This window comes from Deltaproteobacteria bacterium (assembly GCA_015233135.1).
Taxonomy (GTDB): domain Bacteria; phylum UBA10199; class UBA10199; order JADFYH01; family JADFYH01; genus JADFYH01.
This window is the reverse complement of record JADFYH010000021.1, coordinates 1-51,340: the sequence shown is the minus strand read 5'-3', so window position 1 is coordinate 51,340 and position 51,340 is coordinate 1. Positions and strand designations below refer to the sequence as shown.

At 45.0% G+C, this 51,340-nt stretch carries 32 protein-coding genes; 9 read left to right on the top strand and 23 right to left on the bottom strand.

What is annotated here, in order from left to right:
- Positions 1-191: 191 nt before the first annotated feature.
- From HQM15_08035 to HQM15_07980, 12 genes are all read right to left on the bottom strand, one after another.
- Positions 192-5,438, bottom strand: a complete 5,247-nt coding sequence (locus HQM15_08035) for a hypothetical protein (GenBank protein ID MBF0492714.1) — start codon at positions 5,436-5,438, stop codon at positions 192-194.
- Positions 5,439-5,713: 275 nt separating this feature from the next.
- Positions 5,714-6,319, bottom strand: a complete 606-nt coding sequence (locus HQM15_08030; protein ID MBF0492713.1) for a DNA-binding protein — start codon at positions 6,317-6,319, stop codon at positions 5,714-5,716.
- Positions 6,320-6,573: 254 nt separating this feature from the next.
- Positions 6,574-7,977 (bottom strand): exopolysaccharide Pel transporter PelG, encoded by a 1,404-nt coding sequence (gene pelG, locus HQM15_08025; GenBank protein ID MBF0492712.1) that lies wholly within the window; start codon positions 7,975-7,977, stop codon positions 6,574-6,576.
- 260 nt (positions 7,978-8,237) lie between these two features.
- The gene (gene pelF, locus HQM15_08020) at positions 8,238-9,698 is read right to left on the bottom strand and encodes a GT4 family glycosyltransferase PelF (protein MBF0492711.1); all 1,461 of its coding nucleotides are present in this window, start codon (positions 9,696-9,698) and stop codon (positions 8,238-8,240) included.
- Positions 9,698-11,665 carry a HEAT repeat domain-containing protein gene (locus tag HQM15_08015; protein ID MBF0492710.1) on the bottom strand — a complete coding sequence of 656 codons (1,968 nt, stop codon included), beginning with the start codon at positions 11,663-11,665 and terminating at the stop codon, positions 9,698-9,700. Before HQM15_08015 ends, pelF begins: the two co-directional genes overlap by 1 nt.
- Entirely contained in the window at positions 11,652-12,686 is a 1,035-nt protein-coding gene (locus tag HQM15_08010; GenBank protein MBF0492709.1) for a hypothetical protein, read from the bottom strand. Before HQM15_08010 ends, HQM15_08015 begins: the two co-directional genes overlap by 14 nt.
- Positions 12,687-12,725: 39 nt before the next feature.
- Entirely contained in the window at positions 12,726-14,099 is a 1,374-nt protein-coding gene (locus HQM15_08005; GenBank protein MBF0492708.1) for a hypothetical protein, read from the bottom strand.
- Between the two features lie 9 nt (positions 14,100-14,108).
- Positions 14,109-14,483, bottom strand: coding sequence for a response regulator transcription factor (locus tag HQM15_08000; GenBank protein ID MBF0492707.1), 375 nt, complete (start codon positions 14,481-14,483; stop codon positions 14,109-14,111).
- A complete protein-coding gene (locus HQM15_07995) occupies positions 14,467-17,265 on the bottom strand; it encodes a tetratricopeptide repeat protein (GenBank protein MBF0492706.1) in 2,799 nt (932 codons plus the stop codon). Before HQM15_07995 ends, HQM15_08000 begins: the two co-directional genes overlap by 17 nt.
- Positions 17,237-19,291: a hypothetical protein gene (locus HQM15_07990; GenBank protein MBF0492705.1), complete on the bottom strand. Its 2,055-nt coding sequence runs from the start codon at positions 19,289-19,291 to the stop codon at positions 17,237-17,239. The genes HQM15_07995 and HQM15_07990 overlap by 29 nt, the downstream gene beginning before the upstream one ends.
- Before the next feature lie 185 nt (positions 19,292-19,476).
- Positions 19,477-19,848 (bottom strand): response regulator, encoded by a 372-nt coding sequence (locus tag HQM15_07985; GenBank protein MBF0492704.1) that lies wholly within the window; start codon positions 19,846-19,848, stop codon positions 19,477-19,479.
- Positions 19,845-21,716 carry a response regulator gene (locus HQM15_07980; GenBank protein MBF0492703.1) on the bottom strand — a complete coding sequence of 624 codons (1,872 nt, stop codon included), beginning with the start codon at positions 21,714-21,716 and terminating at the stop codon, positions 19,845-19,847. Before HQM15_07980 ends, HQM15_07985 begins: the two co-directional genes overlap by 4 nt.
- 133 nt (positions 21,717-21,849) lie before the next feature.
- On the opposite strand from HQM15_07980, the gene HQM15_07975 reads away from it, so the two are divergent.
- Positions 21,850-22,824: a deoxyhypusine synthase family protein gene (locus HQM15_07975; GenBank protein MBF0492702.1), complete on the top strand. Its 975-nt coding sequence runs from the start codon at positions 21,850-21,852 to the stop codon at positions 22,822-22,824.
- Between the two features lie 9 nt (positions 22,825-22,833).
- The gene (locus HQM15_07970; GenBank protein ID MBF0492701.1) at positions 22,834-22,974 is read left to right on the top strand and encodes a hypothetical protein; all 141 of its coding nucleotides are present in this window, start codon (positions 22,834-22,836) and stop codon (positions 22,972-22,974) included.
- Here the strand turns inward: HQM15_07970 and HQM15_07965 are convergent.
- On the bottom strand, positions 22,969-24,144 hold the full coding sequence (locus tag HQM15_07965; GenBank protein ID MBF0492700.1) for a hypothetical protein: 1,176 nt from the start codon (positions 24,142-24,144) through the stop codon (positions 22,969-22,971). The genes HQM15_07970 and HQM15_07965 overlap by 6 nt on opposite strands.
- A gap of 135 nt (positions 24,145-24,279) precedes the next feature.
- A complete protein-coding gene (locus HQM15_07960; protein ID MBF0492699.1) occupies positions 24,280-32,742 on the bottom strand; it encodes a hypothetical protein in 8,463 nt (2,820 codons plus the stop codon).
- A gap of 251 nt (positions 32,743-32,993) precedes the next feature.
- Between HQM15_07960 and HQM15_07955 the strand changes: the two genes are divergently transcribed.
- Positions 32,994-34,088: an ATP-binding protein gene (locus tag HQM15_07955; protein MBF0492698.1), complete on the top strand. Its 1,095-nt coding sequence runs from the start codon at positions 32,994-32,996 to the stop codon at positions 34,086-34,088.
- On the opposite strand, the gene HQM15_07950 is transcribed toward HQM15_07955, so the two are convergent.
- The gene (locus HQM15_07950) at positions 34,078-35,913 is read right to left on the bottom strand and encodes an ABC-F family ATP-binding cassette domain-containing protein (protein ID MBF0492697.1); all 1,836 of its coding nucleotides are present in this window, start codon (positions 35,911-35,913) and stop codon (positions 34,078-34,080) included. The genes HQM15_07955 and HQM15_07950 overlap by 11 nt on opposite strands.
- Positions 35,914-36,005: 92 nt before the next feature.
- On the opposite strand from HQM15_07950, the gene HQM15_07945 reads away from it, so the two are divergent.
- Genes HQM15_07945 through HQM15_07935 form a run of 3 tightly spaced genes read left to right on the top strand, consistent with a single transcriptional unit; the run spans position 36,006 to position 38,035 of the window.
- Positions 36,006-36,332 (top strand): hypothetical protein, encoded by a 327-nt coding sequence (locus HQM15_07945; GenBank protein MBF0492696.1) that lies wholly within the window; start codon positions 36,006-36,008, stop codon positions 36,330-36,332.
- Between the two features lie 57 nt (positions 36,333-36,389).
- The gene (locus tag HQM15_07940; protein ID MBF0492695.1) at positions 36,390-36,770 is read left to right on the top strand and encodes a CBS domain-containing protein; all 381 of its coding nucleotides are present in this window, start codon (positions 36,390-36,392) and stop codon (positions 36,768-36,770) included.
- Positions 36,767-38,035 carry a M48 family metallopeptidase gene (locus HQM15_07935; GenBank protein MBF0492694.1) on the top strand — a complete coding sequence of 423 codons (1,269 nt, stop codon included), beginning with the start codon at positions 36,767-36,769 and terminating at the stop codon, positions 38,033-38,035. The genes HQM15_07940 and HQM15_07935 overlap by 4 nt, the downstream gene beginning before the upstream one ends.
- An 80-nt stretch (positions 38,036-38,115) precedes the next feature.
- On the opposite strand, the gene HQM15_07930 is transcribed toward HQM15_07935, so the two are convergent.
- The 7 genes from HQM15_07930 to rpsB form a co-directional block, all read right to left on the bottom strand.
- On the bottom strand, positions 38,116-39,336 hold the full coding sequence (locus HQM15_07930) for a 1-deoxy-D-xylulose-5-phosphate reductoisomerase (protein ID MBF0492693.1): 1,221 nt from the start codon (positions 39,334-39,336) through the stop codon (positions 38,116-38,118).
- Between the two features lie 3 nt (positions 39,337-39,339).
- Positions 39,340-40,155: a phosphatidate cytidylyltransferase gene (locus tag HQM15_07925; protein MBF0492692.1), complete on the bottom strand. Its 816-nt coding sequence runs from the start codon at positions 40,153-40,155 to the stop codon at positions 39,340-39,342.
- Between the two features lie 8 nt (positions 40,156-40,163).
- Complete coding sequence (locus tag HQM15_07920) at positions 40,164-40,901, bottom strand: isoprenyl transferase (protein MBF0492691.1); 738 nt, start codon at positions 40,899-40,901, stop codon at positions 40,164-40,166.
- Between the two features lie 21 nt (positions 40,902-40,922).
- Positions 40,923-41,477 (bottom strand): ribosome recycling factor, encoded by a 555-nt coding sequence (gene frr / locus HQM15_07915; protein MBF0492690.1) that lies wholly within the window; start codon positions 41,475-41,477, stop codon positions 40,923-40,925.
- Positions 41,478-41,491: 14 nt separating this feature from the next.
- Positions 41,492-42,211 (bottom strand): UMP kinase, encoded by a 720-nt coding sequence (locus HQM15_07910; GenBank protein ID MBF0492689.1) that lies wholly within the window; start codon positions 42,209-42,211, stop codon positions 41,492-41,494.
- Positions 42,212-42,216: 5 nt separating this feature from the next.
- Positions 42,217-43,107 carry an elongation factor Ts gene (locus HQM15_07905; GenBank protein MBF0492688.1) on the bottom strand — a complete coding sequence of 297 codons (891 nt, stop codon included), beginning with the start codon at positions 43,105-43,107 and terminating at the stop codon, positions 42,217-42,219.
- Between the two features lie 113 nt (positions 43,108-43,220).
- A complete protein-coding gene (rpsB, locus tag HQM15_07900) occupies positions 43,221-44,075 on the bottom strand; it encodes a 30S ribosomal protein S2 (GenBank protein MBF0492687.1) in 855 nt (284 codons plus the stop codon).
- A gap of 153 nt (positions 44,076-44,228) precedes the next feature.
- Here rpsB and HQM15_07895 point away from each other — a divergent pair, with 153 nt between their 5' ends.
- The 3 genes from HQM15_07895 to HQM15_07885 all read left to right on the top strand — a co-directional run bounded on the left by HQM15_07895 (position 44,229) and on the right by HQM15_07885 (position 46,718).
- On the top strand, positions 44,229-45,035 hold the full coding sequence (locus HQM15_07895) for a tetratricopeptide repeat protein (GenBank protein MBF0492686.1): 807 nt from the start codon (positions 44,229-44,231) through the stop codon (positions 45,033-45,035).
- 80 nt (positions 45,036-45,115) lie between these two features.
- Positions 45,116-45,691 (top strand): methyltransferase domain-containing protein, encoded by a 576-nt coding sequence (locus tag HQM15_07890; GenBank protein ID MBF0492685.1) that lies wholly within the window; start codon positions 45,116-45,118, stop codon positions 45,689-45,691.
- Positions 45,669-46,718, top strand: a complete 1,050-nt coding sequence (locus HQM15_07885) for an FAD-dependent monooxygenase (GenBank protein MBF0492684.1) — start codon at positions 45,669-45,671, stop codon at positions 46,716-46,718. Before HQM15_07890 ends, HQM15_07885 begins: the two co-directional genes overlap by 23 nt.
- A 90-nt stretch (positions 46,719-46,808) precedes the next feature.
- Here the strand turns inward: HQM15_07885 and HQM15_07880 are convergent, their stop codons facing one another.
- The gene (locus HQM15_07880) at positions 46,809-47,177 is read right to left on the bottom strand and encodes a hypothetical protein (protein MBF0492683.1); all 369 of its coding nucleotides are present in this window, start codon (positions 47,175-47,177) and stop codon (positions 46,809-46,811) included.
- Positions 47,178-51,340: the final 4,163 nt, after the last annotated feature.

Genomic DNA, 51,340 nt, shown 5'->3' with positions numbered 1-51,340 from the left:
TTTGGATTAGTCCGAAAACAAAAGGCCACTTTACTGACCGTATAAAAAAGAAAAATGTAGTGCCCCCTTATTTTTATAAGCTATTGTTTTTTAAAGAATCTGTAACCGCTAGTGCGGAAGTCGGGAGTCTCACATTTAAAGTCGGTGAGCTGATTTTAAGCCCTCATTTCTGCTGACAATCAATTCAAAACTTATCGCCCAACAGGATGACAAGCCGTCGAGCACATGGTGGTGCTTGTTCTTCTGGAGGAATGACAGCCCCCTCCCTGTTCACAGGTTACTCGTCGGGCGTTAGAGAAATTAGAAGCCCACATAACTGTCCAAAAGTCGGTAGGATCTGTAGGACTGGGACGCGCGCCCGTTTCATCGACAAAAAGAGGACTATCGGTTACGTAGAAGGCATGCCCCAAAGACCAATCGTAGGCTCTACTCAAGGGGCTGCGAGCAAAAAAACTCTTGTGGGGATAGGCCCAGTGGCAACGATAACAATCAGAGCGGGTTTCCAAACTGCTTCTGATATCAGTTGGTAAAAAATCAACGGCAACATCATTGATGGGGGAGACATGACCATGGCAATCTTTACAATTTTGGGTCGCTGAAGTTGCAGAGGTGAAGGAAACAGAATGTAAATAGTTCCCGTGTTCTGGAGAGGCAGGGAAAGGAGTGGTCGGCCCGGAAACCCACCAGGAAGCCGTGTGTGTGACACCGCTGGTATGGCAATCGGTGCAGGCGATTCCACCAAGTCTTCGCTCATAACTGCTTCCATGGCATCCGTAGCAATTGCCTCCAACCCTCGATTCTTCAATCATTTTCAGGGCATGGTTTTTGGGTTCTCCTGGGGACGTTCGTCCTGGTCTCAACCAAGCGGGGTTGGTTTCATGAGGGAATTCTGTGTGACAGAGTGTACAGGTATACACTTCTATCCTCGTGCCATCCGCTGCAGTGACCACTCTTCCAGACAACGTTGGCCCATGGCAATTCGCACTGCCGCAATTATTTACTCTGGCAGTAGGCCCACTAAAAGTAGAGGCGCCTACCAGTGAAGCAGGGCCATGTCCTGTAGAAATCCACGCACTGGTAATGGGTTCATCGCTGAGACTTCTAGCGCTGGCGGGGTCACCATGAGGGTAATTGGCGTGACATCCGCTGTTGCTGCAATCAACCCCGGAATTTCCTCCACGCAGATCAGTTCCATGGCATAGTTTACAAGAGGCTTTCACATTGTCTAAATTAACCAAGACATGGTTCCCATGTCCATTTCCGCTGTCATTATAGGTTCCCCAACCGCTCTGTGCATGCTTTTGTGGATAACTTTCATGGCAAGTTCGGCAGGCTACCCCAGCGAGACCTCCCGAATAATCGCTTCCATGGCAGGCCTGGCATTCGGTCAACTTGGCAGCCCTGTCCGCGGCTGAATATCTTGCCCCCACTGGCCCCAAAATATATTGTCCATGTTCTGTACTAGACCAGGTTGAGGAACTGCCTGTAGCGCGTGGATGCCGGGCATAGCTGGCATGACAACTAGTGCAAGCCCCCGTGCTTGTGGCCGTAGGATCGCTAATCATGACATTGTTCAACCCCGCACCATGGCAGGTCTTGCAATTATTGATATCTGAAATAGCCGCTGCGCCATGAGCGGCACCCGTAATCCATCGCCCAGCGGTACCATCCTGGTGAGGATAGCTGGAATGGCAGCTCCTGCTGCAGTTTGCGCTTGGAATGGCATCGAAGTGTTCTCCATGACAGGTTTTGCATTCAAGGAGATTGGTATCCCTCTGAGCCCTCGTGAACTCTCGACTTGCCCCGTTGATATAAGCCCCATGAGCATCTCTCCAGAGAGGAGTAGTTGAACCAGCCACCCGAGCGTGTCTGGAGTAGGTGCTGTGGCAATTGTTGCAAGAATGCCCACCGGTGCCTGTGCTACTGAGGACATTCCCCAGATCGGCACCGTGGCAGCGTTTGCAAGAATCGATATCGGAGATGGCGGTGGTTCCGTGTGTTGAAATCGTGCTCGACCCTGTGACCGGATACCAGCCCGTTGTATGTGGAAAATTGCTGTGACATCCAGTCTGGCTGCAGCTTGGTCCACGGGTTACTCCCGTGGTGGGAATAAGACCAGTTCCGTGACATTCTGCCTCCGCACAACTGCGTGTTCCGCTGCTACGAACAACACTGCCATGCTGACCAGTTCTCCAGGCATCAAGATCGAGGTGAGGATAGTTTTGATGACAGCTATAGCAAGTCGTTCCGCTGGTTCCACTGCTACCCACATCCGTTCTCAAATCATTTCCGTGGCAAAGTTTACAGTCGTTATAACGCGTACCGACTGGCGCAGGGGTACTTCCAGGAGCGCCCATGAGAGAGGCTCCGTGCCCTGCATAGGTCCCCCAGGTAGCTCCGGGAATGTGTCTTTGTGGATAACTCTCATGACACGACCTGCAAGCTGTTCCCGAAATGCCACCTGAATAATCGGCGCCGTGACAAGTCTGGCATTCGGTCAGCTTAGTGGCCTTTACAGCTTCGCTATTTCTTGCCCCGACGGGACCCAAAACATACTGCCCATGCCCTGTAGTAGGCCATAGTGAAGGAGTTGTAGGAGTTTCTGTAGATCGGCGATGTTGGGCGTAGCTGGAGTGACAGCTGACACAGGATCCTGTACTTGCCGCTGCAGTGTCTGTAATCATGACATTGTTCAAGCCGGCACCATGACAGGTCTTGCAATTATTGAGGTCTGAAATGGCGGCTGCTCCATGAACAGCACCCGCAATCCATCGCCCTGCCGTGCTGTCCTGGTGAGGATAGCTGACATGACATCCCCTACAGTTTCCGCTGGGAATAGGGGCATCAAAGTTTGCGCCATGACAGGTTTTACATTCGAGGAGTTTGGCATTTCTTTGAGCCTTGGTGAATTCCCCACTTGCCCCGCGAATGTAGGGGCCATGAGATCCAGCTCCGGGCCCGGTCCAGGTGGAAACACCCCGCACCCTTCCGTGTTGGGAATAAACGGCATGGCAATCTACACAAGATCCTCTTCCCCGAGGGTCGGCACTAGCGACCATTTCATTGGAGAGATCCGCCCCATGGCAGGCCTTGCAAGCCTCAATCTCGGTTCCAGAAATTGCAACGGTTCCATGACGTGAAGTGCTTCCATCAGTTGACGGGCCCCAGCCGGCCAGATGCGGAAAATCGGTATGGCAACCTGAGCTGGCACAATTCGTCCCACGAGTTTCTGTGGTGGGAATAAGGCCGGTGCCATGACATTGAGCTTGAGCACAGGAGGTGGAACCATTTTCTCTCACAAAATGGCCATGATTGCTTGGGTCTGCCCAGCCTGCTGGATGAGGATAGTTTTGATGACAGGAATTGCAATTTCGATCGTTGATATTTCTGCTCAAATCACTTCCGTGACAGGTTTTGCATTCATTGTAACGAGTACTGATCGGTGGAGGAGTAGAGCCTAGTGGCCCCATGAGGAAAGCCCCATGCCCGTCAAAGGTACGCCAAGCTTCCCGAAAGATTCCATCTGAACGGTGTTGAGCATAGCTGGGATGACAGGAGGCAGCAGAACAAGAGCCATGCCCAGTTACGGGGGCAATATTCAAATCGGCTCCATGACAGGCTCGACAGGCATTAAAATTAGCAGCCGCTTGAGGGCCGTGATCTGAGGCATGACCATCGCTGCTAGGGGCCCATCCCGCAAGATGAGGATAGGTCTCATGACAGCTTGAGTCTTTACAGCTTTGTCCCGAGAGTCCACCCCGATAATCTGAACCATGGCATTTCTGACACTCAGTGAGTGTGGTCACTCGATCCCGGGAGGGGTCTAGAACATAAGTCCCATGTTCTGTTCCTCTAGCCCAATGGTTATCGGTAGCGGCTACCAGGAGCGCACTCCGGTGTCTGGTATAGCTTGGATGACATTCCGCACAGGCACCGTGACCGACTAAGGTTGTGCTGGTTCTCCGGTCCAAGGCATCGCCATGACAGGCCTTACAACCAGTGATGTTTGTATCTACCAAGGCCTGTCGGCCATGATTGGTCCCCAAGGCCCAATCGGGGATATGGGGGTAGCTCTGATGGCAACCGGTGCAACTCAATCCGTAGGTAACGCCAGCAACCGAAACAAGCCCCACTCCATGACAATGGGCTGTGGCACAGCTGGTAGTGCCATTAGAATGAGCATAGACAGCATGCTCCTGGGTTTGCCCCACTGGTCTTAGCCAGCCGTCCAGGTGTGGGTAGGAGGCGTGACAGGCCGAATTAAAGCAGGTGGGGTTTCCTCGATTACCCCCCCGAAGATCAGTCCCATGGCAGTTTTTACATTCTTCTTTGGAACCATGAGCCGTTTCCAGAACATAACGAGCATGTCCATCAAAGGTATTCCAGGTGGAAGAGACTATCTGATGGGGATAGGAAGCATGACAGCTGAAACAGTTCCTGCCGTCCGGCTTTACTGTCTTCAGATCAGTTCCATGGCAAAGTTTGCAGGCATCCGTAGATCCATTGGTTTTGACCCTCTCTCCGTGACCTCCCTGGAAAGGGATCCAGGTGGTACTCTCCGGATGTGGATAATCGGCATGGCACGAAAAACAATTTTTTCCAGCGAGCATCTGCTTAAAGTCACTGCCATGGCAGTCTTGGCAGGCAGCTTTTCCTAAACGATTAGCCGTTGCACCATGATTATCCTGCCACCCAGCTGCATGGGGATAGATTCCATTATGACAAGACCTACAGGCCACTCCAGAAAGCCCACCACTCAGATCCGTCCCATGACATTGTGTAGCGCAGCTTGCACTTCCATTGGTTGCAACCCATTGCCCATGATTTTCCTTATTTCTCCAATCCGTTGGGTGAGGATATACATTGTTGTGGCAAGATTTACAGGATTTCCCCGAAAGCATTGTGTTAAAATCATCGCCATGACAACCTTTACAGAGGTTCTTCCCATCTCCCTTCGCAACATTGCCATGTTCACCAGGGTCTGCCCAAGAGGCCGTGTGTGGAAAAATTGTATGACAGGTGTTGCAAGAGATTTCTGAAATTCCTCCCTTGAAGTCATCGCCGTGACATAGAGTGCAAACGTTTTGTCCCTGTGCCAGGGCATAGGCCCCATGATTTTCTTTTTGAACCCACCCCTCCGTGTGGGGGAAGGGATGACAAGAAAAGCAGGTAGGAGCTCTTTCGACATCGGTTGAAGAGATTTTGTGGCAGTTTAGGCAAACCTGAATACCGTTTTGATTGACCCAGGTTCCGTGTAAAGGAATCCAGGGCTCCGTATGAGGAACGATCTGAGAAGTGGGACTCTCACTGGGTGAAACTGCAATTCCAGTACTTGGCCCTACCGGATCCGGTGGATTTGTATTGGAACATCCTGCAAATAAAATGAGAAAAAAACAGAGGATGAAGTTCAATGGGTAAGGTCGTATAAAAAGTCTCATAAAAGGCTTAATAAAAGTGTGAACAAAAAAGTTAAACCGCAACTAGCCCCACCCGACATTATAAGGGTATGATGCGGATCACAACAAGCACAAATAACGACACTATGGTTATCGTATGCTAGCAAGGAATGTTGCGTAAAAAATGAATATATAATTTTGTGTTTTAAGATTTGATAAGGATTTTATGCGGTTATCGAGTAAATTATTTTGAACAAGAATGAACCCCCCTATAACAAGGCAAGAGGGAATTCATTCTCGTGATGTTTCTGAGATTTCTATTCTACAGTGATTTTGGCCTTCTCCAGCACGATGCTGTATTTATATCCCCCACCAAAATCTTGTTCAGTAGCAAGTATTCCGCGGACCAGAACGGTATTGCCAACAGCCGCTGTATCCGTGCTGGTGACTGTCAGGTCGTTGCTCCCCAACGTACCTGATCCATCCTGAATGTGCAGCCAGTTGCGGTCCATGATTCCTCCGTTGTACTTGACCACTTTTCCACGGACGACAAGCTCTTTACCCGAGAGATTAGCCTTTTGAGCAAAAATCTCGGCGATAGTCTTACCCCCTTCGGCCTTCTTGATTCCTACGACATGCTCTGTCACTGGAATCGGGGCCCCTGTGTGAGGGGCTTGAGTTTGATCAGGTACAGATTCAGGTGAAGTGGATTTGGGTGCCGTGGCAGTCCCAGCCTGAAGAGAAGATGCAAAGTAAATCACGTCAAAGGTTCGATTGAGTGTCTTGCTATGGAAGTTCATCATCGGCATGCCTCCCGAAAAGCTTGCCTTTTTACCCACAGTCAGAGCTGTTTCTTTACCAGCTACCCACAGCTTGGTTCCATCAACATCAATCTTTGCGTAGGTATAGCCACCAGAGTTCATAGTTTCAATCACCTTCCCTGAACCCGATTTATTATCCTCCATCCCCGGAGCTGTTTCGGTCATAGAAAGATCAAATGGCGAAGCATGAGAGGGACTCTTTTGACTCGGTTTGTTCTGTTTACAGGCAGTGACACTCAACAGCAGTACAAGCATTAAAAAAGATATTTTTTTCATGTATTCTCCCTATGTTTTAGATGCAGGGCCCCATATCGCCTACCCTGAATCTAGTCAACCGTGAATAAGACTTGTTGTACTCAAAAAAGCTCTTCCTCATAAGAAAAAGGAGGGAATGAAATAGGCTGCTTCATAAAGGTGTAATACTCCAGATATTTAAGGCGGCTGTCCAAAAGCAAGAAAGTGAAAAACGAAGAAATAAGGCAGGAGATTGTGACTCCATAACCATAAGAAGCTAAGCCTAGTTGCAGAGTTGCCAGGGTCAACAGGGCGTTACTGACAAAGTAGAGCAGACTCATCCAAAATGCCTCTTGAAGAAAATCAAAATAAAAAAGCAGGGTCAGCAACATCACAAACATCATCTGCAAAAAAGCGCCCAAGATACCAATCCTAAAAATTCCCATCTGATGAGGCTCGATCATAAAATAATTACAGACTTCTTCCATCATCAACACGATAAGCAGGGAGACGATTCCTTGAAAAAGCATGAATTGTTTAAAATGCCCATACAACTCGGAGACCATCGCCCTCTTCTGCCCGAGAATAGTATGAAGTGGACTGCGTCTGCGGATACATTCGAAGTACAAATGATAATTTTTTGCGAAGGTGCTTTCCATCTGCAAAAGAAAAAAGGCCATGGCAGGCACGATCGTGAGAAAAGCTAAAAAAATGGGGGCATCGTATAAAGGACAAGTGGCCAATTTTCCCAGAATAATTTCGGCATGAGGAGAAGCCCAGAAAACGAATTTATCCACCCAATTTCCCGCAAAATAAAAGGTACAAATCCAAACCAAATAATGTTGTTTTTTAAAGTAACTTAAAAATGAAAAATCATTTTGAAAAGGCATGCCCAGTTCGGTTACCAAGCGAATGGTTAAAATGAAGAAGATCAGGCCCTGCCCCAAAGTATAGGCGCCGATAAAACCCTGCCAGCCCCAGTACTGGGTAAAAGGGATGGAAAGCAACAGCCCCCCCGCTCCCCCAGAAAAGAAGGCGAAGACAATCCAGCTATAACCCCGAAGAATGCTGATGAAAGTGAGCGCCACCCAAATGCCGACGATTAATAAAAATAAGACCCAGAGCAGAACTTTAGCCGAAAAAGGGATAGATAAAGAATAAGTAAAGCCCCATTCTAAAAGGGAGGCCACAGAAAATAAAATTTTGAGCAAAGAAAAATAAGTGGGAGAAAACACCGCCAGTTTTCCCAAATATTCCATGTCCGCCAGGTATCGGGTGACAACGTAGAGACAAGGCCCTACCACGATCATCGAAAAAGCATAAAGATACGAAAATAGCGAAACCAGCAGCTTCTGGTCTTCCATATTGAAGCTGGACTGCAGGCGATAACGAAGCAGTGCCAAACTCAGCATGACCAAAAGTGAGGGCCCACTTGCGATCACCGTTGAAAAAAGATAGGCGCGCGCGAAATCGGTATAAGAACGACCTTGTAAAATTTTTTGTAAACGAAACCCTATGCCTGCCATGGGAGTTTTTTCTCAAAAGCCCTTTCCCCTGCTCAAGCATAGGCATCTACACATCTTTTGATATTTCCCCCTCTTAAGCTAAGAGGGGGTTGGGGGAGTTATGGAAAATCTTGCAAAATTCTGGGCTTCTCTAATTTGCAAAATCTTTCATAACCCCTCCTAACCTCCCCTTAGCTTAAGGGGAGGGATCACCAAGAGTAACAAAATTAGTACCTTGCTGATTTGTGTAGATACCTATGCCTGCTCAAGGGAGAGGGAAGTTATAAATTCTGTTCATAAAAATTTAAATACTTTGAAAGCAAATCCTCCTGATTGTAAAATTTCTTCACCCGCGCGCGCCCGGAATGCGCCATTTGTTGTCGTAGTGAGGGATGTTCTAAAAGTTCCAAAATCGCTTCCGCCGTTTTTTGGGGGCTGGAGACAGGGGTAAGTAACCCGCTTTTTCCAAAGTTCCTATCCTCGGAATCCGAGCTACCCTCCAGCATTTCCCGGCAGGCCCCCACATCCGTTGCCACCACAGGAATACCCATCCAGCAAGCCTCTAGAATGACATAAGGTTGAGATTCCGACAAGCTGGTTAAAACAAGCACATCCAAAATTGGGTAAAAATCTTTCATTTCTACTTTGCCTGTAAAATGAACTTTTTTATCTAATCCCAATTCTTCCGATAAAGCCATGCATTCCTCGGCATATTCCTTTTCTTCCTCCAGGGGGCCCAATACATAAAATTCGGTCTCGGGTTTCATCTCCAAAACCAATGCAGCGGCCCGTAAGAAGGTTTTAATATCTTTGATTTCCACTACCCTTCCCACCAATCCGATTGAAGGGCCTTTCTTCTCCCTGGATTTTAAAAGGGGAGTTTCTTCTAAGAGAATTCCATTGGGGATAATACACAATTTTTCTGGGGCACAGCCTTCCAGAATTTGCCGGATTTTATTTCCTTCGAAAAGAGTGAAAACCTGATCCGCCGAATCGTAAGCCAAACTGGAAAGCAATTGAAAAAAAGCGGTCCACCATTTTTTGAAAAAGGAAATTTCTCGTGAGGCACGAGGGCGTTTTTGTTCTTGGTCTAAAATCCAGGAGGCCTGAGCTATTTCCAGCTTTCGCTCATGGGTGTAAATGCCATGTTCTGTAATAAACAGTTTTTCTCCCTGAAGTAATTTGGCGACCACACCCAGCAACCCCGCATAGCCGGTGGAGACGGCATGATAGATTTTGGCCCGAGGGAGCGGAGCCTGAAAGATTTCGAGCACAGGCAGATAGATATTTCTCCAGGTCCAAAAGAAATCGATGAAGGAAATTTCAGGGGCAAAACGTTCATAGTAAGAAATTAAAAGGTCCCAAATCTGCTGGGAGGCAAAAATATTTTTGGAATGGAAACAGGCGTCTTCTCCCTGAAAAAGCTCAAGCAACTGAGGGAAATTTTTATAATTCTTTCCTCCTATTTCTTCCAAAACGTCTTTCAATTTTTTGAAATCTCCTGGGCCAGGTTTGCGCTTACTAATATTTCTCAAATTATAATCGTGAAGAAACAACTCCTGAAAATAGACCACATTGGGAGGAAGCACATACTGCAGTTTTCGGGTAGGATCCGCATGCGCACTAATGCAATAAAGTCCAAAATTAATCCCCTTCATTGAAGTAATGAGTTGATGCACCCAGGTGGCAACCCCACCGGACACATAAGGATAGGTCCCTTCTAATATAAGACAAACATCCATTAGACAGTTTGCTCCACAATACAGTCGCTTAAAATATTTTTAAGTATTTCCGATTCAAAGTCCGAAATCCGGCTTATTAAAGATACAGCAAAGGAATAAAACGAAGCATGTTTTTTTTCAGAACAGAGACGCAGCATCTTGTTTTGAATTTCTGGCGGTGCCGAAAAAAATATTTCAGAAAACTCTTCACTTTTTATGTGCAACAATAAATCCGAGGGAGCCGTGTTCAGCGAATCGAGAAAACCGTGCTGCTCCTGAAGTTGAAGCGTGCTCATCAAACTCTGAAACCCCGACTTTTGATTATAAAGAAGCCCTTGCAAAAAATAAAAAAAATCTTTCTGAAGGTATGAAGAACAGCCACTTCTAAACGCCAAAAACAAAGCAGGAAAAACTTTTTCAAGACGCTCAGCACTCCAATCGAGTTCAGACAAAATTTTAAAAAGGAGTGCAGTGACTTCCTTCTCATGATTTTTTTCTAGCAGCCTGAAAACAAACTCAGGATTTTCTTTAAAAAAACAGGTAATCATTTTTTGAAACGACTCGAGCAAGGGGAAATCTTTTTGCAGAGCACAATTGCGGAGCATTCGTTCCACTCCTGCTTCACTGGATATCTTTATCAAATTGAGGGCAGCCAGATAAGTGATGGAAAGCTGAGCGTTAGCTTCTGAGTAAGAAAGCAAGGCCATCAGTTTTTTTTCCGAAAGCGGTTTTTGTTTCATCTTGAGGAGTTCCTTCAGCAACACTTCTTGAGAGAAGGGGGAAAGAAGATTTTTATCAAAATAGCTCTCGAGTGGAACGGGAATCCCCTCTTTCATTAGTCGGATAATCCCTAGCAAAGCATAATAGGTTTCAAGAGGACTCTCGTTTAAATAAGCTTCAAATAGCTTTATGGCTTCTGGTAGCCTGATTTCTACCAAGGCTTCCAGAAGCAGTACCTGTTGTTTGGGCGCCGCACCTGCAGCTATTTTTTTAATAAGAAATTTGAAAACTTTTTGAGATTTTTTTTGTAACAGTGCCAAATAAAAAAGTACCCGGGTATTCTCAAAAAATATTTTTTTATTTGCCAATTTCCAAAAAACTTTTTTCAATTTTTCCTGGGGCAGAGCCAACAGTCGTGCCTCTATTTTTAGGGCAAAACCGGGATTTTTTTCTTGGCCTATTGTCTGCAATAATAATCGAATAGTTTTTTCTTGCGAATAGCAACAAAGGCCCTTCAAAGCTTCTTCCCGCACGTACAGCTCTTGATCATGCACGAAACAAAACTCAAAGCATTTCCAATGCCGTCTTTTTGGACGCTGTCTTAAACCCCACAAGGCCACCCGACGCAATTCTGCGCTTTCATCCTGCAGCGCTCGCAAAATAATTCTTTCACTTCTCCAATGTCCTTCTTCATAAAGTTTAATGAGGGCAAACAAGACTTCGAGACGCAGCTTGGTGTTTTTATCCTCAAACATCTTTCTTAAAAGAGGAAATACCTTAGGTTCGGCTAAATAGCGAAAGGCCTTGAGTAGAGCGATTTTTTCTATTTCTTCTGCCTTTTGAATCTGCTGGATAAAATGGGGTAAGGCATCATAAATATTTGCCTGCGCCAATTTTTCAATGGCGAAGAGGCGTTTTTCCAAAGAGGGATCTTGTAAAAGAAACAACAGAAATTTTGCCTTCTTTTCTAACGCATTCTTCTCAAACGCCTTTTTGGCTGCCTCAAAAACCAGCAAATTTTCTGAGAGTAACAGCACTGCCAAAAGCTGTACGGCTTTGCTTTCTGGAATTTGTGCCAAAAAACGAGCCAACTTTATTTTTAAGATGGGATCCTTCTCCTGAAGAATGCGATCTAATTCTTGCCCATATTCCGCCTGCTCTGCCCGATAAAGGGTCATCCAGGCCTGGTATCTGGCATCTTCGCTACTTCCTTCCAGAGCTTCCCGAATCTTTTGTAAAGGTGAAGTAATCGAATTAGGTGTTTGCATAAGCCTCCCCTCCCCAGCCGTAATAGAGTTGGGTAGACTTCGTCGATTGAAGCTGAGCCAAAGGGAAATTCGCAACAAATTGTTTTAAACCTAAATAATCCTTCGAAACATAAAAAAGTTCGGTTTTCTTTTGAAAATAGAAATCGGTCTTACACCATCCTTTAGGATAGGCTTCTTCTAATAGTTGCAGGGCCGAGGCATAATTTTTTTGAAGAATGAAAAGCTCCAGCAACACTTCAAAGGCGTGAGCTTGGGCATGCCCTGAATTCAAACTCTCACGAAGGTGATGCGCTGCCTCCTCTAAATAACTATTCTGCATGCTCCGGTCTAACAAACCCGATTGAACGTACTGCAGATAGACCTTAGCCAAATAAATGCGGGCAGAAATTTTGTAAAAATTTCCCTGCGTTTCTTTTTTTGCAGCAGCTAATTCTTCCTCGAATTCCTGTCGGATTCGATGCAGGGCGCTCAAAACATAAAAACGCAGTTCACTCGAATTGTCCGAACGATATTTCTCCAAAAGTTGAATCGATTCTTTATTTTTCAACTCCACCATTCGTTCAATGGCCCCTCTTTTTAGCTCAATATCCTGCCCCGCCAAAATATCCGCATAAGGTTCAATGTCCAAGGCTTCGAATATTTTTTCTTGAGGGCTTAATACTTTTTCATAGAACACTTTGCTGAATTCCAGACTTTCTATTTCCGCTTTGTCGTCCATTACAAAATTGCCTTCCAATTGCTGAGCCCAAAGAAAGGGTAAAAATATGAAGCTTATCCCCGGCATAAAAAAACTAAGAAAAAAAAATTGAATGGGCCAAACGCGCCCTCGCTGTTTATTTTTCTCTTCGGTCAAAATAAAATAAACCAGCGACGATCCAAGGTGAGTGGAAAACAGGGCGAAAGATATTGGAGCACTGTACGCTTTAAAAAAAAGAAGTCGAAAAAAGAAAAGTTGCAATAAACCGGATAGCAACCAGACAAACAGAAAGAGACCCCAGCGTTTTTTTTCGGTTTGTGTCATAGAGTATTTTATCCCCCTCTCCTGGGGGGAGGAAGTCTGTCACCCAACATTTTTAAACCGCAAGCCCTCCCGCCATTCCTCTAGACTTTTCAGCTGCGGGGCATAATGCGTCAGGGCCAAGCCCACATGCAAATCCGCCTGAGTTTTTTTCCACGCTTCTAAAAAAAATTTAAAACTTTGAAATATTCTCTCTTTAAAATTTTCAGCTTGTGTGGCCGACGTGGTGATCAGCAAAAAAGCAAATTGAATTTTATTGTTTGGAAAATAAGCCACAACATCCATGGGTCTCAATGTATCCTTTAAGATCTGAACAATTCCTTTCAAAAAAAGATCTCTTTGGAGAGCCGTCAGGGCCTCGAGAGAGATCTCAATCTGCCCCAGGGATAAAGGCAAATAGTAGGTTCTTGCCCGTTCAAATTCCTCTGCCAGCCGCGATTCAAAATAATTCTCGGAAAACACTTGTAGATTTTGATCGAATATTTCCATTTTTTTATGCGCCTCAAAATGAAGCGTTCGACCCAAAGCGCGTGAAGCCCATAAGAGTAAGAAACTAAAAAGATTCAGCGTGGCAGAGTTTAAATTTTGAAAAGGAAGTTCATAGATTAAAAAAACGCCCAGCACTTCTCCCTCTTCTCCCTTTTGTAAGGGGCCCATCAAGATAGGCATTTTAGAGGCAGAGAGCTTAGATGCGGCAGAATTTTGCTGCAAGAGCTCGCGCAAGCTAAGGCTGCGTTTTTGGCAAAGTACTAAGTCCAGAAAACTCAACACTTCTGCCTGAAGAGGGGGCTCTGTAAAGCCCATGGAGCTCTTCAGCTTCCAACTTTGCTGCTCGTTTATATAGATCAGGCCTTGAGAAGCCTCCAGAGTTTTCAAGATGAAGTCTAGAATAGCAGGATAAAGTTCTTCCAGATTTAAATTATCAAAACGTCGCGCACCTTCGTACAAGGTAATCAAGGTAGAACTTTTAGTGACAATTTTTTTTTCTAACTGCAGATTCATTTCTTTTTGAGTTTCAATTTCAGCTTTCAAATTCTTCTGTAAGTCTTGAAGCTGCTCTTTTTCTTGCTCCAAATTTGACACCTGTCCCTTAAATTTTTGCCCCACCAAACCTAAAGCCCCCCCCACAAGCAGAAATAATCCTGGTAAAATATAAAATTGAAAATCTTCTAAAAGATAGCGTTCATAATAGAACCAGGAATAAGTAATATAAAGACCTGCGGCGAGGAGGGCACTTAAGATACCTGCATTGAGACCATAACGAAGCGCAAAAAGTAGAAGGACGATCCAAAAAGGATGAGGCTCAACCCCATTAAAAGCAGGAGAATTAGGATAAAAAATTTGTGCGGCCCACAAGAGGAGGATAAAGGCCAAGGGGATTTCGTAGAGATAGGGGTGTTTTTTAAAAAAAATCATATGAATAAACTACACTAACAACTTCCGAATCTGCTCTACCAATTGATGAGGATGAAAAGGTTTTGAGACGACTTGAACCTGATGATTTAATAAAAATTTTCGTTCTTCATCGCTTATTATTTTTGCCGTCAACACAATCAAGGGAGTTTGCTGATAAGAGACCCGGGATCGAATTTTTTTAATAAGTTTAAAACCATCCAGGCCCGGCATCATGAGATCCGTCACAATCAAGTCAAATGGATGCTGGTCGATGGTATTCTCTACCCTCAAGGGATCATTCACCGCAGTCATCTGGAAACCGTGGAAGCCCAACATGGTGGCTGCCAACTCGGTAAAATCGGGTTCATCATCTATAATTAAAATTTTTTTACCTTCGCTTGCCATAGAAACCCCAGTAGAAAGTTAATCCTATTTGTGCCTGATGAGAATGCCCCACATTCGCCTGATTTGCCTCTTGCGCATATTGATAGCGGGCAAATAGATCGAGTGCATGAGTGGGAGCATACAGCACTTGAGTTTGTACACCCCAAAGATCACCCGCAAAGGCGTGTAGATGCCGGCTAAAATCTTCCCCTATAAAAAAATTGGCGTCCACTTTTAATTGATCGCCCCAGCTTTGGGAGTAGTTTAAATTGAGAGTATGCATATTGAGACGCTCTATCAAGGGAACTTTGAGTAGAAAATCCGCCCCTTTCTGTTCGGCCCATTGATATTGATACCCCAAACTTAAAAAAGGTTTTTGAAAAAACACCCATTGTAAGGAGGGGATCACTTCATAACCTCCACTCTTTTCACCCGTCTTCAAAACTTGTCGATTTGCTTCAAGCTCCAGACTCCAAAGCAATTTGTCTTTTACATTTCCTTGCTGACGGATCTTCCACTCATCCTGCAGATTCCCCTCTATAATGGAAACCGGTAAATCCGTTTTGAGTTTATGATTTTGATAAAAAAAACTCAGCCCGTAAGAGGGATGAGGCTCAAAATCAAATTCTAACCAGGGCGAAACAACAGTGCGTGCTTCGCTTAGGCCCAACTCTAAACCGGTCTGGAGCTTGTAGGGAAAGAAACGTTTCTCCAGGGCCGTGGAGAGGCTGCTAAACTCTCCACTCAAATTGGAACTAGCAATATGATAGTGACCGACTTGCAATTGAGACAAAAGGGAAAACGAGGCGCTCAAAGGCTGACGATGCTGTAAATGCCCGCTATAAAGGACGGCATCCCCCAAATGAGTGAGTTCAAAATAAGTGGAGAGCTTGGGAGAAAAGGCCTCTTGCAAACCGCGATGCAAATCTTTCAGTTCAGGATCCTGATGTTTGGGATCAAGCTCTTTCAATAACACTGCGGCCTCTTGGTAATCTTTTAAAGTGAAGGCCACGTAGGCCAGATCTTTTTTATACAGAAAACCAGACGGATTTTTTTCGCGATCGCTCTTCAATGCTACATAGGCCTTTTTGAAGTTTTTAGTTTCCAGGTCGACACGCAGTTGTAAGGTCCATTGTTGCTTCTGTTCTTCGGGCGTCTTATTTTTTTGTTTTTCAAAAAGCCCCTTACTTTTTTGGGCATAACTGAGAAATTCTTTTTTATTCTTCTGTTCTAGACTGATTTCAGACAAATAATAAGCCAGACTGGCATCTTGAGGCGCTTTCAAGAAGGCCTTTTGCAGATAGTCTTTGGCTTTTGTCAGTTGATGGACATAGTAAAATTCAAGCCCCACTTTTTTATAGGTCGCAGCAGTCGGTCGAAGCTGCGCCAGTTTTTCGAAGGTGTTTAGGCTCTGCGCGTGGTTTCCAAGGTCGTAATAAAGACTTGCCATCGCCTCAAGCTCCTCAGCCCTCAAAGGGCGCTTACTTTCAATTTTGAGTAATACTTCCAAAGCCAGGGTTTCTTTCTTCTCCTGCAAGGCCTTCTGATAGCGAAGCTCCAGCCACAAGGTATTTTTCGGAAAAATTTTCTCCAATCCTAAAAGTGCTTTTTCAAAAAGATCTGGGTTTGTATTCTGATAAAAATAGGCCAGCTCTTGTGCTCGCTTTAAATCGGGATGGGCGCTTAAAAAGCCAAGATAAAAATCGAGCTTCTGAGAGTCCTTGAGCTCATAAAGATAAACCTGAAATAAAAGTGGCTGAACTTCAGCATCCTCCGGAAAATGTTTTTGATATTCTTCAATGAAGGGGAAAAAGAGATCCCATTTTTTTTGCTTTGAAAGAAGGGCAATTTTATCTTTCCACAAACTTTGATCTTGAGGATAACTCTGCAAAAGCTGGTTGAGATAAATCAGCGCCTGTTCCAACTTTCCCGCTTGTAGAAAAAGCGAGGCCAGAATATGTCCAAAATCTTTTTTATCCTCTTCACTCAGATCAGGAAGCGCCTCTATCCTTTGGGCCAACTCCATTTGCTTTTCCGAATTTTGTCTTTTTTCTGCCAGATGATAGGCCAGTTTCAACCCGTTCAAGGCCTTCGGTTTTTTTTGCAGCAGGGTCTCCGTCAAAGTCCAGGCTTTTTCCTCTTCTCCAATCACTCGATAAATTTGAATGAGATCTTCCTGTAAATTTTCGTTGTTTGGATCTTGTGCTATCCCTTTTTCAAGCCGGGCGATTAAAGCCCCGGTTTTTTTCAAACCCTGATCTAGTTGTAAAAGCAGACTGAGGTAATCTTCGGGCTTGGAACCTATTTGAACAAGCTCTCCCAAAATGCTATAAGCCTCGTCCGTCTTTTGTTCCCAGAGCGCATATTGCAGGGCGTCTTCAAGCAGTGTCTCGATTTTTCGTTTAGGAATCTGTTTATCTTCCTTAAACTCTCGCGCTATTTTTAAACGTGATTGAAAAGCCTCTTCTCTCAAATTTTGTTCATCCAGATAATTCAAATAGACTTGCGCTAAATCCCAATCTTTATAGCGAATCGCAATCAGCCGCTCCAAGTAGGGCTTGGCTTTTTCAGGCGTACCTATGCGCTCGTAAAGCGAAAGAAGTTTGAGAGCGATATTCTTATTGGCGGGGTGGTTTTCCAAATATTGACTGTAATATTTTTCGGCACGGACGTAAGATTCATTCTGTTCATACAGCCGGGCCAAAAAAAGATCGCGCGGATAGAGGAAATAAGCGAGCCCCGCAAAGGCCACAAACAATAGCAGAATCCTGATTTTAGAAAGTCTGGGGTAAGAGACGGACATGGACAAACCTGTTTTGAATATTATTTGTTAACGCTAAAGTCACCTGACCCTGGCCATCACTTTCCACAGGTCTCGTTTCATGCTCCTCTTCCAAGATAAATTTTTTATTTTTTTCCAGTCCCGCTAGACGAATTTTTGGACTCAGCCAGCCTTGGGCGTCGAATTCAATCTGCGAGCTTGTCGCTCGAAAAGATTTTATCTTTGCGTTGGAATCCAGCAAATAAGGCAGCGCTTGTTCTTTGGCATCCAGCACCAGCAAGTGATTTAAATCTTCGTTCAACCAAACGTAGAGATTATCTTGAAAATGGCCAAAGCCCAAAATCCCCTTCGATTGTTTGAGATCTATATTTCTTTTTTCGTGGTCGAAGCGAATCGTCTTTAAAGCCCCCTGAGTATTGATTTCAAAGCTGCTGGCAGACACTTGCTTGAGTTGCGTTGAAAAAAAATCTTGAACCTCTGCCACGTATTCAGAAGTAAATAGAGGAAAAGGCTCCTGGCTTAAGGCATCCTCGTAAAGTTCTTGCAGCACCTTGAGAGAGGCCAGCCTTTCGCCACTATAATAATGATAATAAAGCATGAGGGGTTTGAGTCGAATTGGATTTTCGCTGCGATCCCAGAGAAGTCTTAAATCTCTAAAACCATAAAAAGGGCCCTGCCATAAATTTGTATACACATTTTCATTACTCGAAGGGGAATAGACCTGCAGATAAGGCCCTCTGAAGATTCCCAAGGGATAAAGATAGGCATAACTCTTGTGCAGGGCATCAAAGCGAGTCATTCCCCCATTGATATTTTTCAGACCCAAATCATAGGTAGTTTTCAGCGCATTTTCCTGAGGGAGAGAATTTCCACTCCAACTGAAAAGACTTACTTTTTTGGAAATATGATTTTGTTGCAGGTATCCATCCAGGCGGCTCTGGGCGCGAGACACTTCCTGCACGGGATCAAACTGATAGTGGGGTACTTCCAAAGAAAGCTTTCCTTTATCCCAAACCAGAGGATGGGAGTAGGCATGGGCCACCACTTCGGTATTGGGAAGACTTAATATATTTTTGTACAGCTCCTGAATGCGTGGGGTCTGATAGCTGAGTAGATCAAGGTAGCCCACAATGAGAGAAGTCGAAATGGGCAACTGGGGATATTTTTTCAGGATGTCTTCCAAAATCACTTCACCCGAATAGGCATTTTCTTTTTTTTGAGAGGCATTAAAAATTCCATCCCCGTCAATATTTGATAAAAAGAGACGTTTTCCATTTTGTGTTGTCACATCGGGACGTGGCAAACCCTGCATTTGAAGGGCCTCATTGAAAAAGAGATAAGGGTTGAGCCTCCACTGAATCTGGGTCTGATCGGGGCTAACGGCCCTCACATAAGAGTTTTGGACAAAGCCCCCCTTGGGGGAGGTCATTATCATTACCGATTCGCTTTGCTCCAAATCTCTTCTTTGGATGGAAAGGTAGACGTTTAAATCTCTACGGACCGGTTTAAAAAGGTTATAGGTGAGAGAATCGGTCAGTTTCAAAGGCCGCTCAAACTCAGCCCATTCCGGATTTTTTTTCAGCAGCTCCCAAAAATAAGTATTATCGCTAAATTCCCCGCCGTACTGCAAACCCAGCTCCTGCAAGGCCTCTACACACTCGGTAGCCAAAGGTTTTGGACCTTGTTCGGCAAAACCCAACTCTTCCCAAATAATCCATTTTCTTCCCTGCTGCATTTGATCTTTGATCCAATGGCAATAAGCAGCCGGTTCCGCAAAAACCTTGGCACGCTTAAACCAGGTCACAATCCCCCTCACCCCCTCCATATGCGCCGGGCTGGGAAGTGGCCAATCACTGCGCCAGTAATAGGCCTGCAGACCTAGATGATTCAGCCAGACCTCGGCTTGCTGATGAAAGGAATTAAAAAAGGGATCTTGAGTTTGCGCGGTGTCATAAAAAATAAGCACACGGCGGGGGATTTCGTGGATCTCCTGGCTTTCTGCGGTGTTGGGGGAGAAAAAGAAGAGGGAAAAGAAAAGTAAACTCAAGCAATTCATTTTACACGATTTTATAATAATATTTAAAATCCTGTAGGGGCGGTGCCTCTGTGCCCGCCCATGATTTTGCTTTTCAATTGGATTCAAAGCACATCCATCTGCGGGCGGGCACAGAGGCACCGCCCCTACAAAAAACGGGAAATATTTATAAAATCGCGCAAGACCAAGACTAAGCCTCACTCCCCTCTTCTCCTCTCTCCACGAATGCGACGCAGCAACTGATTAAAATCAAAAGGCTTCACAAGATAATTAAAAGCCCCCACTTCTTTTTCCCAATAGGTATCAAAAGCCTTATTGTTTGCAGTAAAAACTATCACCCGAATAGAAGCCGTCTGGGTATTTTTTTTGAGCGTTTGGTACACCTGCTGCCCATCCATTTTTGGGATGAGCAAATCGAGTAAAATAAGCTCCGGCTTTTCTTGGGTCGCAAGAAGCAAACCTTCTACTCCATCGTAGGCACAGCTCACTTCAAAGCCTTCGAGTTCTAGCCTGTCTTTCATGAGTTCGGTAAGTTCTCTTTCATCATCAATGATCAATATTTTTTTCATACAGACTCCTTGGAAGAACGCTGTGCAAGGTCCAATAGCTGAGGCAGCTCCTGGGTATCGTCGGGATAAACCGCAATGCCTATTTTAAATTCAGGCCTTACGGGGCCCTCCTGACTAAACAACTTAATTTTATTCAATTCTTTTTCCATCCGCACTCGAAGCGAAGTGGCCCCCAGCAAGGCGGTTTCGGCCACCACAAGAACAAAGGCCTTTAAAGGATGTGAGATTAACCTGTCCTCACGGCGTAACACCTCGCTTTGCAGGCACTCCTCTACTTCGCTCATGAAACCATCGATTTGTTCCGCATCACAAACGAGCCTGATTTCTTCAAGGTTAGAAACACGAAGCACCAGCAAAGAAACTTTTTTATTTCTCTCCTCCGCATCTTTCAATGCTCCTTGCAAGGCCACTTCGTAATCCACCTCTTCTTCGTACTTGGGCAAGGTAAAATAAAAACAGCTTCCCATGCCCACAAAACTATCCACCCCTATCTGGCCATTGTGATGTTCCAAAATTTCTTTGCAGATGACCAGTCCCAATCCCGTCCCTTTGTAGCCTTCTCCTCCCACCGGTCGATTGACCTGTACAAACTTGTTGAACAAATTGGCCAACTGATTTTTTTCTATCCCCGGACCATCATCCTCGATGTTGATGCGCAAATCCTCGCGGTCGAGCTTTACCGCCCGCAGTATTATTTTTTCTTTGGCAAAACGCAGGGCATTGTTCATTAAATTATGCAGCACCTGACTCAGTAAATCGGGATCTGCATAGACCATGGGAATGTGTGGAGGCAAAAAGGCTTCGAGGATGATATTTTTTTCTTTTGCCACAGTTTGAAAGCTCTGCAGAACCTCTTGAAGAATGGGCAACAAATTGAGACGCCTGCGATTCATCTTTGCAAAGCCCGATTCCAAACGAGAAAGATCCAGCAAATCGTTGATGAGCCTCGCCAAGCGGTCTACATTCCGATTGGTAATATCCAACACCCTCTTTTGTTTCTCAGTCAATTCCCCCACCACTCCATCTTTCAAATTGCTAATAGCCGCTTTGACGATCGTGAGAGGAGTTCGCAATTCATGAGAAACCGTGGAAATAAAATCGTCTTTCAGTTTATCCAGTCTGCGACGTTCTTTGACCTCGGAACGCATCTGTTCCAGCCGCATCAACTCGGTCACATCCGTTATAGAAAGCAGAAAGGCCTTTTTATTTTCCCACTCGATCTGCGCCACTTGTACTTCCGCGATTTTTTTTTCGCCATCGGGAAGCGGAATTTCCAATTTGGTGTTCTGATTTTCAGTAAGAGGAAAGCCCAATTGTCTTCCTAAAATTTTATGTTTGGGATGTCGCAACAGCAGTTCTGCCGCCGGATTGAGAAATTTCACCACATGGGCTTCATCGATGACGATCAAGCCATCCGCACTCTGATCAATCATGTAATGAAAACGCTCTTCACTCGAATTTTCCAAATTATTCAATAAACGGGCTCTCTCGATGGCATAGGTCATAGACTTGGCTAGCAGGCGTGAGTCGAGGGTCCCCTTGATTAAATAATCCTGGGCCCCTTCTTCCAAGGCCCGTTTTGGAGTAGCCTCATCGTGCAAGGCACTCAGGACAATCACGGGGATGGTTTTAAAATTTTCACGAAAAAGCCTTAAGGTCTCCAGGCCTTGAAAACCCTTCAAATTCAAATCGAGGAGGGCAACATCGATGGCATTCGATTCCAAAAGGGCAAAGGCTTCAGAAAAATGAGCCACCTGAAAGAGTTGAACCTCATTCAAAAACGAATGCCTGTCCTTTAAGCTTTGAGTAATTTCGCGACAGCTCAGAGCATCGTCACAGAGCAATAAAAGCCGGATATTTATTTGCATAATGCTCCAAATCATTGGTGAAAGAGAATCACTTGTCAATGAAAGGAAAAATACTTAGGAGATTTCCACCTCACCCTAACCCTCTCCTAGAGTAGGAGAGGGCCGGGGTGAGGTAGACAACTGGAGAAACACTATGACTCAAAGCCCCATCACCCAATTCATCAAACACCATTACCGTCACTTCAATGCCGCTGCTCTAGTGGATGCTGCTGAAGGCTACAAAAAACATTTGGAAGAAGGTGGCAAGATGTTGATTTCTCTCGCGGGCGCCATGAGTACGGCCGAACTGGGGGTGTCGCTGGCCGAAATGATACGGCAGGACAAAGTGCAGATCATCAGTTGTACCGGCGCCAACCTCGAAGAAGATCTGATGAATCTGGTGGCGCACAATCACTATAAAAGAGTGCCCCATTATCGTGACCTCAGCCCTCAGCAGGAATGGGAACTTCTGGAACAAGGCCTCAACCGTGTCACAGACACCTGTATTCCCGAAGAAGAGGCCTTTCGTCGTTTGCAAAAACACATCCACGCCCTCTGGAAAGAGGCCAATGACAAGGGTCAGCGCCATCTGCCGCATGAATTCATGTTCAAGATGATCAACAGCGGCGTCTTGAAACAATATTATCAAATCGACCCCAAAGACAGCTGGATGATCGCCGCCGCGGAAAAGAATTTACCGATTGTGGTTGGGGGTTGGGAAGACAGCACCCTTGGAAATATCTTTGCCTCCTATGTAATCAAAGAAGAAATCAAACCCACCACGATGAAGAGTGGCATTGAGTACATGGTGAGTTTGTCGGATTGGTATCGAAAAAATTCTTCTGGAAAAGGTGTGGGATTCTTTCAAATCGGCGGTGGCATTGCGGGCGATTTTCCCATCTGTGTGGTCCCCATGATGTATCAAGATTTGGAATGGCATGACGTGCCCTTCTGGAGCTATTTCTGCCAGATTTCGGATTCAACCACGTCGTATGGATCGTATTCGGGCGCCATCCCCAACGAAAAAATCACCTGGGGGAAATTGGGCATAGACACCCCAAAATTTATTGTGGAATCAGATGCCACCATTGTAGCCCCGCTGATTTTTGCGTATGTTTTGGGGTGGTAAGAAATTCTTTTGACATTATTTGCTCTCACTCTTTGGAATGAGAACGGAAGCCAATTAAAATCCATTAACGAAAAATTGGATTACGTGATTGAAAAAGTGGAACGGCATGATGAAGAAATTCAGGAAATAAAAACTCATCTGCATTTATAAGCCGGCCCCTAACAAGCCCCGCAACTCCTCGCGCCGCGCCTTGTAGCGTTCAAAAACACCTGCCTTTATTTTTTTCCCGGCTTGAAGCCCAGGCTCAAACAACAGCTCCTCTATCAAGTTTTGAACCGCCTCAGAGACTTCTGGATTTGCGACTATTTGGACAAGATAAACAATCACCAAACTATCCGGGTAATAAACGCTACTTTGAAGATCAGGCTGATATTCAATCTTTAAATCCTTTAAGAAAGGACGTATCAGGCAGTCTTCCATAAAATTCAGGGGGCGCAATTCCGGAAAGGACTGTAGCTCTGTGCGCCTTGCAGAGGAGCACAGTTTTTTTAGCGACTCATAAGTTCTAATCCTTTGCTGTATAGTGCCATGAAATGCCTCCTGAATACGTCTTTGCCAGATGTGCTCCAAAGCAAGTCTAAATCCATTATCGGAGCCATCGTCTGTCACATAACGATCCGCTGGTTTCAAGAATGCCTCAAAAACTCTATAAGCCGCAATTTCCAGTTTATTTTGCTTGGCCTTGTCATCCGAATGTTCTTGTTCAATTATTTTCTTCCAGAATTGCATGTAAAAGGTTTGCATGATCTCTCGAAATTCTGACCGATTCAAAGTGAGTTTCACCAAGCGTTCTAAAGGCATGGGCATGAGGTCAGGATAAACCAGCACTCGGAATATTGCGCCAGCATTATCATATTTTTTTTCAGGTCGAGGAATCTTTGACAAAACTTCCTCCCGACTTTCCAGATAGGCAATAGCAATGGCTCTTTCTGTTTCGAATCTGTATTTTTCCCTAAGTTTCTTCACCCGACAATCAAAGCGTTCTCTAATTGTTTTATCCTGATCAGCTGCCTGCAACATTCTCACCAGGGCTTTTGCCAGGTTGGAGCCTGAAAGATCTCCTTTCAACTTCAAGGCTGGATATTCCTGCTGCAACCAGGCCACATATTCAGGCCTTAAAGGTCCAAACATATTTAAAATTTCGTCGGCGGCGGCTAAGTCATTTTCAAGCGGATACTGCTCAAGCCTTTTGCTCTTCTGCAAAAGACAAAAGAGTGCATAGTTTTCAACTTGTTCATTCCACATGGCTTCGTTGAGTTGAAGCGAAGCTACTCGGGCAAAATAAGATTCCACCTGTTTGAACAATTTGCTTTTCCACATGCTACCCACCACATACTCTGCAACAAAGGCATATTTTTGTTTGATGGGATCAAAAGTAGTTTCAGTAGGTTCATGAGGTCCTTTTTGAATGGCATTCAGGAGAATGCCTTCCCTTTCGCTAAATTCTTCGGCCCCTCATTTTTGTTGAAAATGCCTCACCCAAAACCATTGGGCAGCCCATTCATCCAGGTCGGCTGTGTTTCTCATTTTAGTGCGAACACCCTCCAAGGCCTGTAAAAATTCGATTGCAAAGCCTTCATTGACTGAAAGCCTCAGTAAATAATCCTGCCACGGCATGGGTTCTTCTTTTTCCTCCCAGCCAAGTTCTTGAATGCTGACCTTAATAAGATCCAGAGCCGTAAAGCCAAATTGGGACTTCAATTTTTCAAAATAAGCGCGGCGAGTAAAGTCGTTCATCAAGGCATTGAATAGCCCATCGCTAAGATCCTTCTGCATCTTTTGTTGAGCAAGGCTAAGAGGGGATTTGGGGGGCAGCAGCAAAATTGCTTGTCGATGTTCCAAATATAATTTTACAAATTTTTCTGTAACTTGCTCAGCATCTTTCTCGATAGCCACTGCCCCCAAAGATGTTTGAATATTATTTATAGCCTCTAAGCCTATAAGTAACGATTCAGAATTTTCTCTAGATTCTATAATGGCCAAAATAGCATTAATCATCGCAGAACAACTTCGTGATAACCTATGCTTAGACTTGAACTTAGCTAAATCTTTTTTATGATTATTATCCAAATTGACCAATGCACCTTCTATAAAAGGCTTCAACTCTTCACAATGCTCCTCCACCAACTTTCTAAAACTGAAGCGCTTCAACATTTCAGGCGCGGCTTCTCGAATGGCAGCATCCAAGGCTACAGTTGCATCAATTCCTATTTTTCTTTTGAGGAGGTAAAATCTTTCCAGAAATTTTTCACTGCCTGCCGTGCCCTGATGCGAGCTTAAGGCCATATCCCGATAGCAGGCAAAAGAGAGAGGAATATTTTCGGCAACTTCATCCGCTTTTCTTTCTACGGGAATGAGTGAGGCATAATATTGAAACTCGGGAGGTAAATTTTTTCTTTGTTGTTCTTCGTCGCCCAGCGCAGTCCCTATGGCTACTGCCCCCTCTTTGGCCCTTTGCAGGCAGGCTTGGATATCTTCACTCCATTGAGATAATAGTGAAGGTAAAAATATCTCAAAAAAATCCTTTCCAACCAGAGTTCCAGCAATGAATTGCTGCAGAGCAAAATTTATCCTACCTTTTAATTCACCCGCAGCCCCATAATGCAAAACCGCATTCACCATTTCGCTCAAGGTTTCCTGATTAGAAGCGTCGGAATCACTCGGCACTATGGGATCTACTGTCACCTCTGTTTTTCTTGGCAATTCTAATAATTCCCGACGGATGCAGAGGTAATAGAGTATAAGCTTGTCTGCGCGTGTTTTGCCTCTCTTTATAAGCGCAGCGGTGCTGCGAATTATAATTTCATTATCCTCCGCAATAATAGCTCTCATTCTAACAGCATAATCAGATTCATTTTCTGCAAAATAAGATCTAATTTTAAATATTTTTTTTATGAATCGGGCTGTGTTTCTATAATCCATTTTTTGCTGAGCTGACAGAACTCCTATCCCTGCCTGTAAAAGCAGCTCATTCTGTTCTTCATATTCTCCATCAAGCTGATGCTCGATCTGATTTAGATCTTCCGCTGTTAATAACAAAAAATCCTCTGCACATTCTTTCTCTATAAAGGCCTGCCAATCACAAAGTTGCAAAATGCGTGCTTGAGACTTCATATATATTTCCAAAACACGTTTTTCAAAATAAGCTCGCAAATCCAGTCTGGAATGTTTTTGCAGATTGTAAACCCTTGTAATCTCCCCATGAGTCTCTTTTGCTACGTCTGTCAGTTTATCATATTCTGATTCAGGAACAACCTGTTGCAGTAATCCAACAAAATAAAAAACCAGAGGAGGAAAAAGCCGCAGGTCTTCGTCGGGAATTTCCAGCGCCTGTTTCCCAATCACCTCTCCCTCCAAGGCTCCTGCCACAGCTTGTAAAGCAACAGACATTGGATTCTTCAATTTTTCTTTTTTATGAGAATCAAGCTCAAAGGCCTCGCGAACCTGCTCTTCATGCCCAAACAAGCAGAGGCTCAAGGCACCCACTAAATGCTCGATTGCATGTACCCGTCCGTCAGGAGTGGCCTGACTGGAAACTTGGTAAGTATCCAAAATACGATTAATCTTTTGAGCCACCGAACTGTGCACCTCCGATTCTAAAAACATTTCAACGCATTTTGAAATAACGTTCAGGCTCCATGGTATAGAATCCTTTGTACACTGTTCACGCACCCAGGGAATATCATTAAAGACCACATGCACCAGCATATTAATTCGGAGCTCTACCAATTCCCCTTTAAACAATTCTGAGCGGTGCCTTGTAAACACGTATAAATTTCGCTTATTCAAATAACTACAACACTGCTCTTCTGAAAAGCCTGCCCTTTGATATTGAATCGCAGCCTCTCTAAATTCTTGCTCTTCTGCTACAATTTTTCGACGTATCGGAGTAGTAGGGATAATTCCCCGTTTAATTTTATATTCTAACAAAGATCCAAGACTAGAAAAATCATCTTTAACCCCTTCTATTAAACACCAGTAGTAATAAGCGGTATACTCCTTCGCCCTTCTTTCGTCTGCTTCTTGAAGTGAGGGCAATTTTTGTATTGCCTCCCTGCGGCGGATATAAAAGTTGGCCAATACAATATTTTTTTGATCTAGCCCTTCTGCTTCAGATAACACGCGGGTCAGCTCTGCTCTAAGGTGGTAATTTAAATCTTTCTCCAATAAAAGGGTTTTAAGCCTCTCTAAGGCCTGTTCCAGGCTAATTTTGCTGTCCCCCAGATTTATTTCTGCCAAGGCCAGTAAATCCTGGAACACCTTTGGTATTCTTGTTTCCTCCACCACAGGAGCTATGGGAGGCACAGAATCGATAGGAACAACAGAATCCACTGGGGCCACCATAGAAACCATAGGCTTATCCAAAACTTCCAGTGCGGCCATCACATCCTGGGTGTTACTCTGTAAATCTCGGGCACTGCGTCCTGGCTGGTCCATCACCAGATTCAAAGACCCCAGGGCCTCTAGCCAGCGCAACACGGCTTCGCCATCTTTCAAATCAAATAAATCATCTGCGAGCAGTTCCTCTGAAACCATCAGCTGAAATTCATCCAGAAATAGTTTTTTAAAGTTGTCTTCCATTGTTCTGCTTTTCTCGGAGATTTTATCAAAAGCTGGCAACAGGGCCGCAACCCTGAATTGCAGCACTTTCCAAATGCGAGCATAGTAGTTCTGCAAAATTCCCTCTGTGAGTGAGGCCTGCACAAAACCGTAATCCCCCAAGCGGTTTTTATTTTGCTCCCACCACTCCTGTACGACTTCTTGCGCCGTTTTCGGGCTTGTATCCAAAAGCAGACTGTTCACCTGACTCAAAAAAATCTGCTGAAACACTTTGTCTACATCAAGCAAGCCGCCCCTGGTTTTCAAATCCTCCACCAGTGGGCTCAGATGAGTGGCCAACGATTCAATGTTGGCCAAATGCCGTGCAAAGTGCAGATAGAGTTTCGAAGCCCCCGCCTGGAGAGTTGCTACACTCCAGCCTTCCCTCGCAAAACCCAGCCGACTAAATTGTCGGAGGGCTGCTTCCAGATTTTGCTCAAGCGCCTCTTCACTCAGCGCCCTGCCCTCTCTTGTTCTTTGATTCTCGCAGAGCTGCAAAAACAACCTGGCCAGAGAGGCATCCAGCGGAGGCCTTTCTTCCACGGAAAAACTTTCCAACAGGTAGGCTATTGGATGCTCACGAAAGGCAAAGGGGTTGGGAGAAGTTTGTGTAGGGATGGCACTGGCACTGCTGATCCACGGGCGTCTCTGGGCATGCGCTTCCAGCAAACGGGCAACCTGGGCATGGATCTTCAGTCTGGATTCTTCATTATCCAAGTGGGGGTATCTGGGAAAACCCTCCCGAATAATCGCCTCAATTCTATCCAAGTGGTACGAAATTTCTTTTTCTACATTTCCAAATTGAACAAGATAAACAAAGAAAACCATTTCTGCAAATCTGTCCTCACTCAGGTTTTGGGCTTGAAGCGTAGAGGGATCCACAGGATCAATCATCGCCCAGCCTGCTGGTACGGCCAGAGCGGAATTTGCCGTTCGTTTTTTCACAAGGCGGTGCAAAAGGGCATCATGAAAGTCTTCAAATTTTTTGGTCCAGACATAAGACTTTTCCTCGAGCTCGGCATCCAGCCTGGCCAGCATGGCCGCTTGGCCTGCGGTGAGCTCAGCAAATTCTTTTTGAAGATAGTCGCGCCAGTAGGCAAAATCAGCTCTGGCCACCAAGGCCTTTTGCACCGCCAGTTCGCGGGCAATTCTTAAATGAATCAAACGTTTTAAATTTTCTGCACTCAACTCAGCGCCCTTGTCTTTCCCTCTAAAAAAATCTCTTTCCTCTTTAGTTAGGGCTTGGCCATTTTTCCATTTTTGCTCATTCAAGAGTGCGCGGGCATTTTCAATCAAATCCATCACCGCCACCTGCACCTGAAAGGCTTGCCCCGCTTCGGATTCCGAAGACTGGGATACAATTTTCACACCCTGCAAAAACCCTTGGGTAGGCGGATAAATTTCATAATCTACCACTGCCTCTCCCAATTTTAATTGTGACTGAGGACGGTGATAGAGCAGCAGATCTTCTCCCAACAAGGCCAAATCGCGATAAAAAGATTTCAATTCCTGAATGCGTTTTTCAGGAACAACCGTCTGTGCGCTGGCATGTTCGTAAGCCTCACTACAGTGATCCAAATGGCTATCAATCAGGCCTTGAAGACGGGCTTGCAGCATGCTGATATCTACATTGACAAAGGAACGACCTTCTTCGCTTGTCACTTTCAGCGAAGATCTATCTACCCCGTTCAAAAGTAATTTGAGCAGGCCTTCGTGATTTCGAACCAGCACTTGCTGGGCACCCGTTGCCCGGTATTCCAGCAGGCGATCTTCCAGGGCGATGAGGTAATCAAACCAATCATTGATAGACGCCAGCGGTTCTTTGTGAAGATTGAGGCGTTGAGTAGATGGCACGCGATGGAGAGGCTGAGTCAGCTTTTGTAAAACCACCGGATATTGCGAAGGATGTGGAGTTTCCAGATTGACACGGCCGTCTGCAGACGACTCAGCCGCATCGCTTCTTCGATAAACATTGAAGTTCGATTCAAAATAATTTTTGTATTTGAGAAAAAAGAAAAATTGTTCCAGTTGCGCACGCAGCTCTTCATTGTTTCCGCTGAGGGCCAAGGCCAGGGCCTTAAGCGTCGACCTTTGTACCAGATGAACCTCACCCTTTCGATAATTGGCAAGGGTTGCAGGGTCCAGCGCCTCTTGTCTGCCATCCCTTTTTTCTACCAGGCAGGCATTTGCCAAATCGCGGTCTGAAACCTGAAAGACCTCCAGATATTTTTGCACCACTTCGGCAAGCGTTAAATTTTCGAAAGGAATACCCCAAAACAGTTCCGGCACCGGAACCACCAGCTCTTTTGCCTCATTGGGGCTGAAGGGATATTCGTCTGAGGAATGAAACCGACGCATATATTCGTGCGGATCCACAATGCCCTGCATTCCAGTCTGCATGGCGGCGTCTGATCTTAGCGCAAATCGATACCACTCGCCGGTCACCAAGGTATGCAGGCCTTGCACAAACCGAAAATCATCCGGGGCATGCCTTCCCCAGGCGCCTATCGTATTGCCTTTAAAGCCCAAGTTTGCCTCTGTGATGAGTTTCAAAACTCCGGCCACCGCAAGACCAAATACCCTTCCCAGAAAGCTCCCATGCGCTTCGGCGGTCTTTGCTTGCACAAAAGCGACCGCAGGCAATTCCAACATCTTCCAATTTTTCGCATCCAGCTTTTTGTAGATCTCTCCCTCTCTCCAAAGCTGTGCTTCCATTTCGCTTTCTGAAAGATTCAAAAGCGATAAAAAGATTTTTTGTACCTCCAGCGAATAGGGATTCCCCAAGTCTTTGCGGAGGGCCTCTCTATAAAGAGAAGCATCGAAGGCCAGCGAGGCATTCGCACCATTTCTCTCCAAGGCCTCATCCATATAGGCGTGTAGCAGATCCAAAATTCGGGTGCTATTGCGGTAGCGCGCAAAAAGCCCATCCCCCCGGGCCGCAAGTTTGAGCATCATGTCTTTTCTAAAGCGGGAATAAGCTTCTCTTCCCAGACGGGTCTTGATTTCTTCAATGCCTCGTACAGGGGCAAAAAGTTTTCTCGCTTCAGAATGAAAGCCAATTCCATGGCGTTCGGGCTGGGAGGACAGAAAACGGATTAAGGTTCGCCTAATTTCCCCCTTTGACAAAGGGGGGTCAGGGGGGATTTGAGAATACGCCACCTCAAACACCCACTCCAAATACCCTACTTGCCGCGGCATTTCTCTTCCAAAATGGGCCAAAGCGACGCGGGCATAAAAAGGTAAAAAATGTTCGAGGGATTTTTTCTGCTCTGCAGAAATCTCATCAGAATTTTTATTCACCTCCAAAATCCATTCCTGATAATCCCGATTTATTCTCTGCAAGGCCTCCAGGTAAGATTGGCGCAGAAAAACTTCCTGTTCCGTAAGGGCCCCCAGCTCTTCTTCTGTGGCAGAACTCACATCCTGCAGAATTGCCAAACGAGGACGAATGGCATTTTGGTAGCGTTGAAAATCGGAAAGCTCCACGGACTGTGGACCTGCAGCTCCCACACCCAAGTCATTTTGAATAAAGAGATTTCTTTGTGTGCCTTCTATTCGAGCGATATGGGCAGCCACTGGATCCATATCATTTGGGGCTTGTCCTAAAAATTCAAGCACTGGATCGGCGGAACTGGCGTAGGCGTAGATGGGTGAACTCGTAGACTGGTAAACTGGTAGACTCGTACTTCTCCCTCCCCCCTGGAGGGGTGAGGAAAAGCCGCAGGGTTTTCGGGAGAGGGGGATCTCGCGTGCCTCTGAGGTCACACTCTCTCCAACTCTCTCCCCTCGAGGGAGAGAGGGCTCAGAACTCTCCCCCCTTAATAAGGGGGGCAAGGGGGGATTATTTACCGCCACCCCCGCTCCCGCCGCCGCCCCCAAGGCCCTGCAATGCAGCAAGCCCAAGGGTGTGAGATGATTCGACAGCCCTACTTCTTCGATGGCATTCGAGGCAAAATTGTAAATGCCGCGGGCTTGCAAAATTTGATCTTCTTGAAGATGCAGCGCCACCCCTATTCGATCTAGGGCCTCGGTAGTCAGCAGCTCAGCGCCCACATCCCCCAAGGCAAATCCGGCGGCAGCGGTGAATATTTTCAAGAGCGGATGCGCGATCGGCAAGCCGTGCAGTACGTGTCCGACCCCATGTTCCCCCAGGCTGGAGCCCACGCCAATCAACATCGATTTGGCCAGTTGCCAGGCCAGTGATCCTGCATTTTCTGAAATTTGTTGGGAACTCATGCCGCCCAGTTGATGCATCAACTGCACTCCGCCTTGCACCAAGCCATTGCCAGCGCCGGTTACGGCCGAAAGCAAAAGTCCATATCGTGAAAAAGGCGTCGCCGATAATCGGTAGTTGAGGTAGCCCGAAAAAACGCTGGCGGCATAATTGGAAAGTGTGGATAAAAAATCACCGCTACTCTCCACAAAAATCAGACTCGAGCGCCTGAGAGAATTCTCCACTTCACGAAGGCCCACCCGTTGTCCCAAGCTCCCCTGCATTGTGGCCTCCGCCAGCTCGGGAGCTCGGCTGTTCACCATTCCCATCAAAAACTCAGCCACCTGATTTCTTTCCGCTTCGCTTTGCGAAGTAGGGTTTTGCGAAAATAAATAGCTCTCCCAATCACAGACCATCTGGGTCAGAGGGTGTGTGAGAGTATATTGAAAACCCTGATGCAGGCGATGTAGCACGCCTTGCGAGGCCTGCAGAAGGTCTCTTCCCAGATGAAACATTTCTCCTGAAAACTCGGCCCACTTCGAAATATTCCCATGCGCAAAGGCGGACACTAGCCCTCCCAGACCCATAATTCTTCCCAGATAGGCCGGGGGAGGCAAGAGCTGTTCGGCAATTCCCGTCAGGACGACCAGACTCTCCCGCGTCACGCCCCTTTGACTTTGATGCAAAAAGGCCAGGCAGCCCTTGCCCAGTTCTGTTTGCGTAAACTGCTGCCAGGTACTTTGAGAATCTGAGCCCGCATTTTCAAGCAGATGGGCAATCGCTGCATCTACATCCCTGAACTTTTCAGAGCGCACCAAAAGCAGTGACTCGAGCAAGATTGCTTGGACTTTTTCACGACTATCATTTTCTGAGGGATAAATTGAAACAAGGGCCTGAAGGGCATGAACTTGCATGCCTAAATCACGATTGTAAGATTGTTCTGCTCGGAACAACTGAGCCCGGTCGGAAGCAGGAGCTTTAGCTACGCCATCCAAAACAGCAGCATCAGCATTAGCGGGTTCTGCGGAATTGCTAAAAGTAGTATGGTTTTGCTCAAAATTGTCTAAATTGCCTATTTCAGTATGAAGTCGAATTCCATGAGTCATATGAGGTTTTCGACAGTAGTTTGAAAAAGTTGCGTATTTTTCTAAAAAAAACTTCAATACCCTCTATTTTTTTCTTTTTCTCTGAACACCCAAGCCTCGCAAAAACTCAAGATTTTTTTAACGGATCTTTCTCTTATCTTAAAATGCATAAAATAGCCTTGACCCTAATTTATGCATGCATTAATTAGATAGTACCCTAATTTATGCACAGATACTTAGAACCTTTTATTTCAAAAGATTTGAAGGAAAAGATGGTTTTTCTTGGCGGGCCTCGCCAAGTTGGAAAGACAATCTTGGCTTTTCACTTGCTAGGCAGCACAGATACCGAACATCCTGCCTATCTGAGTTGGGATGATCTTTCTACTCGAAAGTTACTCTTGGCGGGTGAGTTGCCTGCGCAACAAAAACTTTTGATTTTTGACGAAATCCACAAATACAAGCATTGGAGGAATTTCATCAAAGGGATATTCGACAAACAGCGTTCCAAACTGAAAATCCTGGTCACCGGCTCCGCGCGACTAGATTATTACCGACGTGGTGGGGATTCCTTGCAAGGTCGTTATCATTATTATCGTCTTCATCCTCTCACTTTAGACGAAATAGGGTCCGCACAAAAAGGTTCTATTTCCCAACTCCTCACTTATGGAGGATTTCCCGAGCCTTTCTTAAAAGCAGATGAAATTGCCTATAAACGTTGGCAAAAGGAAAGAAAAAGCCGTGTCCTTCAGGAAGATTTGATTTCCCTAGAACAGGTGAGAAATGTCTCTCACGTTGAGCTTCTTTTGGATATTCTCCCTTCCCGGGTAAGCGCCCCTTTATCGGTATCCAACCTGAGTAATGATTTACAAGTCACCTTTGAAACCGCTGAAAAATGGATACAGATTTTGGAAAGATTATATTTCGTCTATAGAATTCAGCCTTATGGTTTAACCCAACTTCGGGCAGCAAAAAAAGAACGCAAACTTTATCTCTGGGATTGGTCTCAATGCGAAAACGAAGGAGCACGTTTTGAAAACTTTGTCGCTTCCCATTTGCTCAAATATTGCCATTTTATCGAAGATACCCAAGGAGAAAAAATGGAATTACGCTTTTTGCGGGATTCGATGAAAAGAGAAATTGATTTCGTGATCCTCAAAAATAATAAACCTCTCTTCGCAGTAGAATGCAAAACAGGCGAAGGGAACCTCAGTCCCAACATCTCTTATTTTTCTTCCCGAACTCCTATTCCAAAATTCTATCAAGTCCATTTAGGAAATAAAAATGTAGAGTTGACCGAGTACAAAGCACGCCTCTTACCTTTTCAAAGCTTTATTAAAGAATTGTGGGAAGAAGATCTTACCCATTAATCAATTCATAATCCCCCTGCACTTTTTCTTGCTCACTTAGATTTTGATCCAATTTTACATAGGCCTCATCCAATTGAAGCTGCAGTTCTTTAATCTGTTTGGGATGAGTGGAGAGAATGCTCACATTCGAATTTTGAGCGGCTTCTAAAAGTTCTGTGTTCCATTGCTGAATCTGTTTTTCCTGGGTCTCAATTTGTTTTTCCAGTTTTTCCATTTCTTTTTTCAGAGGAGTCAACCTTCTCGATTTTTCGCTGATGAGATCTGCCCTCGCACGACGCAACTCCTGTTTGTTCATGTTTTTGCCAGGATTTTCCTCCTTTTGAATGGCCTCTTCTTGCCAGCCTATCTTGGCCAAGAATTCATCATAGTTGCCTTCAAAACTAAACACTTCTCCGTTTTGAAAAACGATCAATCGCTCCGCAAACTCCCGTAGAATTTTTTCATGATGGGTTACCATCACCACAGAACCTGAAAATTCTTGAATGCTTTGCAGCAGCGATTGCACCGATTCGATATCCAGATGATGCGTCGGTTCGTCGAGTAAAAGCAGATTGTGCGGCTCGGCCAAAAGTTTTGCCAGCAGCACGCGGCTTTTTTCTCCACCGGATAAAACCGAAATCTTCTTTTGCGCTTCGTCTCCACTAAACATCATGCAGCCTGCTAAACTGCGTACGCGGGTTTGAGACAAATCGGAATTCACCGAGGCAATTTCTTCTTCAATGCTTAAATTGTTTTGAAGTCGCGCAATATTGGTTTGTCCAAAATATCCCACTTTCAAATGGGGATGTTGATAAATTTCTCCAGAGTTCGGCTTTAGTTCCCCTGCCATCAAAGCCAGCAAGGTCGATTTGCCTTTTCCATTTTTTCCGAGGATGGCAATGCGTTCGTTGGCCTTGATGAGAAAAGAGAACTTACTGATAAGTCCCCTCTCCCGAATACACTCGGCGACATAATCAAAACTCAGCTCCCGACACTCCAACATTTTATCTGCCTCAAACTCCGCTTCAGAAAATGAAAAATCCAGATTTTCTTCGCTGTCAATTTTCTCCAGCCTGCTGGTTTTTGCGAGAAGTTTCAAGCGCGACTGCACCGCTGCCGCCTTGGTCGCTTTCGATCGAAAGCGATCAATAAATTCCATTTCTTTTTTGAGTTTCTTTTCCTGATTCAGCCTGGTTTTTTCATGCAGGGCCTCTTCTTCGGCAATCAGATGATAAATCTTTTCACAGCTGCCTGAGATTTTACGCAGCTTCTTTCGATACAGCATGGCCGTGTGCGTGGAGATACGGTCCAAAAAAGATTGATCATGCGAAATCACAATCAGCTCCCCTGGCCAGGCGTGCAAAAAATCTTCGAACCAGCGGATAGAGATGATATCGAGATAATTGGTAGGTTCATCCAATAGAAGCAGCTGCGGCGCGGCCACCAGGCTTCTAGCCAGGTTGATTCGAATCTGAAAACCACCCGAAAAATGAGAGGCGGGCAAGTCGAGATCCGACTTTGAAAATCCCAAACCGAACAGAATTTTTTCGGCTTGATATTGGAGAGAATCGGAACTCTCCGGTAAGGCACTTAGGACTTCCTGCAGAATATTTTCCTTTTCAAAATGGAGATGCTGGGCCAGATAAGCGATTTGATAATTTTGAGGGAAACGCACTTCACCGCTATCGGCTTCTTCTTGTCCGGTGATGATTTTAAACAAGGTGGATTTACCGGAGCCGTTGCGACCAATGAGTGCCAAGCGTTCGCGGGCAGTCATTTGCAAACTGAGATTTTCAAACAGTTGCTGGCCACCGAAGGATTTTGAAAGATTGATAAGGGAAAGCATAATACTTTTGCCAAGTTTTAAAAGCTAAGCTAACAGAGCTCTCATGTATAAAAATCCTATTTCAGGATTTGTTAAACTTTAAAGGAGAAAAAATGAATCAAAAAATCAAACTCGGCCTGATGTTGTCTTTCTTTTTCACAATCTTTTCAGGTCTGCTTCAAGCTCAAATTTCTGGGCAATCTCCTCCCGTCAATACTCATATAAACACTTCCCCCACACCCACAGCGCAAAATCAAGCTCTCGTGGTAGGAGCGCCTCCTTTTAGACTGGGAGAGCCTGTTCAGGTACTTTGGCATGGTACTTGGTATCCCGCCCATGTCATTCGTGTAAACCTCAAAAGACCTCTTGTGAGAATCCATTATGATGGCTACAGCCACTCTTGGGACGAGTGGGTAGGAGCAGATCGCATTCGAAAATAATTTTTAATCTTGCAAGGAACTGCCATGACAAAACCTATTCCCTCCATTCAGAAACACATGACGACCTCCCCCCATACGATTATTGGTCAGGAACAGACCATCGATAAAGCAAAAAAAATGATGGGCGAGTTGGGTATCCGCCATCTCCCCGTCCTCGACGGCGGAAAGATTGTTGGCCTAATTTCGGATCGTGATGTTCATTTAGTAGAATCCCTCTCGGGTGCAAACCCCCTTGAGGTTAAAATTAAAGGTGCCATGTCTCTGGATCCTTATCTTACCTCGCCCGATACTCCCTTGGATGAGGTAGTCTCTGAAATGGCTTCCCACAAATACGGGTCTGCCATCGTGGTTCAAAATGAAAAAGTGGTAGGCATTTTTACAGCGGTAGACGCCTTGAAAACGTTGGCAGGCCTGCTGCACACCAGGCTTGCAAAATGAGTGTTCTTAATCTGTTCTCTTTATTTCTTTTCTTTTTTTTCATCCATGAACTTTGGGAAACCTTTCTCAATCTTCTTAACCAAAGGGAAATCAAAAAAAATCAGCATCAGGTCCCTGAGTTTTACAAAGAGAATATCGACCTAGGGACTTATCAAAAAAGTACCGCTTACAATCTCAGTCGATTGCGATTTTCTCTGCTTTCAGGTTGGATCTCAAACCTGATCATTCTCGCGCTACTTTTCTTTGGTTTTTTTCACAGAGTAGAATTATTTTTACAAAATCATCTAGTGAGCCAATCACTTACTTTTGCGGTGGCCTATTGTTTGTGTGTGGGGGCAGTTTTTTCATTACTTTCCTTGCCTGCCTCGCTTTATTCTCAATTTGTCATCGAAGAAAAATTTGGCTTCAACAAGATGACTTTTGGCTTGTGGATGAAAGATTTATTAAAAGGTGCAACATTGTCTCTGGTTTTAGGAGTACCTATTTTGTATGCCCTCTTTTTATTTTATGGCAAAACGGGCAGTGCCTGGTGGATCTGGGCATTCTTAAGCTTGTTCGCTTTTCAACTTTTGCTTGCTGCCGTTTATCCCTCCTTTATTGCCCCTCTTTTTAATAAATTTACTCCTTTGGAAGAAGGAAGTCTCAAAGAAGCCATCTTTGCCATTGCTCGAAAAATTAATTTCAAAATGTCAGGGATTTTTACTTTAGATGGATCCAAGCGCTCCAGTCATTCCAATGCTTATTTTGCGGGCATTGGAAAGTTTAGACGCATCGTTCTGTTTGACACTTTAAGGCAGCAAATGAACGAACCAGAGATTATCAGTGTGCTGGCCCATGAAATGGGACACAACAAGAAAAAACACATTCTCAAACAATTGATTTTAGGATTTTTTATGACAGGCATTGGCTTTTTTGTTTTGGCTCAACTCATGAAATGGCCAGAACTGTACGACATTTTCCGAGCCGGCCCAGCCGCTGCCTACAAGGCTTTGGTCCTTTTTAGTTTATTTGCAGGACATTTCACCTTTATGCTCACTCCACTTTCCAACTATCTTTCTCGTAAATACGAATATGAGGCGGATGCTTTTTCAGTGAACGCAACAGGCGAGAAAGAAAACATGAAAAATGCCTTGCTGAAACTGAGTAAAGAGAATCTCTCAAATCTGACGCCTCACCCTTGGTACAGCTTTTACTACTATTCTCACCCAACTACTTTGGAGAGAGTAAAGGCAATTGAGAGCATGCCGAATAAGAAATTGGCATAATTTTAAAAATTAGATCTCTTTCATAAATCAGCGAACGGTCCCAAGTGCAAGGCGCGGAGGGTCCAAAATACCGGAGTTTGCTACTGCAAATGAGGATTTTTTGGATACCGCAACGCCGCAATTGGATCGTACAGCGATTTACGAAAGAGATCTATTGTTTCAAAATATTCCATCGCCTTTTCTCTGGACCAAGCATCCAGTCGAATCAAATCTTCTATGGTAGAAGCGCGTTGTTCTTGTCCCGCCTTCATCACCCATTCATTCAATTCCGGAATTTGTAAAAACCCAATCTCTTCTTTTAAAAACAAGTCGACTGCCACTTCATTGGCCGCATTTAAAATACAGGGGGCCCCTCCTCCTAATTTTAAGGCTCTCTTTGCTAAAGCCAGGCATTTAAATTTATTTAAATTGGGTTCAAAAAAACTGAGATTTTGAATTTTAATTAAATCGAGTGAAACTAAATTATTTTTCAATCTTTCGGGATAAGAAAGCGCATACGAAATAGGCACTCGCATGTCGGGGATGCCCAGCTGAGCCATCACGGATCCATCCTGATATTCGACCATCGAGTGAATAATACTTTGGGGATGAATGAGAACTTCAATTTTTTCTTCGGGCAAGTCAAAGAGCCAGCGGGCTTCTATTACCTCAAATCCTTTATTCATCAGGGTTGCCGAATCAATCGTAATTTTTTGCCCCATGTTCCAGTTGGGATGTTTCAAGGCTTGGGCCAAAGTGACGTTTTGTAAATCTTCCAAGGCATGAGTTCGAAAAGGGCCTCCCGAAGCCGTGAGAATAATTTTTCGAACTTCTTCAATGCGGTTTCCCTGCAGGGCCTGAAAGATGGCAGAGTGTTCACTATCGACCGGATAAATTTTAACCCCTGCTTTTTTGGCAGCCTCGTTGACCAACTCCCCGGCAATCACCATGGTTTCTTTATTGGCAAGCGCTATATCCTTGCCCATTTCAATGGCCTTTAAAGTGGGCAACAAACCCGCAGCGCCAACCAGGGCGGAAACCACAAGATCGACTTCAGCGAGGGAGGCAATTTCTGTGGGGCCCGTTGTGCCTGAAAAAATTTTTAATTCGGGAAAAATTTCGCGAAGCGGGGGCAGATCTTTTTCGTGCTGCACACTCACAAGCTTGGGTTTGAATTCCCGAATTTGTTCAATCAGTAAATTTAGATTTTTTCCTGCGGCGAGGGCCTGCACTCGAAAACGGTTTGGATTTTGACGAACCACATCCAGAGTGGAAGTCCCGATGGAGCCCGTGGAACCAAGGATGGAGAGGGTTTTTAGCATAAATCAGCCTCTGAATAGCGCGTAGTAATATACCAAAGGCGCCGTAAAGAGCAGAGCATCTACCCTATCCAACAAACCTCCGTGTCCTGGAATCAGTTGCCCAGAATCTTTCACATCTACACTGCGCTTGATGAGCGATTCCGATAAATCTCCCAGAGGCCCAATCACTCCAATTAAAACACCTATAATCACGCATTCTTTTTTGGGAAAGGCCTGCCAGAAAACAAGTTTGCAGATAAAAGTTGCAAGCACACTCCCTAAAACTCCGCCTACAAAACCCTCTACTGTTTTACCCGGAGAAACCAGGGGTGCCAGTTTGTGTTTTCCCATCGCATGTCCGACAAAATAGGCCCCAGTGTCAGACATAAAAGTGGCCCCCGCTACCAAAAAAACCCAGAATACGCCGTGATCCAAGGCCCGCATCAAACCCACATAAGAAAAAAGTGAGGCAATGTAAATGCAGCCCAACACGGTGATAGCAATCTGATGCAGGATCAGACCCATTTCATGTTTACGGAAAAGATAAAAAACAAAAGTAGTCACTACCAGTAGGGTTAAACTGGCAATCCAGAGATCGGACCCCCCTTTGGCAAAGAGAATGACCGCGCTCAAAATTGTTCCCAGCACTACACCTAATTGAGGAGAAGAAGAAGGATGATGAGGCAAGGCAATGGACATGTACTCTTTTAAACAAAGGGCCACCACTACAATTACAAAACTTTTAAAAAGGGCCAGTGGGGCGTAAAAAACAAAGAGCACTGCAAAGACCGCGAGTCCTAGTCCCCAATAGATTCTTTTTTTATCGATGTTTGCGAACAGAAAAGCTCCTAATCAAAATCTCTCAACTGATCACTCGTCATGCCAAAGCGTCTTTCTCTTTTTTGATAGGCAAGCACCGCTTGCAAAAAATCTTTCGGGACAAAATCGGGCCAAAGTTTTTCGGTAAAGTAGAGTTCGCTGTAAGCAATCTGCCAAAGCAAAAAATTACTGATCCTGAATTCTCCGCTGGTTCGAATGAGTAAATCAGGATCCGGAAAAGCGCTCGTTTGAAGTCCTGCTTTCAATTCCTCTTCGCTCACCGCAGAATCATCCTGAGTCTTGAGGCGTTTTTTTACAATCTGTTGAACAGACTTCAATATTTCGTATCGAGACCCATAAGAAAGCGCCAGCACCAGGTGCAGATCATCAAAATGCTCGGTTTGTTTCATGCTCCTCTGAAGCTCTTCCAATACTTCAGGGGGAAGCAAAGCGGTTTCACCAATGGTATGGAGACGAATTTTATTTTGAATCAGTTTTTCGCGCTTGGAGCTCAGAAAATTTTTGAGTAAATCCATCAACCCTTTTACTTCTTCCGGAGGTCTTTGCCAATTTTCGCTGGAAAAGGCGTATAAAGTCAGCACTTTTACACCCATTTTTTTGGCATAAATCACAATTTCTTCGACAATCTCGGTTCCTTTTCGATGACCTTCCAAACGGGGCAGTTTTTTTTGCATGGCCCAACGGCCATTGCCGTCCATAATAATGGCGATATGATGTGGAATTTTATCGGGGTCTAGTGATAGCATTAGATTTGTAAAGTGGTGACCTCAAACTTCCAAGAGTTCTTTTTCTTTAGCGCTAATGATTTGATCTACTTTAGCCACATATTCGTGGGTTATTTTTTCAACTTCATCTCCCAGATGTTTCACTTCATCTTTGGGTAAGCCGTCTTTTTCCTGTTTCTTTAAGCTATCCATCGAATCGCGGCGCACATGGCGCAGGGCCACTTTGGCTTCCTCTCCCTGTTTTTTTGCAATCTTCACCAAATCGCGCCTTCTCTCTTCTGTCAGTGCGGGGATAGGTAATCGCACCAGCTTTCCATCGTTTACCGGATTTAGACCCAAATCGGATTTTAAAATCGCCCTTTCAATATCGGGAATCAGCTTGGATTCCCAGGGAGCGATCGTAATCATGCGAGGTTCCGGCACACCCAGGGTTCCCACCTGACTCAGAGGAGTGGGAGTTCCATAATAGTCCACGCGCACAGCATCCAGCATACTTAAACTGGCTCGACCGGTACGCATTTTACCCAGATCCACCTGAAGAGACTTCAGGCATTTTTCCATTCGATCTTTACTCTCTTGAATGACTGAATTTGACATAAAATTCCTTTGTTTTAGCCACACACCACCTCGGATCCGACCTTTTCTCCCAAGATCACCCGCTTAATATTTCCTCGTTCGAATAAATTAAAAACGACGATGGGTAACAGATTGTCTTTGCATAAAGTGATCGCCGTTAAATCCATCACCTGCAAATCGCGATCGAGCACCTCTTTATAAGTGAGCTTCTCGAAACGAACGGCACTTTTATTTTTCAGAGGATCACTGTCGTAGATGCCATCCACTTTGGTTGCCTTCAAAATCACCTGGGCCCTGATTTCCATGGCACGCAAGGCAGCAGCTGTATCCGTGGAGAAATAAGGATTTCCAGTCCCCGCTGCCAAAATAATAATGCGTCCTTTTTCCAGATGTCGCATGGCACGGCGGCGAATGTAAGGTTCTACCACTTTTTGAATCTCAACGGCCGAAAGCACTCGAGTATAGACGCCCAATTTTTCCAAGCTATCCTGCAGGGCCATGGCATTCATGATCGTCGCCAGCATTCCCATGTAATCGGCGGTAGAGCGTTCAATGCCTCCCGCTTTTTCGCTGAGACCGCGAAAAATATTTCCTCCACCAATGACGATAGAAAGCTCTACGCCCAATTCCTTCACTTCCTTGAGTTCTTCGGCAATTCCTTTGACCACATCATGATCGATCCCGTAACCTTGAGGACCCATGAGGGCCTCGCCGGAAAGTTTGAGAAGGACACGCTTGTATTTGAGTTCAGGCATAGTTTTTACCCAATCGCCTTCGCCACTTCTGCAGCAAAGTTTTCCTCTTTTTTAGCCATTCCTTCCCCCACCTGGAAGCGGGCAAATTGTAAAACTTTAGCAGAGGCATCTTGCAGCTTTAAAAATTCAGCCACGCTTTGCTTACCCGAGGGATCTTTCACAAAGGCCTGTCGGACTAGACAAACCTGATCCGCAAAACTGGCGATCTTGCCTTCCATGATTTTTTCCATCACTTGAGGAGGCTTTTTCAAGTCTTTCATTTGTTCTTCATAAACCGCTTTTTCACGGGCAATGGCTTCTGCGGGAATGAGATCACGATCCAGATAAAGAGGGGCCGCAGCAGCAATATGCATCGCCACATCGCGAATGGCAGACTCTTGAAGATTTCCCAAAACTTTTACCAATACTCCAATTTTATTTCCCATATGGATATAGGAACCAATTTTTTCACCGCTTCCTGCAGGGACAAGCAACACGCGTCTCAAACCAATATTTTCACCAATCTTGAGCACCATATTTTGCAAGGTTTCTTTTACACTGGTATTCCCCAGCTTTTGTTCCAGGAGCGCATCAACAGAGGCACATTCTTTTTCCACTGCCAACTTTGCAATGGCATCCGCCGTTTTTTGAAAATCTTCATTTTTGGCCACAAAATCGGTTTCACAGTTCACTTCAACCAAAGCGGCGGCCTTTTCATTTTGATAAATAGCAATTCTACCTTCGGTGGTAATGCGGCCTGATTTTTTATCCGCTTTTGCAGCCCCACTCTTACGCAGCACATCTACCGCGGCCTCGATATCTCCCTTGCTTTCCACAAGGGCCTTTTTACAATCCACAATTCCGGCTCCGGTTTTTTCTCGAAGTTCTTTGATTAAATTTGCTGAAATTTCTGACATATTTTTCTCCTGTTATTCCTCTCTCCCTTGAGGGGAGAGAGTCAGAGAGAGGGTGCAAATTAATCTACCCCCTCACCCTACCCTCTCCCACAAGGGGAGAGGGGGATATGTTCTTACTCTGTTTTTTCTTCCGTAACAGCCGTGGCACTAAAAGTCTGCAAACCTTCCTCTTCCGACTCGGGTTTGGACACGTAGGCTGCGGGTTTGCCTTTCCCCTTCTCACGTCCCACGGCTTTTTTCTCTTCACCCAAAGGACGATTTCCTTCGGCACGGGCATTCTCTTCGCGCACTTGTTTTCCTTCCTGGATGGCCTCGGTAATTCCCCCCAAAATGATACGAATGGCACGAATGGAATCATCGTTACAAGGCACCAGACAATCGATATCTTCCGGATCACAATTGGTGTCTGCCATGGCAACCACGGGGATACCCAAGACCTTGGCTTCATGAATGGCGATTTTTTCCTTTTTAGGATCCACCACCACTACAAGCCCTGGGAGCTTCACCATGTGTTTGATTCCACCCAGCGATTTTTCAAATTTTTGAATTTCTCGATCGATGTTGAGATTTTCCTTTTTACTCAAGGCCGCAAAAGTGCCGTCTTCTTTTTTGGTCTGCAAATCATGCAGACGATCAATAGAGGCCTTGATGGTTTTAAAATTGGTAAGAGTGCCTCCCAGCCAGCGTTCACAGACGTAAAACATGCCGGACTTTTCGGCTTCTTCCCGAACAATATCCTGGGCCTGACGTTTGGTCCCGACAAACAACACATCCTGCCCTTGAGAGACAACTTCCCGGGCAAAATTTATGGCCTCAGTAGCCAATTTCAGAGTGATAGATAAATCGATAATATGGATTCCATTGCGGGCCCCATAGATATAGGGCTTCATTTTGGGATTCCATCGGCGGGTTTGATGACCGAAGTGCGCGCCTGCTTCGAGCAGGTCTTTCATTAAAATCTCAGACATATGGGCTCCTTTTGGTTTTGCACCGAATCTAAAGGCCCAAGACGATCCCGATTGATCGGGACACCGGGTCTTGAGAAATTCATTTTTAGACTCTGTTCGTTAATAATAAAAAAGTCGTTTCGGGTTAACATAAGGCCATGTTACACTGCAACCATGAACTTCATTTTTCTAATCCTGCTTCTTTTTATTCCCAATTTCAGCTTTGCCCAAAGTGCCCCGGCCACTTCAAGCGCCACTTCGGGAAACGAAAAGGCCATTCTCACCAATTATGACGATTATGATTATTACAAAAAAAACGGCCGTACTTCAAAGGCCTGGAACGATTTGGTAAAAGATGGCTTTGAATCTTACAACAAACGCGATTGCGAAAAAACCATCGCCTACCTGAAAGAAGCCATCAAGGCTGGTTGCAGCGACCCCATCGTCAATTTTAAATTGGCGGCCTGCTCGGAGGCCACAGGAAGTTTATACTCCGCCTTGCAATATTATCGTGAGTCCGAAACCGGGCTCAAAATTTTAAAGACCCCTCATCGTTACCAACAGGATTTTTATGAATCGATAGGAAGGGTTTTGCTATTCAATAAAAAAACCGATGAAGCCCTGCCTTACCTCACCAGAGCCGCCGAAGTAGGCACTCCCAGTTTTGTGCTCTATTATATTTTGGGCGAGCTTTCTCTGAGTAAAAAAGACCCAGGCAAGGCCCTGGAATATTTTACCAAGGCAAGCCAATTGCCTCTGGATGGAGCCACTCCCGCACAGCTCACCAAAATTTACAAAATGATGGGGAACTCTTATCTGGAAGCAAAAGATTGGAAAAACGCCTTGGAGTATCTGAACAAGGCCCTGCAACAAAGCCCCACAGACCCTGAACTGCAACAAGCTCAATACCGTGCGAATGAAATGAAACGACAGGATGAGTTGATGAATTTTATGGAGAAGATGAAGAAGGAAAGTGAGTAGTATACAGTTTTTGCACTTCGTCTTAAAAAATCAATCAGAACACGGGCTCGTATCGCCACACCTTTAAAGCCTTACACAGCTTGATTCCGAGCGCTCATCCTGAAGATAAACCCATACGCATTTTGGATATTGGTTTTGGAAATGGAGATTATTTAAGACGTATTTACGAATGGGCTCAAAAACAAAAACTAAAAGTAGATTTGAGCGGTGTAGACCTCAATCCCTGGGCTAAAAAAGCCGCTCAGAAATTGACGCCTAAAGGGCTGCCTATACGCTATTTTACAAGTAACGTTTTCGACTTCAAACCCGATGAGCCCTACCACATTATTCTCAATTCGCTTTTTACTCATCACCTTAGCAATGAAGAAATTATTAAAGTCATGCAGTGGATGACAGCCAATGCGCAGTGGGGTTGGTTTATCAATGATCTCCATCGACATTGTCTTCCCTATTATTTTATTCGCTATTACGTGCGATTACAAAACTACAATCGCTTGGTCCGCAACGATGCGCCGCTCTCTGTGGCACGGTCTTTTACACGTAAAGATTGGGAAAATTTAATCCAGCGTTCAGGATTAGAAGAAAAACATCTGCATGTTTCCTGGTACTGGCCTTTTCGCTATGGAGTCACCTATGCGACCACAACAAATTTTTGACGTGTTGGTTATCGGGGGAGGCCTTGCCGGTTCAGCAGCAAGCTTTCACCTCGCGTCTCACGGCTATTCGGTGGCGATTGTGGAACGCGAGGCCCAGGCCCATCATAAAATTTGCGGCGAATTTTTAAGCCAGGAAACTCTGCCCTACCTAAAGGAATTGGGAATAGATTTGGATGCCTTGAAAGCATCCTCGCTCAACGCATTTTCTTTTTATTCCACTCACTTTAATAGTCGAAACTTGTTTGATGCTCCAGCTCGCGGCTTATCTCGTTATGTGCTGGATGAAGCCTGTCTTGAAAAAGCAGGCCAAGCGGGCTGTCTTATTTTTAGAGGAGAACAGGCAGAAAGTTACGAAAAAGATTCTTCACAAACCTTTCTATTAAAAACTTCACGAGGCATTTTAAAAGCAAAAACACTTTTTCTGGCCACTGGAAAACATGAACTTAAAAAAATGAATATCCGACAAGGGCTGGAAAGCTCTGCCATAGGCTTTAAAATGCATTGTCATTTAACAGAGGAAGCCCAGAAAAAATTAAAACAGGATATCGCGCTTTTTTTCTTTAAGGGAGGCTATGGGGGACTGTGTAAAATAGAAAATCAAATCGCCAACTTTTGTTTTATTATCGATAAAAAACGTTTTCGTAATTTGGAAAACTCTTATGAAACGACGCTTAGCTCTCTTCAAAAGGAAAACCCAAGTCTGGGTGAATTTCTCAAAAATGCTTCTCCTCTATGGCCCAAGGTGCTGGCTATGTCAGGAATTCCCTACGGCTATTTATTTAGAGCCAAAGTTTCAACTCAAGAAACTGGAATTTATCCCTTGGGAGATCAGTTTGCGGTCATCCCCTCTTTGACGGGAAGTGGAATGGCCATCGCCCTTTACACGGCTCGCAAGGCCTTTACACGGCTCGCAAGGCCTTTACACATTATCATCAAGATAAAAATGAGGGAGTCGCTTCTTATGCAAACGAATGCTTCAAAACCATCCAATCCCGCATGCACCTGGCTTATCCCTTTCATGCCTTGACGCGATCTCCTCTATTGGCGGACCTGGCTGTCGCTTTACTCAAGCCGCTTCCAGGTGTTACAAAATATCTGATTCAAAAAACGAGGATGCCTAACTTGGGATCCAATCTCCCACATTCATTCCAAAACTAAGCCCGAATTGAGCTAACATATCTTTTATTTCTTTGCGCGATTTAGGACCAAATGCACTATGTTTTTCGAATATCTCTTCGCTCATCCGAACAAGTTCTCCTAAGTATTGAATATTAGCATTTTGCAGACAGTTTGCAGCCCTTACGCTTAAAGTCACTTCGTCTACTCGCAAATTTAGATTATGGAGCTGTAAGGCAGCTCTAGCTTTTGTTGTATTAATACCAGGAGCTGTCCAGCCTTGCGTATCCATCCCCAGACTTAAACCAAAATTACTCAAAACATTTTCAATCTCTTGCAATGAGAACTCACCAAAATTTTTCACCTGCATCAAGTCTTCTCTTCTATAGGAGACTAAATCTCCTATAAATCTAACCTTGAGCGCTTCCAAGGCATTAGCAGATCGAACAGAAAGGCTCATCGAACTCTCTACAGGCCTATCCAATTTTGCAAAGAGTAAAAGTCGTGGATTTTTCTGCTTATTTTCTATCTGAAGATTCACACCCTTTTTTGCAAAAATTTCCTCAAGTCGTTTCGCTAAATTTTCTCCAAGTGTTTCTCTTCCTACATTTAATAGATCTTTTACTTTTTTGCCTAAATCATAGGCTTTCAATAAGCTTGCAGAAGCTTCCAGCAATTCTTCTGTATTGCAATTCTGTAGGAATATTTCGCGTAACCTTTCATACAAAATCTGAGAAATGTACCCATTTACTCTAAGTGAATTTCCATTATATCTGGCAGCAATCTTTTCATAGCTCTCACCCGCTATTAAACCTTGATAAACTTGTGCGTGAATATCCGATAATAATCCGCTAGTATCGACTTGTTTCAGCCATTCAACCCATTCTCGATCAGAACGCCGATTTGGGCTATATCCTCTCAAGGCAAGAATATAATCATGTAATCTTTTTGGCACATGACGACTGACAGGCATTTCTAATCGTAAGCCCCTTGGATTAACAGCAGGATTTTCTAGTCCTTTTCTTGCTTCGTAAGAGTCGCTGACTTGCCAAGTCATCCAGATAAGAAAACGGTTTTGTAAATCTTTTTCTATCTCTTGAATAAGCTCAGCAGCCACATTCCAATGCCGTGCTAATTCTGCGCGTGTACTTACTTTTTCTGCCATAATGCGGTGTCGAAATACAGCCAAGTCGATTGCCTCTTCGATTTCAGTTTCAAAAGTTATTGTGGCATTCGTCATTTGTTGCAGAACTTCTTCGTCAGTCCAGGGAAATTCAACATTAATCTCATCCTGATCCGCTGCCATGAAAGATTTTAGCCACAACTCTTTCAGTTTTGGAATGAGGCTATACAAACCATATTCAAAAGTTTTTCGATTTGTCGGTTCCGGATGAAATTGTCTTCGCAAGATCCTATCCAGATGCTCAGCACGTTCGGAAAGGCTTTGGCCTTCAGCAAGCATCCATTCTGAAAGTTCTGCGGTGAGTCGCGCTTCCAGACCTTGTCCACCTGCTAACCATTCATGAACGACTGTTTCCCAAGTCTCAATAAATAAACGCTGTGTGGCTGCTTCGCCGCCCAAGAGACCTTGCAATCTCAGAAGGTAATCTAGACGTGTGGGCACTGTGCCAATTGAAAATCCACGCAATACTGCAGCGGGCACAGCACTCGCCTCTGCTAAAGCATCAACACCTCCCACTGCCGCAATCGGTGCGACGATGGACCGACGCCAGGTTTCGATGGCTGGCAAGTGTGTGAAAAGATCTGTAACATCCACTTGAACCCTATCTTCCTGAGCAGCTGTCGCTGGTTTTGTCTGCCCGCCAGTATCTTGCGCTGCATTCGATTCGTCGCTTTCCCGACGAACTTTTTCTCTCAAACCACGCGAAGTAAAATCTTTTCCGGGATCTTCCACCACACCCAAGACCTGCGCTAAAGAAGCAAATTCCGCTTTGTCGCTCCAGGCCACTTCCAAAACAAAGAAATCAGGCATGCGATGATCAGGCTCATCGGCCCAACCACGACCGGTGCGTTGTGCAAAAAGCTCAATGCTGTCCGTCTGATAAGTATGAAAAGCCGCTTGAGCTCCCTTTCCGCGAAACCCTCGAGAGAGCATCACTATCGAAATAATCGGCTTGTCTTGTTGCTCCCAAGCCCGCACAGCTGCTTGATTATCGGCATCCTCGTTATCGGAATGAATGACTTGTGCATAATCAGGTCCGTAAAATTCATTCATTGCCTGCTGCATCACAGTGGCTTGCTTAATGGTATGGACAAAAATAAAATTCTTATTTTGAAAACCTTTTTGATAAAGATTGAAGTGATAATACTTCACCAACTTCTTTGCGTTTTGGATGCTTGGGTCCCACAGAATCAGACGCTCACCTGTTTTTTCATCTCGGCTTTCTGTATAGGTGACACCTCGAGCCTCGAGGGTCACTCGTTCCTCCTCAGAGATTGCAACTTGCTCTGCGTCTCTTACTGCTTTTCTTCCTAAAATCACGCGCCGACCACTGAGATGACGAATATAACCCTCTTCAATGGCATCCAAAATATTATATTCACCACTTTGATGATAACCCTCCAAACCTGCACCAGTTCCTGACAAGCCAATAACCAATCCTCTGTTACCAGCAGCGGCAGGTGGCCGCATCCGGCTACGTTTGCCGACCTTGACCTCTTCGCCCAAAGCAAAATGCTGGTAAATTTTACGATGGCTGGAAGACTGCGTGAAGAAGGCCTCGTCATTGAGGATCACCGTAGGAATATTGGGGTCAAATTTATCCAAGCACCTCGACAGGGTGTACATGCTGGCTACCGTAATCAGCTTATCATACATTTTAACGTCTTTATCTAAGCGCCCAATATTTTCATAACCGAAATGGCTGTCTCCATCGGGAAAGCGACTGGCATCCACTAAATCGACAATGGATTGCAAAGTGATAGTCGAAGACGAGCTTAAGTCGATATAGCGTGTGTTTGCCGGCATATAATGTCGTAATAAATCGATGATGGGCCCCTTCATCCGACTTTTTCCGGTTTGCATGGGTGAGGCAAGCCCTAACCACAACGAAGTTTTTCCAATGACATCCTTTTCGATACCTTCCAGCATGCGGGTTTGATAGTCACGAAGTCCCCAGCGGGCGGCAATCTCAGCGGCAACACGTGGCGCAACAAACGCAGCAGTTGTACCAGCAGCCACACCTGTAGTCATTGTTGTGTTTTGAATAAAGAGACCCTGTTGCCTGTCCAATTTATCACGAAATTTTGAAGTGGGATCTAAAGGATCAAAGGAACAGTCTGTAAAATCAGGAATAAAATCAGAAGTTGCAAAAGCGAAAGTAGGAACTTTTGCGTGGGGTAAAGGTGAAGCAGACCTCTCCCCAGCCCTCTCCTTCGTAAGGAGAGGGAGTTCAAATGTACTCGTACGCGCATGAAGTAGACTCCCCAGATGTCCTCCGGTATTCATACCAAAATCGCTGCAGACAGCTTGAGTGAGGGCCTGCACTGTAAAATGGGCGGCGATAGCGTTGTTTTGGGCATCTACAAAATAATGAATGCCCAAAAGACCATCCAAAGCTCTGGCTCCCAGAATTTCTGTCGCTGCACCGAGACTCATCGTAAGCCCACCCAAGGCACGGGCTGTAAAATAAGCAGCAACACGCCCTGATAAACTGCTTCCACCAAACAAAGCTGCCAACGCAGGTTGAGCAAAATGGCCCACATATTCTGCGGCGCCCATGTTCATGCCTCCACGCACATCCTTATTCACTTCTAACAGATGTAGGCGGTTTTCACCGTAATAGAGAGATTCCAAACCTTGGTGTAAGCGACTCGAGGCCAAATGCACGACAAAGCCACGAAGTAAAAGATTGCGAACACCCAAAACCCCTGCCACCGACCCTCCCATAGTACAGGTGACCAAGGCCAAACCGGTTTCCACCACAAAGTCGGCCTTAAAAACATGTTCTTGAAGGGCCGCTAAAAATTCATTGCTGCCATGACGCAGAGTTTCATTTTGAAGGTGTCTATCGAGAAAATTATGAGCTACAGCAAAGAGAGGATGAGTGTGCGGAAGAAGCTTTTGTTCGGCGGCGTGTAACAAATAATTACAATCATCCGCAAAGTGGGTAAAAAAATTCGGGTTTACAGGCTGTGAATTGATATGTCTGGAAACCGGCTCAGAAAGCGGATCTGCCGTCTGCCTATGGGGGGGGTTGCTGCCCCCCCTCTAATTGAGCATCCAGAGGGCTCTGTGCATTCGCAGGGCCCGCTTGTCCGCCAATAGGAGTATGAGGGGTAAGGAAGAAATTGTAGTTCATAATGTTTTATCTTTTTGTCTTTTTTTTAACTTCGGGTGCAGTTATCGGCAACTTCTCATAAAAGTTGCTTAAAATATCTAGGCTGGATGCATTTAATTACTGGGGGTAAAAAAGAGCAAAAAGTAAGGAAAGTTTAATTTTGCTTAGAGATAAAAAGAAGGCGAGGATTTCTTGGTTTGAAAAGGACAAGAAAGGAGCCTCGCCTATGATC

Coding starts and splice junctions, on each gene's coding strand:
- HQM15_08035 (MBF0492714.1), bottom strand. CDS start 5,438: ATGAGACTTTTTATACGACCTTACCCATTGAACTTCATCCTCTGTTTT.
- HQM15_08030 (MBF0492713.1), bottom strand. CDS start 6,319: ATGAACTCTGGTGGCTATACCTACGCAAAGATTGATGTTGATGGAACC.
- pelG (MBF0492712.1), bottom strand. CDS start 7,977: ATGGCAGGCATAGGGTTTCGTTTACAAAAAATTTTACAAGGTCGTTCT.
- pelF (MBF0492711.1), bottom strand. CDS start 9,698: ATGGATGTTTGTCTTATATTAGAAGGGACCTATCCTTATGTGTCCGGT.
- HQM15_08015 (MBF0492710.1), bottom strand. CDS start 11,665: ATGCAAACACCTAATTCGATTACTTCACCTTTACAAAAGATTCGGGAA.
- HQM15_08010 (MBF0492709.1), bottom strand. CDS start 12,686: ATGACACAAACCGAAAAAAAACGCTGGGGTCTCTTTCTGTTTGTCTGG.
- HQM15_08005 (MBF0492708.1), bottom strand. CDS start 14,099: ATGATTTTTTTTAAAAAACACCCCTATCTCTACGAAATCCCCTTGGCC.
- HQM15_08000 (MBF0492707.1), bottom strand. CDS start 14,483: ATGGCAAGCGAAGGTAAAAAAATTTTAATTATAGATGATGAACCCGAT.
- HQM15_07995 (MBF0492706.1), bottom strand. CDS start 17,265: ATGTCCGTCTCTTACCCCAGACTTTCTAAAATCAGGATTCTGCTATTG.
- HQM15_07985 (MBF0492704.1), bottom strand. CDS start 19,848: ATGAAAAAAATATTGATCATTGATGATGAAAGAGAACTTACCGAACTC.
- HQM15_07980 (MBF0492703.1), bottom strand. CDS start 21,716: ATGCAAATAAATATCCGGCTTTTATTGCTCTGTGACGATGCTCTGAGC.
- HQM15_07975 (MBF0492702.1), top strand. CDS start 21,850: ATGACTCAAAGCCCCATCACCCAATTCATCAAACACCATTACCGTCAC.
- HQM15_07965 (MBF0492700.1), bottom strand. CDS start 24,144: ATGTGGAAAAGCAAATTGTTCAAACAGGTGGAATCTTATTTTGCCCGA.
- HQM15_07960 (MBF0492699.1), bottom strand. CDS start 32,742: ATGACTCATGGAATTCGACTTCATACTGAAATAGGCAATTTAGACAAT.
- HQM15_07955 (MBF0492698.1), top strand. CDS start 32,994: ATGGTTTTTCTTGGCGGGCCTCGCCAAGTTGGAAAGACAATCTTGGCT.
- HQM15_07950 (MBF0492697.1), bottom strand. CDS start 35,913: ATGCTTTCCCTTATCAATCTTTCAAAATCCTTCGGTGGCCAGCAACTG.
- HQM15_07945 (MBF0492696.1), top strand. CDS start 36,006: ATGAATCAAAAAATCAAACTCGGCCTGATGTTGTCTTTCTTTTTCACA.
- HQM15_07940 (MBF0492695.1), top strand. CDS start 36,390: ATGACGACCTCCCCCCATACGATTATTGGTCAGGAACAGACCATCGAT.
- HQM15_07935 (MBF0492694.1), top strand. CDS start 36,767: ATGAGTGTTCTTAATCTGTTCTCTTTATTTCTTTTCTTTTTTTTCATC.
- HQM15_07930 (MBF0492693.1), bottom strand. CDS start 39,336: ATGCTAAAAACCCTCTCCATCCTTGGTTCCACGGGCTCCATCGGGACT.
- HQM15_07920 (MBF0492691.1), bottom strand. CDS start 40,901: ATGCTATCACTAGACCCCGATAAAATTCCACATCATATCGCCATTATT.
- frr (MBF0492690.1), bottom strand. CDS start 41,477: ATGTCAAATTCAGTCATTCAAGAGAGTAAAGATCGAATGGAAAAATGC.
- HQM15_07910 (MBF0492689.1), bottom strand. CDS start 42,211: ATGCCTGAACTCAAATACAAGCGTGTCCTTCTCAAACTTTCCGGCGAG.
- HQM15_07905 (MBF0492688.1), bottom strand. CDS start 43,107: ATGTCAGAAATTTCAGCAAATTTAATCAAAGAACTTCGAGAAAAAACC.
- rpsB (MBF0492687.1), bottom strand. CDS start 44,075: ATGTCTGAGATTTTAATGAAAGACCTGCTCGAAGCAGGCGCGCACTTC.
- HQM15_07895 (MBF0492686.1), top strand. CDS start 44,229: ATGAACTTCATTTTTCTAATCCTGCTTCTTTTTATTCCCAATTTCAGC.
- HQM15_07885 (MBF0492684.1), top strand. CDS start 45,669: ATGCGACCACAACAAATTTTTGACGTGTTGGTTATCGGGGGAGGCCTT.
- HQM15_07880 (MBF0492683.1), bottom strand. CDS start 47,177: ATGCAGGTGAAAAATTTTGGTGAGTTCTCATTGCAAGAGATTGAAAAT.